The sequence below is a fragment of the Streptomyces sp. NPDC059695 genome (genome assembly GCF_042733785.1).
GTDB lineage: Bacteria > Actinomycetota > Actinomycetes > Streptomycetales > Streptomycetaceae > Streptomyces.
This window is the reverse complement of sequence record NZ_JBHWFF010000005.1, coordinates 52,812-109,699: the sequence shown is the minus strand read 5'-3', so window position 1 is coordinate 109,699 and position 56,888 is coordinate 52,812. Positions and strand designations below refer to the sequence as shown.

The 56,888-nt window shown below is 72.6% G+C and carries 45 protein-coding genes and 1 tRNA gene (1 of these 46 only partly in view); 21 read left to right on the top strand and 25 right to left on the bottom strand.

The features are described 5' to 3' along the window. Window positions 1-1,471, bottom strand: partial view of a DEAD/DEAH box helicase gene (locus tag ACFV2S_RS08420; RefSeq protein WP_385555441.1) — the 5' portion only. It extends 1,397 nt beyond the left edge of the window; only the first 1,471 of its 2,868 coding nucleotides appear in the window; its start codon is at window positions 1,469-1,471; its stop codon lies beyond the left edge, outside the window. 170 nt (window positions 1,472-1,641) lie between these two features. Between ACFV2S_RS08420 and ACFV2S_RS08415 the strand changes: the two genes are divergently transcribed. Both ACFV2S_RS08415 and ACFV2S_RS08410 read left to right on the top strand, forming a co-directional pair. Further along, window positions 1,642-1,977, top strand: a complete 336-nt coding sequence (locus ACFV2S_RS08415; protein WP_383789167.1) for a hypothetical protein — start codon at window positions 1,642-1,644, stop codon at window positions 1,975-1,977. A 99-nt stretch (window positions 1,978-2,076) separates the two neighbouring features. Then, window positions 2,077-2,346, top strand: coding sequence for a DUF6343 family protein (locus tag ACFV2S_RS08410; RefSeq protein WP_385555439.1), 270 nt, complete (start codon window positions 2,077-2,079; stop codon window positions 2,344-2,346). Window positions 2,347-2,359: 13 nt separating this feature from the next. Here the strand turns inward: ACFV2S_RS08410 and ACFV2S_RS08405 are convergent, their stop codons facing one another. The 3 genes from ACFV2S_RS08405 to ACFV2S_RS08395 form a co-directional block, all read right to left on the bottom strand. Continuing rightward, window positions 2,360-2,728 (bottom strand): tetratricopeptide repeat protein, encoded by a 369-nt coding sequence (locus tag ACFV2S_RS08405; RefSeq protein ID WP_385555438.1) that lies wholly within the window; start codon window positions 2,726-2,728, stop codon window positions 2,360-2,362. A gap of 105 nt (window positions 2,729-2,833) precedes the next feature. Further along, a complete protein-coding gene (coaE, locus tag ACFV2S_RS08400; protein ID WP_385555436.1) occupies window positions 2,834-3,448 on the bottom strand; it encodes a dephospho-CoA kinase in 615 nt (204 codons plus the stop codon). Window positions 3,449-3,479: 31 nt separating this feature from the next. After that, entirely contained in the window at window positions 3,480-4,418 is a 939-nt protein-coding gene (locus tag ACFV2S_RS08395; RefSeq protein WP_383789178.1) for a PAC2 family protein, read from the bottom strand. Between the two features lie 232 nt (window positions 4,419-4,650). On the opposite strand from ACFV2S_RS08395, the gene ACFV2S_RS08390 reads away from it, so the two are divergent. Further along, complete coding sequence (locus ACFV2S_RS08390) at window positions 4,651-5,598, top strand: right-handed parallel beta-helix repeat-containing protein (RefSeq protein WP_385555434.1); 948 nt, start codon at window positions 4,651-4,653, stop codon at window positions 5,596-5,598. Window positions 5,599-5,699: 101 nt separating this feature from the next. On the opposite strand, the gene rpsA is transcribed toward ACFV2S_RS08390, so the two are convergent. Beyond that, entirely contained in the window at window positions 5,700-7,211 is a 1,512-nt protein-coding gene (gene rpsA / locus ACFV2S_RS08385) for a 30S ribosomal protein S1 (protein WP_015032828.1), read from the bottom strand. A 346-nt stretch (window positions 7,212-7,557) separates the two neighbouring features. Here rpsA and ACFV2S_RS08380 point away from each other — a divergent pair, with 346 nt between their 5' ends. Next, entirely contained in the window at window positions 7,558-8,397 is an 840-nt protein-coding gene (locus ACFV2S_RS08380; protein WP_385555432.1) for a class I SAM-dependent methyltransferase, read from the top strand. 82 nt (window positions 8,398-8,479) lie between these two features. Further along, complete coding sequence (gene hrpB, locus ACFV2S_RS08375) at window positions 8,480-11,047, top strand: ATP-dependent helicase HrpB (protein ID WP_385555430.1); 2,568 nt, start codon at window positions 8,480-8,482, stop codon at window positions 11,045-11,047. On the opposite strand, the gene ACFV2S_RS08370 is transcribed toward hrpB, so the two are convergent. The 3 genes from ACFV2S_RS08370 to ACFV2S_RS08360 form a co-directional block, all read right to left on the bottom strand. Beyond that, window positions 11,031-12,026: a DUF3068 domain-containing protein gene (locus ACFV2S_RS08370; protein WP_385555428.1), complete on the bottom strand. Its 996-nt coding sequence runs from the start codon at window positions 12,024-12,026 to the stop codon at window positions 11,031-11,033. The genes hrpB and ACFV2S_RS08370 overlap by 17 nt on opposite strands. Window positions 12,027-12,036: 10 nt before the next feature. Further along, complete coding sequence (locus ACFV2S_RS08365) at window positions 12,037-12,177, bottom strand: SPW_0924 family protein (RefSeq protein ID WP_385555426.1); 141 nt, start codon at window positions 12,175-12,177, stop codon at window positions 12,037-12,039. A gap of 309 nt (window positions 12,178-12,486) precedes the next feature. Continuing rightward, on the bottom strand, window positions 12,487-14,295 hold the full coding sequence (locus ACFV2S_RS08360; RefSeq protein WP_385555424.1) for a lytic transglycosylase: 1,809 nt from the start codon (window positions 14,293-14,295) through the stop codon (window positions 12,487-12,489). Window positions 14,296-14,580: 285 nt separating this feature from the next. Between ACFV2S_RS08360 and ACFV2S_RS08355 the strand changes: the two genes are divergently transcribed. Next, window positions 14,581-15,489 (top strand): DUF4184 family protein, encoded by a 909-nt coding sequence (locus tag ACFV2S_RS08355; protein WP_385555422.1) that lies wholly within the window; start codon window positions 14,581-14,583, stop codon window positions 15,487-15,489. A gap of 49 nt (window positions 15,490-15,538) precedes the next feature. On the opposite strand, the gene polA is transcribed toward ACFV2S_RS08355, so the two are convergent. Then, window positions 15,539-18,250: a DNA polymerase I gene (gene polA, locus ACFV2S_RS08350; RefSeq protein ID WP_385555420.1), complete on the bottom strand. Its 2,712-nt coding sequence runs from the start codon at window positions 18,248-18,250 to the stop codon at window positions 15,539-15,541. A gap of 122 nt (window positions 18,251-18,372) precedes the next feature. On the opposite strand from polA, the gene ACFV2S_RS08345 reads away from it, so the two are divergent. The 7 genes from ACFV2S_RS08345 (at window position 18,373) to ACFV2S_RS08315 (ending at window position 27,714) form a co-directional block, all read left to right on the top strand. Further along, the gene (locus tag ACFV2S_RS08345) at window positions 18,373-20,655 is read left to right on the top strand and encodes an FdhF/YdeP family oxidoreductase (RefSeq protein WP_385555418.1); all 2,283 of its coding nucleotides are present in this window, start codon (window positions 18,373-18,375) and stop codon (window positions 20,653-20,655) included. Window positions 20,656-20,732: 77 nt separating this feature from the next. Further along, window positions 20,733-21,236: a PaaI family thioesterase gene (locus ACFV2S_RS08340; RefSeq protein WP_385555416.1), complete on the top strand. Its 504-nt coding sequence runs from the start codon at window positions 20,733-20,735 to the stop codon at window positions 21,234-21,236. A 573-nt stretch (window positions 21,237-21,809) separates the two neighbouring features. Further along, the gene (locus tag ACFV2S_RS08335; RefSeq protein ID WP_383796322.1) at window positions 21,810-23,042 is read left to right on the top strand and encodes an ABC transporter substrate-binding protein; all 1,233 of its coding nucleotides are present in this window, start codon (window positions 21,810-21,812) and stop codon (window positions 23,040-23,042) included. A gap of 127 nt (window positions 23,043-23,169) precedes the next feature. Next, window positions 23,170-24,099 carry a branched-chain amino acid ABC transporter permease gene (locus tag ACFV2S_RS08330; protein WP_329856596.1) on the top strand — a complete coding sequence of 310 codons (930 nt, stop codon included), beginning with the start codon at window positions 23,170-23,172 and terminating at the stop codon, window positions 24,097-24,099. Then, window positions 24,096-25,937: a branched-chain amino acid ABC transporter permease gene (locus ACFV2S_RS08325; protein WP_385555414.1), complete on the top strand. Its 1,842-nt coding sequence runs from the start codon at window positions 24,096-24,098 to the stop codon at window positions 25,935-25,937. The genes ACFV2S_RS08330 and ACFV2S_RS08325 overlap by 4 nt, the downstream gene beginning before the upstream one ends. 2 nt (window positions 25,938-25,939) lie before the next feature. Further along, window positions 25,940-27,001 (top strand): ABC transporter ATP-binding protein, encoded by a 1,062-nt coding sequence (locus ACFV2S_RS08320; RefSeq protein WP_385555412.1) that lies wholly within the window; start codon window positions 25,940-25,942, stop codon window positions 26,999-27,001. Continuing rightward, entirely contained in the window at window positions 26,998-27,714 is a 717-nt protein-coding gene (locus ACFV2S_RS08315; protein ID WP_382859428.1) for an ABC transporter ATP-binding protein, read from the top strand. Before ACFV2S_RS08320 ends, ACFV2S_RS08315 begins: the two co-directional genes overlap by 4 nt. 82 nt (window positions 27,715-27,796) lie before the next feature. Here ACFV2S_RS08315 and ACFV2S_RS08310 read toward each other — a convergent pair whose 3' ends face one another. Continuing rightward, on the bottom strand, window positions 27,797-28,450 hold the full coding sequence (locus ACFV2S_RS08310; protein ID WP_385555409.1) for an ANTAR domain-containing response regulator: 654 nt from the start codon (window positions 28,448-28,450) through the stop codon (window positions 27,797-27,799). Between the two features lie 93 nt (window positions 28,451-28,543). On the opposite strand from ACFV2S_RS08310, the gene ACFV2S_RS08305 reads away from it, so the two are divergent. Continuing rightward, a tRNA-Leu gene (locus ACFV2S_RS08305) sits at window positions 28,544-28,626 on the top strand. Between the two features lie 84 nt (window positions 28,627-28,710). After that, window positions 28,711-29,499 (top strand): helix-turn-helix domain-containing protein, encoded by a 789-nt coding sequence (locus ACFV2S_RS08300; protein ID WP_385555407.1) that lies wholly within the window; start codon window positions 28,711-28,713, stop codon window positions 29,497-29,499. A gap of 3 nt (window positions 29,500-29,502) precedes the next feature. Here the strand turns inward: ACFV2S_RS08300 and pyk are convergent, their stop codons facing one another. Together pyk and ACFV2S_RS08290 are read right to left on the bottom strand one after the other, a co-directional pair. Further along, entirely contained in the window at window positions 29,503-30,930 is a 1,428-nt protein-coding gene (pyk, locus tag ACFV2S_RS08295) for a pyruvate kinase (protein WP_385555405.1), read from the bottom strand. 146 nt (window positions 30,931-31,076) lie between these two features. Continuing rightward, the gene (locus tag ACFV2S_RS08290; RefSeq protein ID WP_385555403.1) at window positions 31,077-31,760 is read right to left on the bottom strand and encodes an SIMPL domain-containing protein; all 684 of its coding nucleotides are present in this window, start codon (window positions 31,758-31,760) and stop codon (window positions 31,077-31,079) included. A gap of 157 nt (window positions 31,761-31,917) precedes the next feature. Between ACFV2S_RS08290 and ACFV2S_RS08285 the strand changes: the two genes are divergently transcribed. After that, complete coding sequence (locus ACFV2S_RS08285; protein ID WP_385555401.1) at window positions 31,918-33,720, top strand: bifunctional metallophosphatase/5'-nucleotidase; 1,803 nt, start codon at window positions 31,918-31,920, stop codon at window positions 33,718-33,720. A gap of 4 nt (window positions 33,721-33,724) precedes the next feature. Here the strand turns inward: ACFV2S_RS08285 and ACFV2S_RS08280 are convergent, their stop codons facing one another. The 6 genes from ACFV2S_RS08280 to ACFV2S_RS08255 form a co-directional block, all read right to left on the bottom strand. Continuing rightward, window positions 33,725-35,137, bottom strand: a complete 1,413-nt coding sequence (locus ACFV2S_RS08280; RefSeq protein ID WP_385555399.1) for a lysine N(6)-hydroxylase/L-ornithine N(5)-oxygenase family protein — start codon at window positions 35,135-35,137, stop codon at window positions 33,725-33,727. Then, complete coding sequence (locus ACFV2S_RS08275) at window positions 35,134-36,513, bottom strand: pyridoxal phosphate-dependent decarboxylase family protein (protein ID WP_385555397.1); 1,380 nt, start codon at window positions 36,511-36,513, stop codon at window positions 35,134-35,136. The genes ACFV2S_RS08280 and ACFV2S_RS08275 overlap by 4 nt, the downstream gene beginning before the upstream one ends. Before the next feature lie 463 nt (window positions 36,514-36,976). Next, a complete protein-coding gene (gene pepN, locus ACFV2S_RS08270) occupies window positions 36,977-39,463 on the bottom strand; it encodes an aminopeptidase N (protein ID WP_385555396.1) in 2,487 nt (828 codons plus the stop codon). 59 nt (window positions 39,464-39,522) lie between these two features. Then, window positions 39,523-40,509, bottom strand: coding sequence for an asparaginase (locus ACFV2S_RS08265; RefSeq protein ID WP_385555394.1), 987 nt, complete (start codon window positions 40,507-40,509; stop codon window positions 39,523-39,525). Beyond that, complete coding sequence (locus ACFV2S_RS08260; protein ID WP_383797910.1) at window positions 40,509-40,823, bottom strand: chorismate mutase; 315 nt, start codon at window positions 40,821-40,823, stop codon at window positions 40,509-40,511. The genes ACFV2S_RS08265 and ACFV2S_RS08260 overlap by 1 nt, the downstream gene beginning before the upstream one ends. Before the next feature lie 11 nt (window positions 40,824-40,834). Then, window positions 40,835-41,722: an AraC family transcriptional regulator gene (locus ACFV2S_RS08255; RefSeq protein WP_385555392.1), complete on the bottom strand. Its 888-nt coding sequence runs from the start codon at window positions 41,720-41,722 to the stop codon at window positions 40,835-40,837. An 81-nt stretch (window positions 41,723-41,803) separates the two neighbouring features. Here ACFV2S_RS08255 and ACFV2S_RS08250 point away from each other — a divergent pair, with 81 nt between their 5' ends. Continuing rightward, entirely contained in the window at window positions 41,804-43,600 is a 1,797-nt protein-coding gene (locus ACFV2S_RS08250) for a beta-galactosidase family protein (RefSeq protein WP_385555390.1), read from the top strand. A 190-nt stretch (window positions 43,601-43,790) separates the two neighbouring features. Here the strand turns inward: ACFV2S_RS08250 and ACFV2S_RS08245 are convergent, their stop codons facing one another. Beyond that, window positions 43,791-44,561 carry a S1 family peptidase gene (locus ACFV2S_RS08245; RefSeq protein ID WP_385555736.1) on the bottom strand — a complete coding sequence of 257 codons (771 nt, stop codon included), beginning with the start codon at window positions 44,559-44,561 and terminating at the stop codon, window positions 43,791-43,793. Window positions 44,562-44,764: 203 nt separating this feature from the next. Here ACFV2S_RS08245 and ACFV2S_RS08240 point away from each other — a divergent pair, with 203 nt between their 5' ends. Beyond that, complete coding sequence (locus tag ACFV2S_RS08240) at window positions 44,765-45,649, top strand: hypothetical protein (protein WP_385555388.1); 885 nt, start codon at window positions 44,765-44,767, stop codon at window positions 45,647-45,649. A gap of 43 nt (window positions 45,650-45,692) precedes the next feature. Here ACFV2S_RS08240 and ACFV2S_RS08235 read toward each other — a convergent pair whose 3' ends face one another. Continuing rightward, complete coding sequence (locus tag ACFV2S_RS08235; protein ID WP_385555386.1) at window positions 45,693-45,911, bottom strand: hypothetical protein; 219 nt, start codon at window positions 45,909-45,911, stop codon at window positions 45,693-45,695. 220 nt (window positions 45,912-46,131) lie between these two features. On the opposite strand from ACFV2S_RS08235, the gene ACFV2S_RS08230 reads away from it, so the two are divergent. Together ACFV2S_RS08230 and ACFV2S_RS08225 are read left to right on the top strand one after the other, a co-directional pair. Then, a complete protein-coding gene (locus tag ACFV2S_RS08230; protein ID WP_385555384.1) occupies window positions 46,132-49,719 on the top strand; it encodes an NACHT domain-containing protein in 3,588 nt (1,195 codons plus the stop codon). A gap of 54 nt (window positions 49,720-49,773) precedes the next feature. Beyond that, on the top strand, window positions 49,774-51,243 hold the full coding sequence (locus ACFV2S_RS08225) for an ankyrin repeat domain-containing protein (RefSeq protein ID WP_385555382.1): 1,470 nt from the start codon (window positions 49,774-49,776) through the stop codon (window positions 51,241-51,243). Window positions 51,244-51,355: 112 nt separating this feature from the next. Here ACFV2S_RS08225 and ACFV2S_RS08220 read toward each other — a convergent pair whose 3' ends face one another. Beyond that, window positions 51,356-51,781: a ribonuclease gene (locus tag ACFV2S_RS08220; protein WP_385555380.1), complete on the bottom strand. Its 426-nt coding sequence runs from the start codon at window positions 51,779-51,781 to the stop codon at window positions 51,356-51,358. A gap of 498 nt (window positions 51,782-52,279) precedes the next feature. Between ACFV2S_RS08220 and ACFV2S_RS08215 the strand changes: the two genes are divergently transcribed. Then, the gene (locus tag ACFV2S_RS08215) at window positions 52,280-53,182 is read left to right on the top strand and encodes a tyrosine-protein phosphatase (RefSeq protein ID WP_385555378.1); all 903 of its coding nucleotides are present in this window, start codon (window positions 52,280-52,282) and stop codon (window positions 53,180-53,182) included. On the opposite strand, the gene ACFV2S_RS08210 is transcribed toward ACFV2S_RS08215, so the two are convergent. The 4 genes from ACFV2S_RS08210 to ACFV2S_RS08195 all read right to left on the bottom strand — a co-directional run bounded on the left by ACFV2S_RS08210 (window position 53,107) and on the right by ACFV2S_RS08195 (window position 56,727). Then, window positions 53,107-54,846, bottom strand: a complete 1,740-nt coding sequence (locus ACFV2S_RS08210; protein WP_385555376.1) for a DEAD/DEAH box helicase — start codon at window positions 54,844-54,846, stop codon at window positions 53,107-53,109. The two genes, ACFV2S_RS08215 and ACFV2S_RS08210, sit on opposite strands and share 76 nt — an antisense overlap. Before the next feature lie 189 nt (window positions 54,847-55,035). Beyond that, window positions 55,036-55,674, bottom strand: coding sequence for a TetR/AcrR family transcriptional regulator (locus tag ACFV2S_RS08205; protein WP_383794353.1), 639 nt, complete (start codon window positions 55,672-55,674; stop codon window positions 55,036-55,038). 73 nt (window positions 55,675-55,747) lie between these two features. Next, a complete protein-coding gene (locus ACFV2S_RS08200) occupies window positions 55,748-56,257 on the bottom strand; it encodes a pyridoxamine 5'-phosphate oxidase family protein (protein ID WP_385555374.1) in 510 nt (169 codons plus the stop codon). 89 nt (window positions 56,258-56,346) lie between these two features. Beyond that, window positions 56,347-56,727, bottom strand: coding sequence for a VOC family protein (locus ACFV2S_RS08195; RefSeq protein ID WP_385555372.1), 381 nt, complete (start codon window positions 56,725-56,727; stop codon window positions 56,347-56,349). Window positions 56,728-56,888: the final 161 nt, after the last annotated feature.

Here is a 56,888-nt window from a genome sequence, read left to right as displayed (position 1 = left end):
GCTGGTAGTCGCGCAGGGTGGCGGTGAGACCGGGCGGGGCCTGCACCTCCTCGGGGCCGGCCAGGAGCCGGTCCCGGAGCGCGGCGAGGGCCCCGACGGGGACGGCGGGCACGGACTCGCCGTCGACCTCGGCGGTCCCGGTGAGGGCGGCGGCGAGGGCGTCGACCGGTTCGAGCAGGCCGAGTTCACGCTTGCGGGCCTTGCGGACGAGGGCGGGGTCGACGACGACCCACTGGTCGCGGAGGCGCACGATCGGCCGGTGGGCCTCGGCCAGCTGGTCCATCTCGCGCTCGGTGAGCGGATCGCCGTCGAGAGCCAGCTGCCAGTTGAACCGCAGGAGCTCCTCGCTGTCGAAGAAGGAGGTGCCGTCGGTGGCGGAACCCGGCGCGGCGTGGGCGGGCCGCACGACCGCGGAGGCGCTGAGCGAGCGGGCGAGCTCGCGCGGCCAGTGGAGGGCGACCCCGGCGTCGGCGAGCCGGGCGGCGGCCGGGCCGAGCAGCTCGTACAGCTCGTCCTCGGTGACGGCGAGGACGTCGGGCACGTCCCGCTCCAGGAGCCGGGTGAGCGGGGGCCAGACGCGGGCGGCCCGGCGCAGGGCGAGGACGGCGTCGATCCGGGCGCGGGGCCCGAAGTGCTCGCCGTCCCCCGCCCAGAGCTCCGCCGCGTCGATGACGAGGGTCGGGTCGGCGAGGCTGTGGATCTGGAGGAGCGCGGCGGCGGCGTGACGCTCCCCGCCCGGCTCGCCGCCTCCGGCGCGCTCCGGGGTGTCAGGGGCGTCGGGGGTGTCGAAGAGTTCGTACGGCGACAGGTCGAGACGGAGCGAGACCCGCACCCCCGCGTCCATCCCGGCCGCCGCCTCGGCGGCCCAGGAACGCGCCCGAGGCAGGTGCTGCGGCTCGCGCGCCGCGAACGGCGCGCCGGCCGCGTGGGCCGCGGCCGGGGTGCGGGGCAGCACGTCGGCGACCGCGTCGAGGAAGGCACGCACCAGCGCCTCGGGCTCGGGGAGCCGCAGCGGGCCCCGGCCGGGCACGGGCACGGCGTACCCCTCGTACGGCAGGGCGGCGGCGACGGCCCGCAGATGGGCGATGTCCTCGGCGTCCAGAGGTCCGGCCCGCCAGGCGTCCAGGTCGTCGGCGGTCAGCCCCGGCAGCAGCCGCCCGCGCGCGGCGAGGTGCAGGGCGTGCAGGGCGGCGGCGCCCCAGCCGGCGGTGGCGGGGTGCGCGGCGGGATGGTGACGGGCGGCGACGAGGTGCGGCAGGGCGGCCGCGACGGGGAGGGCCACGGCGGGGACGGAGCGGCCCCGGGCGCCGCTGCCGTGCCGGCGGGCCACGGTCAGCTCGACCCGCTCCGCCCCGCTCGGCCCGGGGTCCGGCAGCTCCCCGCCGTCGGGGGCCCAGAAGGCGATCCGGCCGTCACGGGGAAGGGCGGCCGGCAGGAAGACGGCGGCGCTGGTCGTCCAGGTGTGTGCCACGGCTCCGCCCTCCTCCCGCTGTCCGTCGTTCTCGCACTGGACCTCCGACCTTACGGGTGGGGTCTGACAACGGGCGCCGGGCGGTTCCCCCGGGCGGCCCAACAGCGGATGACAGCGGTCGCCGCGGGCGGGATGGTGGCCTGAAACGACCCGACAGAAGAGGATCCGCCATGTCCGTTCGCCGGCGTCTCACGACCGTCACCGGGGCCGTGCTGCTCACCTTCGCCGTCGCCGGCTGCTCGGGCCTCGGCCGCACCGCCGTGGGCACGATCAAGTCCGAGACGCAGCACAGGTTCGTGGTGACCGTGACGAGTCCCCTGGTGAAGGGCTGCCACCGCCTGCCGCCCTCGGGCGTGACCAGGGTCGAGAACAACGCCCTGACCGACATCATCATGTACCGGACCCGCAACTGCGACGGGCCGAACTCCATCTACGTCCCCACCAACTCCGCGAACTGGATCGCCCCGGACACCCTGCCCTGGCGCAGCTACAGCGTCGTGCACTGAGCGGACGTCCGTCCGGGCCTCCCGGCAGCCGTTCCGTTTCCCTCGCCCCGGGTCCATGCTGGAAGTGGCCCCGGGGCTTCGTGGGGAGGTGCGACCGTCATGCGGACCGGGAACGAGCCGGCGAACGCGCGGAGCGCGCTGCGCCTGCGGTTCTGGCTGAGCGTCTGGGGGCTGCTGTGGGCCGCCTTCGGCACGACCGTGTTCTCCCTGGTGGGCCGCCCCGGCTGGGCGGCGGCCTGCGGGGTGCTGTTCCTGGTGGTCACGGTCGACCTGGCGGTGGTGGCGCACCACATCCACAGGGGCGCGCACTGGCAGCCGGGCCGGAGCGTCCCCCCGTACGAACCGGATCACGGCGGTACGCGACGCTGACGGCTCCGCCCGATCAGTCCCGGGTGTCGAAGCCCGCCGCCTGGAGGTACTCCGGCTTCGGGTCGAGCGCGGCGGCGAGGCGGAAGTGGCGCATGGCCTGGGCGGTCTGTCCGGACCGCTCGAAGGTCCTGGCCAGCGCGAAGTGCGCGAAGGCGTTGTCCGGCTCCCGCTCCAGGACCAGCTCGAACTCCAGCTGCGCGGGACGGAGCTGCGCGGCGGCGAAGAACGCCCGGGCCCGCAGCAGGCGCGCCGCGGTGTTCTCGGGATGGGCGGCGATCACCGAGTCCAGCAGCTTGACGGCCCCGCGAGGGTCCCGCGCGGCCAGCAGGTGCTCGGCGGCGCGGAAGTCGATGACGTGCGTTTCCGGGTTCCTGTCGGCCACGATGGCATCCTTCCCCTCGATCCGGTGGTTGAACACCGGACCCGGTGACCTCATTCCGCCGTGCGCCCTGCCGTCCGGGCAGACGGCGCTACCGTCCTGACACCGCTAGCTCTCCCCCACCGTGGCCTCGGCACGGCGCTCCAGCTCGTCCCAGACCTTGCGCACCTGCGGTTCGAGCGCGTCCAGCGGCCCGTCGTTGTCGATCACGAGGTCGGCGACGGCCAGCCGCTGCGCGCGGGTGGCCTGGGCCGCCATCCGGGCCCCGGCCTCGGGCGCGGCCATGCCGCGCAGCCGGACCAGCCGGTCCAGCTGGGTCTCCGGGGAGGCGTCCACGACCACGACCAGGTCGTACAGCGGCGCGAGCCCGTTCTCGGCGAGCAGCGGTACGTCGTGGACGACGACGTCTCCGGCGCCCGCGCGGCCCTCCAGCTCCGCCGACCGTGCCCCGACCAGCGGGTGGACGATGGCGTTGAGGGTGGCCAGGCGCTCGGCGTCGGCGAAGACGATGGAGCCGAGCTTCGGCCGGTCGAGGGTCCCCTCCGCGGTGAGGACGCCGTCCCCGAAGGCCGCCACGACGGCCGCGAGCCCCGGGGTCCCGGGCTCGACGACCTCGCGCGCGATCCGGTCCGCGTCGATCAGCACGGCTCCGTACGAGACGAGCAGCCTGGACACTTCGCTCTTGCCGGCGCCGATCCCGCCGGTCAGGCCCACCTTCAGCATGAGCGGCAGCTTAGGGCCTGCCGCTCGGGGGCTAGGCGTCGCCCTCCCGCTCCGCGAGGAAGCGCTCGAACTCGCGGCCCAGCTCGTCGGCGGACGGCAGGTCGACCGGCTCGGCGACGAGACTGCCGCGGGTCTCGGCACCGGCCGCCGCGTCGTACTGGTGCTCAAGGCCCTGCACGAGCGCGACGAGCTCCTCGTCGCCCTCGCCGATCTGGCGGTCGATCTCGGTCTGGGTGCGACGGGCCTCGGTCCGCAGCGAGTGGGCGACGCCCGGGAGGACCAGGCCGGTGGCGGCGGTGACGGCCTCCAGGGCGGTCAGGGCCGCGTCCGGGTACGGGGAGCGGGCCACGTAGTGCGGGACGTGCGCCGCGACGCCGAGGGTGTCGTGGCCTGCCTCGGAGAGCCGGTACTCGATGAGGGACTCGGCGCTGCCGGGCACCTGGGCCTCGTCGAACGGGCTGCGGTGCCCGGGCATCAGGTCGGTGCGGCTGCCGTGCGGGGTGAGGCCGACCGGACGGGTGTGCGGCACGCCCATGGGGATGCCGTGGAAGTTGACGGAGAGGCGCACGCCGAGGCGCTCGACGATCTGGCGGACGGCGGTGGAGAAGCGCTCCCACTCCACGTCCGGCTCGGGGCCGGAGAGGACGAGGAAGGGCGCGCCGGTGGCGTCCTGCACGAGACGGACCTCGATGGAGGGCGTCTCGTACGCGGCCCAGCGGTCGCGACGGAAGGTCAGCAGCGGACGGCGGGCACGGTAGTCCACGAGCCGGTCGTGGTCGAAGCGGGCCACCAGCTGGTGCGGGAGGGTGTCGAGCAGCCCGTCGACGATCTGCTCGCCGGTCTCGCCCGCGTCGATGTAGCCGTCGAAGTGGTAGAGCATGACCAGCCCTGCCGACTCCTGCGCCAGGGCCAGGTCGACGACGGCCACGCCCTTCGGGTCCCATTCGTACAAATCCTGGGGATCAAGCACGATTCCGCTCCTCCTCGTGTTCTCTCTGGAAACGCCCGGCGCGGCACGGCCATTCCCGGGTCGCGCGATCTTCCGGAGCGGAAATGGGCACGGACCCACGGCGAGCATTGGTCCAGACCTTGACATGCCCACGCTGTCTCCCTACCGTCTCGGGACAGCGTCGCGTTCAGTACCTCGACCACCGTGCACATACAGGAACATCCCGCCCTGTCCGCCGCCCGGAAGGCCTCCCATGCGCACCCGAACGCTGCTCCTCCCCCTGCTCCCGGCGTTCCTCGCCGTCCCCCTCGCCACCGCTCCGGCCGCCGCGGCGACCGTCGAGGTCTCCACCGCGGGCCAGCTGAAGACCGCCCTCACCAACGCCCGGCCCGGCGACACGATCCACCTCGCGGACGGCACGTACACCGGGAACTTCAAGGCCACGATCCCCGGCACCGCCTCGGCCCGGATCACGCTGACCGGCTCCCCGCGCGCGGTGCTCACGGCGGGCGGCGGCTACGGGCTGCACCTGAACGGCGCCTCGTACTGGACGGTCGAGGGGATCACCGTGACCGGCGGTCAGAAGGGGATCATGGCGGACGCCGCGGACGGCGTGGTGATCGACGGGGTGACCGTGCACGGCCTGGACATGGAGGGCGTGCACTTCCGCAACTCCAGCAGGAACGGGGTCCTCAGGAACGCGCGCATCTACGACACCGGGAACGACGGCCGGGGCATGGGCGAGGGGGTGTACGTCGGCACCGCCGGCAACCTCTCCGACCGGAGCGACGGCGCGCAGATCCTGAACAACGTCATCGGGCCGGACGTCGGCGGCGAGAGCGTCGACATCAAGGAGGGCACGACCGGGGCGAGGATCGTCGGCAACACCTTCGACGGGCGCGGACTGACCGGCGCCAACTACGACGACTCCTGGGTCGACGTGAAGGGCAACGGCGTCCTGGTGGCGGACAACACCGGCGTGAACACGACGAACAACGGCTTCGAGACCCACACCCAGCAGAGCGGCTGGGGCTGCGGGACGGTCTTCCGGGGCAACCGCTCGGACCTGACCGGCGCGACCGGCGCCCAGCGGCTCGCGATCAACGTCACCAACCAGGGCGGCGGCTGCACGACCACCGTGTACGCCTCGAACACGGTGACCGGCGGGAACGGCCTGACGAACGTCGCCGTCACGCCCTGAACCCGACCCCGGCGACGGGCCCCGGACACGACCGAGGCCCGCTCCCCCGAAGGGGAACGGGCCTCGGTTCGCTAGCGGCTAGCGCTCAGCGGAGAGCCTGTTCAGCTCTGGCCGCCGGCGAGCTTCTCGCGGAGGGCGGCGAGCGCCTCGTCCGACGCCAGGGCGCCGGAGTTGTCGTCCGACTCCGAGGAGTACGAACCACCCGAGATGCCCGCACCGGCGTTGCCGGCGGCCGGGGCGGCAGCGCCCTCGGCAGCGGCGGCCTCGTCGGCCTCGCGGGACTTGATGACCTGAGCCTGGTGCTGCTCGAAGCGAGCCTGCGCCTCGGCGTACTGGGTCTCCCAGGCCTCGCGCTGGGTCTCGAAGCCCTCGAGCCAGTCGTTGGTCTCGGGGTCGAAGCCCTCGGGGTAGATGTAGTTGCCCTGGTCGTCGTAGGACGCGGCCATGCCGTACAGGGTCGGGTCGAACTCGACCGAGGCCGGGTCGGCACCGAAGGACTCGTTGGCCTGCTTCAGCGAGAGGCTGATGCGACGACGCTCGAGGTCGATGTCGATGACCTTGACGAAGATCTCGTCGTTGACCTGGACGACCTGCTCCGGGATCTCCACGTGGCGCTCGGCCAGCTCGGAGATGTGGACCAGACCCTCGATGCCCTCGTCCACGCGGACGAACGCACCGAACGGAACCAGCTTGGTGACCTTACCCGGGACGACCTGACCGATCTGGTGGGTCCGGGCGAACTGCTGCCACGGGTCCTCCTGCGTCGCCTTCAGCGACAGGGAGACACGCTCGCGGTCCATGTCGACGTCGAGAACCTCGACGGTGACCTCCTGGCCGACCTCGACAACCTCGGAGGGGTGGTCGATGTGCTTCCAGGACAGCTCGGAGACGTGCACGAGGCCGTCGACGCCACCCAGGTCCACGAAGGCACCGAAGTTGACGATCGAGGACACGACGCCGGAGCGGACCTGACCCTTCTGGAGGGTCGTGAGGAAGGTCTGGCGGACCTCGGACTGGGTCTGCTCCAGCCAGGCACGGCGGGACAGGACCACGTTGTTGCGGTTCTTGTCCAGCTCGATGATCTTCGCCTCGAGCTCCTTGCCCACGTAGGGCTGGAGGTCGCGGACACGGCGCATCTCGACCAGGGAGGCCGGGAGGAAGCCGCGGAGGCCGATGTCGAGGATGAGACCACCCTTGACGACCTCGATGACGGTACCGGTGACGATGCCGTCCTCTTCCTTGATCTTCTCGATGGTGCCCCAGGCGCGCTCGTACTGGGCACGCTTCTTCGAGAGGATCAGGCGGCCTTCCTTGTCCTCCTTCTGGAGGACCAGGGCCTCGATCTCGTCGCCGACCTTGACGACCTCGTTCGGGTCGACGTCGTGCTTGATCGAGAGCTCGCGGCTCGGGATGACACCTTCGGTCTTGTAACCGATGTCGAGCAGGACCTCGTCCCGGTCGACCTTCACGATGACGCCGTCGACGATGTCGCCGTCGTTGAAGTACTTGATCGTCTCGTCGATCGCGGCGAGGAAGGCTTCCTCGTTACCGATGTCGTTGACCGCAACCTGCGGGGTGGTGCTGGTGGCGGTGGTCTCGGTGCTGCTCGTCATGTGGGAAAGGGCTCCGGTTACGGACAGAAAGTCGTAGGTACTGCTACGCCGAGAGCCCGTATCGCACCAAGAAGCCGGACAGCCAATGAAGTGCCCTTCCGCGAACGGAAGGGAACCCCGAGAACCGAGGGGACATACAACAGGTACGAGCGCGGCCTGCTCCGTCTGAGGCGCGCAGGCCCGCAGCGCAACCTTTAGCATACGGGGGCGGCCGGACAGGGTCAATGCGCGAAGCGCGCACCCTGGGCAGATCTGCTCAATTCCGGCAGCAGTCATGGCTCTTGCGCCACCACACAGGTGGTCCGCCGCACGGCGGCACTGAGCGCAAACTACATCGGCGGGCGAGATGAACCAAGAGTACGGACACGAAGACGGGGTCGACGGGGACGCCGACGAGGGCGAGGCGACCCGCCGTGACGCGGGGGACGCGGAGAGCAGCCGGGCGAGCCGCGGCTGGTGGGACCGGAACGCCGACGAGTACCAGAGCGAGCACGGTTCCTTCCTCGGCGACGACCGGTTCGTGTGGGGTCCCGAGGGGCTGGACGAGGCCGAGGCCGGACTGCTCGGTCCGGCCGGCTCGCTGAAGGGCCTCGACGTCCTGGAGATCGGCGCGGGCGCGGCGCAGTGCTCGCGGTGGCTGGCGGCGCAGGGTGCGCGTCCGGTGGCCCTGGACCTCTCGCACCGGCAGCTCCAGCACGCGCTGCGGATCGGTGGCGAGGTCCCGCTGGTGGAAGCGGACGCGGGGGCGCTGCCCTTCCGGGACGGTGCGTTCGACCTGGCGTGCTCGGCCTACGGCGCGGTGCCGTTCGTGGCCGATCCGGTACGGGTCTTCCGCGAGGTGCGGCGGGTGCTGCGGCCGGGCGGCCGCTGGGTCTTCTCGGTGACGCACCCGATCCGCTGGGCGTTCCCGGACGAGCCGGGGCCCGAGGGCCTCTCGGTCGCCGCCTCCTACTTCGACCGCACGCCGTACGTCGAGCAGGACGAGCGGGGGCGGGCGGTGTACGTGGAGCACCACCGGACCCTCGGGGACCGGGTGCGCGACGTGGTGGCCGGGGGCTTCCGGCTGGTGGACCTGGTCGAGCCGGAGTGGCCCGCCTGGAACGGCCAGGAGTGGGGCGGCTGGTCCCCGCTGCGGGGGAACCTGATCCCCGGGACGGCGATCTTCGTCTGCGAGCGGGACGGCTAGCCCCCGCTCGTTCGTCGTATTAATGGAGGGCCCTGTGGACAACTGGGCCCCCCATTTTCTCCGCGCGTACGAGACTGAGTGCGTGATCCGAAACGACGCGCTCGACCGTCTCCCCGTCCGCCATGCCGTCCCCGAGCTGCTCACCGCGCTCGCGGAGCGCGGCACGGCGGTGCTGTCCGCTCCTCCCGGCACCGGCAAGACGACGCTGGTGCCGCTGGCGCTCGCGGGGCTCATAGGGGACGGACCGGAGCGCCGGGTGCTCGTGGCCGAGCCGCGGCGGATGGCGGCGCGGGCGGCGGCCCGGCGGATGGCCTGGCTGCTCGGCGAGGAGGTCGGCGGCTCGGTCGGGTTCTCGGTGCGGGGCGAGCGGCGGGCCGGCCCCGCGACCCGGGTCGAGGTGGTGACCACGGGCATCCTGCTCCAGCGGCTCCAGCGCGATCCGGAGCTGGCCGGCGTGGACGTGGTGCTGCTCGACGAGTGCCACGAGCGGCATCTCGACGCCGACACGGCGATGGCCTTCCTGGTGGACGTCCGGGCCGCCCTGCGGCCGGAGCTGAAGCTGATCGCCGCGTCGGCGACGAGCGACGCGGCGGCCTGGGCGGACCTCCTCACGGTCCTGGACGGCGGCGGACCGGCGCCGGTGGTGCGGAGCGAGGGGGAGGTCCACGGCTGCCGGGTCTTCTTCGCGGAGCCGCCGCCGGGCATCCGGCCCGCCCACGGCACCTGGGTGGATCCGGCGCTGCTGCGGCACGTCGCCGCGACGGTCCGGCTCGCGCTGGAGCGCCACGAGGGGGACGTCCTCTGCTTCCTGCCCGGTACGGGGGAGATCGCGCGGACGGCCGGGATGCTGGCCGGCGTCGACGCGGAGGTGCTCCAGCTGCACGGGCGCGCCCCGGCGGCGGTGCAGGACGCGGTGCTGCGCGGTACGGAGCCGGGCGGGCGGCGCAGGGTGGTGCTCGCGACCTCGGTGGCGGAGTCGAGCCTGACGGTGCCGGGGGTGCGGATCGTCGTGGACTCGGGTCTCGCCAGGGAGCCGCGCACGGACCATGCCCGGGGGCTGGGTTCGCTGGCGACGGTGACGGTGTCCGAGGCGACGGCGACGCAGCGGCTCGGCCGGGCGGGCCGGGAGGCCTTCGGGTTCGTGTACCGCTGCTGGGCGGAGGCGAGCGACGGCGGCAGGCCGCGCTTCCCGTCGCCGGAGATCAAGGTCGCCGACCTGGCGGACTTCGCCCTGCGGGCCTCCTGCTGGGGCGATCCGACGGCGGAGGGGCTCGCGCTGCTCGACCCGCCGCCGGCCGGGGCGATGGCGGCGGCCCGCGCGGTGCTCGGGTCGATCGGGGCCGTCGACGAGGACGGCCGGGCCACGGAGCGGGGTGTCCGGATGTCCCGGCTCGGGCTGCACCCCCGGCTGGGGCGCGCACTCCTGGACGGGGCCTCCGAGGTCGGGGTGCGGCGGGCGGCGGAGGTGGTCGCGCTGATCGGCGAGGAACCCCCGCGCGACTACGGAGACGACCTGGTGGCGGCCTGGCGTGCGGCGCGTCAGGGATCCGACGGGTACGGCGCCCGGTGGCGGACCGAGGCGCGCCGTCTGGAGCGGTCGGCCGGTGAGGCGCGGGGCGGGGACGGAAGCGGCGTCTCCGGGGAACGGGGAGGCGCTTCCGGGGACGGCGACGACGCCGTGGCCGGCCTGGTGACGGCGCTGGCATTCCCGGAGCGGGTGGCCAGGGCCCGCGAGCAGGGCGGCTATCTGATGGTGTCGGGGAGCGGGGCGCGGCTCGCCGACGGTTCCCGGCTGCGGTCGAGCCCGTGGCTCGCCGTGGCGGTGGCCGACCGCACCGCTCGGGACGCCACGGCGCGGGTGCGGCTCGGGGCGGTGGTGGACGAGGCCGTGGCGTGCCGGGCGGCCGGCCATCTGCGGAGCACCGGCGAGGAGGTCCGGTGGGAGGACGGGGACGTGGTCGCCCGGTCGGTGGACCGGCTCGGCGCGGTCGAGCTGACCGTCCGCCCCCTGGGGGCCGGGGCCGCGCCGGCTCTCGTGCGGGAGGCGCTGCTCGACGGGCTGCGGCGCGAGGGGCTCGGGCTGCTGCGGTGGCGCCGGGAGGCGGGGGAGCTGCGCGAGCGGCTCGCGTTCCTCCACCGGGAGCTCGGGGAGCCGTGGCCGGACGTGTCGGAGGAGGCGCTCGTCGACCGGGCCGGCGAGTGGCTGGAGCCGGAGCTGTCCCGGGCGTCGCGCCGGGCCGATCTGGGGAGGATCGACGCCGGGGAGGCCTTGCGGCGGCTGCTCCCGTGGGCGTCGGGCGAGGCGGTGCGGCTCGACGAGCTGGCGCCGGAGCGGATCGAGGTGCCGAGCGGCTCGCGGATCCGGGTCGACTACAAGGACGGGCGGCCGGTGCTCGCGGTGAAGCTCCAGGAGATGTTCGGGCTGGCCGAGACGCCCCGGGTGGCGGGGGTCCCGGTGCTCGTCCACCTCCTCTCCCCCGCCGGCCGGCCGGCGGCGGTCACGGCCGACCTGGCGTCGTTCTGGCGGGACGGCTACCGCGCGGTGCGGGCCGAGCTGCGGGGGCGCTATCCGAAGCACCCGTGGCCGGAGGATCCGTCCGCGGCGGCGCCGACCCGGCACACCAGCGCCCGGCTCAGAGGGGAGCGCTGACGGGGGCGGGGACGGAGGCGGCGGGCGGTTCCGGCCGGGGGCGGCGGGAGCGGGCCTCCAGCCAGAGGGCGAGGGCGAGGAGGGCGAGGGCGAGGACGGTGAGGCTCCAGGGGATGTAGGAGACGAGCATGAGGACCATGAGGCGGTTGGAGGAGACCAGTTCGCCGACGCTCTCCAGGGAGTCCTCGCGCATCTTCACGTGGCCCGCGAAGACGGTGAGGGTGTCCTGCCCCATCAGCTTCTTGGCGTTGCGGAGCTCCTCCTTGTGGATCTCCTCGCCGTTGACGGGGGCTCCGGTGACGGGCTCGATCCAGAACATGCGCTTGGTCGTGTACCAGCGGGTGAGGCCCGAGTCGGCGAGGATCTCGGGGGTGATGCCCTTGACCGGCATGGTCTTGGGCATGGGGACCTTCGTCCAGGGGACGGTCTGCTCGAAGTAGTAGACCTCCATGCCGCGGAAGGTGCGGGTGCCCTTGTAGTGGATGGGGGCCGCGGTGCGGGTCTGGGCGTCGAAGTACTGGTAGTCCCGCTTCTCGGTGAGGAAGGGGAACTTGAACTCGATGCCCTCGCGCCGGACCGGGTCGCCGTCGACGGATTCGCCGGTGGCGTGGACGGGGTCCTGGGTGTGGGCGTCGAAGATGTACCGCTCCGGGACCTGGGAGACCATCTTGCCGTCGGGTCCGGTGACGTAGGCGAGGGCGTCCCAGACGACGACGTCGCGGCCGGCGTCGCGTTCGATGCGCCGCGACTCCTCCACGTTGCCCTTGAGGGTCTGGACGATCGTGATCCTGTCGACCTTCTCGGCCTTGAGCGTGGAGTAGTTGAGGAGGGTCGCGGGCCGCGCCTCCAGAACGGTGTTCTGGTACTGGTTCGCGGGGATCTTCGCCAGGCGGGGGAACGCGTACCAGCGCAGGGTCGGGGCCATGGCGGCGCAGAAGACGGCGAGGGCGAGGAGGACGAGGCTGGCTCGGCGGCGCACGGTCGTCCCCCTACTTCTGGAGACCGGGATCGGCGGTCAGCAGGGGCTTGGGCGAGGTGGGCCCGTCGGGCGGCAGATCGACCACGGCGAGGAGCAGGACGAAGAGGAGGACTGGGGCGAGTCCGATGGCGGCGGCGACGAGGGCGCGCATGGTCGGCCTCCCGGGATGCGATCTGATAGGTCGTCAGGGCGGGGGCACCGTAGCAACGCGGCGGTGAGATGAGAACACGTTGCACCCGGGTAACGCGAAGCGCCGCCCCTCGTCCGGTGCGGACGGAGGGGCGGCACAAAGGAACGGGGCGCGGTGCGGCGGACCCGGGAGCCGAGCCCGGGGGCCGAGGCCGGGAGCCGGGCCCGGGGGCCGAGCCCGGGAGCCGGACCCGGGGGCCGAGGCCGGGAGCCGGACCCGGGGGCCGAGGCCGGGAGCCGGGCCCGGGGGCCGGTCCCCGGGCGCGAGCGGTCAGGCCGAAGGGGAGGTGCTGGGCGAGGGGGTGGCCTCGGGCGTGCCGCTGCCGGTGGGCGTCGGGTCGGGGGTCGCCCCCGGGTCCGGCGTCGCGGGCGCGGTGACGGTGAGGTCGACGAAGGTGGTGCCGCCGCCCGGCGCGGTGAGCCGGATGAAGAAGGCGCCCGCCTTGTCGCCCGCGAGGAGGTCGCCCGACGCGAAGGTGAGCAGTCCGTTCGTCCCGGTCCTGAGGGTGACGGTGCGGACGGCCGTGCCGTCGGCGCCCTTGAAGGACGGGCCCTCGGCGGCCGCCGCGGAGTCCGTCTTGGAGGCGACGATCACCGCCGTGACGAGGACGCCGGGGGCGAGGGCGCCCTTGTCGGTGGCCTTCACCTGGACCTGCTGCGTGAAGGAGGTTCCGGTCGTGGCCGACAGGGCGTCGCCGTCGAGCCGGGTGAGGGTGTCCGCCTGGCGCTCCGTGACGGTCGCGGCGAAGTCGGCCGCGGCCAGGGTCCGGCCCACGACGGTGGCGCGCACGGTGAAGGACCCCGTCCTGTCGCCGGCCCGCAGGGCGGGCGAGGAGGCGAGGCCGGTGGCCCCGGTGGCGACGGTCGCGGTGGTGGTGCCGTCGGCGAAGCGGGAGTCGGTGGTTCCGGTGATCTCGAAGCGGATCTTCACCCCGGTGACCGGCTTGCCCGCAGAGTCGAGCGCCGCGATGCGGGGGGCGCCGGTGAAGGCGCTGCCCGTGGTCGCGGTCAGCTTCTGGTTGGCGACGATCGCGAGCCGTGTGACCTTGGCCGCCGGCGGGACGCTGGGCGGCGTCACCGGCGGGGTGACCGGGGGCTTGGTGGGGACGGTCGGGGGCTTGACCGTCCCGGGCCGGGTCTCCGAGGGCTTGGGCGTCGGGGTGACCGGCTTCGGCGACGGGGTCGGCGACGGGGGGACGGTCGGGAGCGGGGTGACGGGGCGGTCGCCCCGGCCGCCGTTGTCGCTGCGGTCGACCGGCAGCACGCCCGTGCCGTCCGGGACCTGGTGGGTGCCGCGCTCGTAGAAGGCGACCCAGGACAGCACCGTGTTCAGGTACTCCCGGGAGCGGTTGTAGCTGAGGATCGCCTGGTCGAGGTCGGCCTTGAGCGCCAGGTTGCGGTCGTTGGCGCAGAGGTAGAGGCCGGCGGCCTGCGCCGCGTCGTAGATGTTGTTCGGGTCCTTCTTCCCGTCGCTGTTGGCGTCCTGGCCCCAGGTGGCCCAGGTGGACGGGATGAACTGCATCGGGCCGACGGCCCGGTCGTGGATCCTGTCGCCGTCGTAGGCGCCGCCGTCGGTGTCGGTGATGTTGGCGAAGCCCTGGCCGTTGAGGGCGGGGCCGAGGATCGCGGGCGACGCCGTGCCGTTGGCGTCGACCCTGCCGCCGTTCGCCTGACCGGACTCGACCTTGCCGATGCCGGCGAGCAGCTGCCAGGGCAGGTTGCAGTCGGGGTCGGTCGAGCGTATGGACAGCTCGGCCCGCTTGTAGGCGGAGTAGACGGACGCGGGTATGCCGGCCTCGGCCGGGCCGGCGATGACCGGCAGACCGGTGGTCGGCCCGGGCTGCTTCGGCATGGTCAGCGGCGGCAGGTCCGTGTAGTACGAGGTGTCGCCCGTCGCGGAGTGGTCCCCGGACGGCGGCGCCGTCTCGCCGGCTCCTATGGCGTGGTCCCCGCCGGTGTTGTCCGCGGCCGGCGGGATCGCCTCCGGTGCCTGCGAGGCGGCGAGCGCGGCGACCGCCGCGGCCATCACCACACCACTGGTGGCTCCCTTGCGCAGCCGGTGGCCGATGTTCGCTGCCATGTCCGTCGTCCCCTCCCCATCGACGCGGCCCCACGCTCCCCGCGCGAAACCTCTGGCGACCCTATGCCAACTCCGGACCGGCGAGTACCGGCTCCTGACCGTGTTTCACGGTTTCGTCACCTCTTGGCCTCCCGGAGACCAGGTGAGTCCGGGAACCGACCGGAGCGCCTGTGCCCTCTTGCACTCCGGCCGGCTCCGCGCACCGCGCCCACGCACCGCGCCCACGCACCGCGTGAGCGGACGCTCCGACCGCCGTCGTCACCACACCCCTGGGGAGAACTCCCGTTGCCGTTCACGCTGAGTCATGCCGCCGCCGTGCTGCCCGCGCTGCGCCGGGACGGGACCGCACGCGGACCGCTGGTCGCGTCCGCGCTCGTCGCCGGGTCCTTCTCCCCCGACATGACCTACTTCGCCGCGACCGCGTTCCCCGACGCGATGACGTTCGGGGACGTCACCCACTCCCCCCTCGGGATCGTCACCGCCGACGTGCTGATCACCGCCGCGCTCCTGGCCGTGTGGCTGACCGTGCGCGAGCCGCTCGTCGTGCTGCTGCCCGCCCGGTGGCGGGGCAGGGTCCACGGGCTCGTCCGCGGGCGCCCCTGGCGTGAGCGGCGTCCGGCCGCGCTCGCCGGATGGTTCTGCCTCTCGGCGATCCTCGGCGCCACGACCCACGTGGTGTGGGACTCCTTCACCCACCTCGACCGCTGGGGCACCCGCGCGATCCCGTTCCTCGGCGAGGTGGTGGCCGGCTTCCCCGTCTACCTCTACGCGCAGTACGGGAGTTCGGCGCTGGCCCTCGGCCTGCTCGGCTGGTGCACGGCGCGGGCCCTGCGCTCCTCCGTCGCCGAGGCGGATCCGCCGTCCGGGGTCACCGTGCCGGGCCGGCGCGGCCGGCTCCTCGCCGCCGTGCTGATCGGCGGCTGCGTCCTGGCGGGGGTCGCCCACCGGGTGCTGCGCTGGGCCGCGTACTGGGGCTGGGACCGGATCGAGACGCCCCTCGACGTCATCCCGACGGCCTGCTTCGGCGCCGGCGCGGGGCTCGCCGTCGGGCTCGTGCTGTACGGGACGGGCGTGCGGCTCCTGGGATCGCCGCGGGACCGGACGACGTCTCCCGCCACGCCGGTGCGGCAGGAGCTGCCCGGGCTCCAGGACCCGGACGCCCTGCCGGAGCGCTCCCGCCAGGGCACTCGCTGATCCTCGCAGCCGTCCCGCGGTGCGGGACGGCTGCCCACGACGGGTCGGGTCAGTGCGCCGCCGAGTCCCAGTTCGGTCCGACGCCCACCGAGACGTCCAGCGGGGCGCGGAGGTCGGCGGCGGCCGACATCTGCTCGCGGAGCAGGGCCTCGACCTGCTCGCGCTCGCCGGGGGCGAGTTCGAGCACGATTTCGTCGTGGACCTGGAGGAGCATCCGGGAGGCGAGGCCCGCCTCGGTCAGCGCCCGGTCGACGTTCAGCATGGCGACCTTGACGATGTCGGCGGCCGTGCCCTGGATGGGGGCGTTGAGCGCCATGCGCTCCGCGGCCTCGCGGCGCTGCCGGTTGTCGCTGTTGAGGTCCGGGAGGTAGCGGCGGCGGCCCAGCATCGTCTCGGTGTACCCGGTGGCGCGGGCCTCGTCGACGACGCGGCGCAGGTAGTCCCGTACCCCGCCGAAGCGCTCGAAGTAGGTGTCCATCAGGCCCCGGGCCTCGCCCGGGTCGATGTTCAGCTGCTGCGAGAGGCCGAACGCCGACAGGCCGTAGGCCAGGCCGTACGACATGGCCTTGATCTTGCGGCGCATCTCCGCGTCGACGGCGGACCGCTCGACCCCGAAGACCTGGGAGGCGACGGTGGTGTGCAGGTCCTCGCCGGAGGTGAAGGCCTCGATGAGGCCCTCGTCCTCGGAGAGGTGGGCCATGACGCGCAGCTCGATCTGGCTGTAGTCGGCGGTCATGAGGGCGTCGAAGCCCTCGCCGACGACGAAGCCGTGCCGGATGGCGCGGCCCTCGTCCGTCCGCACCGGCACGTTCTGCAGGTTCGGGTCGGTCGAGGAGAGGCGGCCGGTCGCGGCGACCGTCTGGCTGAAGGTGGTGTGGATGCGGCCGTCGGCGGCGACGGTCTTGATCAGGCCCTCGACGGTGGAGCGCAGCCGGGCCTGCTCGCGGTGGCGGAGCATGATCACCGGCAGGTCGTGCTCGGTCTGGCCGGCCAGCCAGGCGAGCGCGTCGGCGTCCGTCGTGTAGCCGGTCTTGGTCTTCTTGGTCTTCGGCAGGTTCAGCTCGCCGAAGAAGACCTCCTGGAGCTGCTTGGGCGAGCCGAGGTTGAACTCGTGGCCGACGGAGGCGTGGGCCTCCTTCACGGCCTGCTGGACGGCTCCGGCGAACTGCAGCTCCATGGCCTCCAGGTGGTCGCGGTCGGCGGCGATGCCGTGCCGCTCCAGGCGGGCGAGGAGGGCGGAGGTGGGGAGCTCGACCTCGTGGAGGAGCTCGCGGGCGCCGACCTCGCCGAGCCGCTCCTCGAAGGCCCCGCCGAGGTCGAGGACGGCCCGCGCCTGGCTCATGAGGGCCTCGGCCTCGGCGGTGTCGTCGGCGCCGAAGGCGAGCTGGCCGTCGGCCGGGGCGGCCGGGGCGAGCTCGCGGTGCAGGTACTCGACGGTGAGCGCGTCGAGGGCGAAGGAGCGGCGGCCGGGCTTGACCAGGTAGGCGGCGAGGGCGGTGTCCATGGTGACGCCCGCGATGCTCCAGCCGTGCTCGGGGAAGACCCGCATGGCGCCCTTGGCGTTGTGCATGACCTTCGGCCGGCCGGCGTCGGAGATCCACGCGGCCCAGGCCCGCTCGTCGGCCTCGTCGAGGGCGCTCGGCTCGAACCAGGCGGCGGCACCCCCGGCGGCGGCGAGGGCGACCTCGCTGACGTTCCCGGTGCCGAGGGCCCAGCTGTCGACGGTGGCGATGCCGAGGGGCTCGGTGCCGTGCTCGGCGAGCCAGGGGGCGAGCTCGCCGGCGCCCAGGACGGTGAAGTCGAGCTCGACGCCCGCGGCGGGGGCGGGCGGTGCCTCCTCGGCGGCGCCCGGGTCGACGGCGAGGAGCCGCTCGCGCAGCGAGGGGTTGCGGATCTCCAGGGTGTCGAGGACGAGGGCGAGGGCCGTGCGGTCGTACGGCTCGCGGGCCAGGTCGGTGACGGTCTTCGGCAGCTCGACGTCCCGGACCATCTCGGTCAGGCGGCGGTTGAGCTTCACCGACTCCAGGTGGTCGCGGAGGTTCTGGCCGGCCTTGCCCTTGACCTCGTCCGCGCGCTCGACGAGCTCGGCGAAGGAGCCGAACTGGTTGATCCACTTGGCGGCGGTCTTCTCGCCGACTCCGGGGATGCTCGGCAGGTTGTCGGACGGGTCGCCGCGCAGGGCGGCGAAGTCGGGGTACTGCGAGGGGCTCAGGCCGTACTTCTCCTGGACCTTCTCCGGGGTGTAGTGGGTCACCTCGGAGACGCCCTTGATCGGGTAGATCACGGTGGTCCGGTCGGAGACCAGCTGGAAGGAGTCCCGGTCGCCGGTGAAGATCAGGACGTCGAAGCCCGCGGCCTCGGCCTGGGTGGTGAGGGTGGCGATGATGTCGTCGGCCTCGAACCCGTCGACGGCGAAGCGCGGCACGCGCATCGCGTCGAGGACCTCACCGATCAGCTCGACCTGCCCCTTGAACTCGTCGGGGGTCTTCGAGCGGTTCGCCTTGTACTCCGGGAACTCCTCGGACCGCCAGGTCTTGCGGGAGACGTCGAACGCCACCGCGAAGTGGGTGGGGGCCTCGTCGCGCAGCGTGTTCGCCAGCATCGAGGCGAACCCGTAGATCGCGTTCGTCGGCTGTCCGGTCGCGGTGGTGAAGTTCTCCGCGGGCAGCGCGAAGAACGCCCGGTACGCGAGCGAGTGCCCGTCCATGAGGAGCAGGCGGGGGCGGGTGTCTGCGGGGTTCTTCGATGCTGTCTCGGCCACACGACGATCCTGCCACGGCCCACTGACAATCCCGTCCACACCGGTCGGGGTGCCGGTCCGCCGGTGCCGCGTGACAGGATCGGAGACGTACGCCACAGGATTACCGCTCAAGGGAGAGCGCGATGGTCAGCAAGCCGCCCGCCGGTGACCCGGTCCAGGACGCACCGCAGGTCACGGAGCCGCAGCACGCCGCCGCCGGCCTGCCCGCCATCGGGCACACGCTGCGGATCGCGCAGGAGCAGATGGGTCTGCGGCGCACCGCGCGGACCCTGCTCAAGGTCAACCAGAAGGACGGGTTCGACTGCCCCGGCTGCGCCTGGCCGGAGGGCGACAAGCGGCATGTGGCGGAGTTCTGCGAGAACGGCGCGAAGGCGGTCGCCGAGGAGGCGACGCTGCGCCGGGTGACCCCCGACTTCTTCGCCGCGCACCCGGTGGCCGACCTGGCGACCCGCAGCGGTTACTGGCTCGGCCAGCAGGGCCGCATCACGCACCCGATGCTCCTCGCGGAGGGCGGCGAGCGGTACGAGCCGGTGACCTGGGAACGGGCCTTCGCGATCATCGCGGAGGAGCTGCGGGCCCTGACCTCCCCCGACGAGGCCCTCTTCTACACCTCGGGGCGCACGAGCAACGAGGCCGCGTTCCTGCTCCAGCTCTTCGCCCGCGAGTTCGGCACGAACAACCTGCCGGACTGCTCCAACATGTGCCACGAGTCCTCGGGCTCGGCGCTGACGGAGACGATCGGGATAGGCAAGGGCAGCGTCTCCCTGGAGGACCTGCACCGGGCGGACCTGATCATCGTGGCCGGGCAGAACCCGGGGACGAACCATCCGCGCATGCTGTCGGCCCTGGAGAAGGCGAAGGCCTCGGGCGCGAGGATCATCTCGGTGAACCCGCTGCCGGAGGCGGGCCTGGAGCGCTTCAAGAACCCGCAGACCCCGCAGGGCATGCTCCGGGGCGCGGCGCTCACGGACCTCTTCCTCCAGATCCGGATCGGCGGCGACCAGGCCCTCTTCCGGCTCCTGAACAAGCTGGTCCTGGAGACGGCCGGGGCGGTCGACGAGGAGTTCGTACGCGAACACACCCACGGCTACGAGGAGTTCGCGCAGGCGGCGAAGGCGGCCGACTGGGACGAGACGCTCGCCGCGACCGGCCTCGGGCGCGCCGAGATCGAGCGGGCCCTGGAGATGGTGCTCGCCTCGGAGCGGACGATCGTCTGCTGGGCGATGGGCCTGACCCAGCACAAGCACTCCGTGCCGACCATCCGCGAGGTGGTCAACCTGCTGCTCCTGCGCGGGAACATCGGGCGGCCCGGCGCGGGCGTGTGCCCGGTGCGCGGCCATTCGAACGTGCAGGGCGACCGCACGATGGGCATCTTCGAGCGCCCCGCGCCGGCTTTCCTCGACGCCCTGGACAAGGAGTTCGGGATCGTCTCGCCGCGCCACCACGGCTTCGACGTGGTGCGGTCGATCCAGGCGCTGCGGGACGGCGAGGCGAAGGTGTTCTTCGCGATGGGCGGCAACTTCGTGGGGGCGACGCCGGACACGGAGGTGACGGAGGCGGCCATGCGGAACGCGCGCCTGACCGTGCACGTCTCGACGAAGCTGAACCGCTCGCACGCGGTGACGGGCACGCGCGCGCTGATCCTCCCGACGCTCGGCCGCACCGACAAGGACGTGCAGAGCGCCGGCCGGCAGTTCGTGACGGTCGAGGACTCCATGAGCATGGTGCACGCCTCCCGGGGCAACCTGCCGCCGGCGAGCCCGCACCTGCTGTCCGAGCCGGCGATCGTGGCGCGGATGGCCCGTGCCGTCCTCGGCGCCGGATCGGCCACGCCCTGGGAGGAGTTCGAGGCGGACTACGCCACGATCCGGGACCGCATCGCGCGCGTGGTGCCCGGCTTCCAGGACTTCAACGCCCGTCTCGCGGCGAGCCCCGGCGGCTTCACGCTGCCGCACGGCCCGCGCGACGAGCGCCGCTTCCCGACGAAGACCGGCAAGGCCAACTTCACGGCCGCGCCCGTCGAGTACCCGAGGGTGCCCGAGGGCCGGCTGCTGCTGCAGACGCTGCGCTCGCACGACCAGTACAACACCACCATCTACGGCCTGGACGACCGCTACCGGGGCATCAGGGGCGGCCGCAGGGTGGTGCTCGTGCACCCCGAGGACGCGGCGGCGTTCGGCCTGGAGGACGGGGCGTACGCGGACCTGGTGAGCGAGTGGACGGACGGCACCGAGCGGCGGGCGCCCGGCTTCCGGGTGGTGCACTACCCGACGTCCCGGGGGTGCGCGGCGGCCTACTACCCGGAGACGAACGTCCTGGTCCCGCTGGAGTCGACGGCGGACGTCAGCAACACCCCCGCGAGCAAGTCCGTGATCGTGCGTCTGGAACAATCGCAGTCCGCCTAAGCGTTCGCTCAGGCGGTCGCGACGCGACAAGCGCCGGACGCGACACACAGCCGATGAAGTCGAACGGAGCCGGGCCCATGGGTGAGCAGCAGCACGTGAAGTTCCCGCAGGAGATCCTCGACGAGTACGCGGCGCTGGGCGTCGACCTCCCGGCACTCTTCTCCGCCGGGCACCTCGGGAACCGGATGGGCGTCCAGATCGTGGAGGCCTCGGCCGACCGGGTCGTCGGCACGATGCCGGTGGAGGGCAACACCCAGCCGTACGGGCTGCTGCACGGCGGCGCCTCGGCGGTGCTCGCCGAGACGCTGGGCTCCATCGGATCGATGCTGCACGGCGGAGCCTCGAAGATCGCCGTCGGCGTCGACCTCAACTGCACCCACCACCGCGGGGTGCGCAGCGGCCTGGTGACCGGCGTGGCGACGCCGGTGCACCGCGGGCGGAGCACCGCCACGTACGAGATCGTGATCAGCGACGAGCAGGGCAAGCGGGTCTGCTCGGCGCGGCTGACCTGCCTGCTGCGCGAGGTCACTGCCAAGGACGCCGGGAGCCTCCCGGAGCCGGGGGCGACCGCGGGCGCCTGACGCGCGACGGACGGACCCCGAAGGGGCGGCACCCACGGGTGCCGCCCCTTCGGCGTTCCTCCCCGCATCCCGCCACTCCTTCGGCGTTCTCTCCGACGCCCCGCCACCCGCGTGCGCCTGTCGATCATCACTCTCCGTGATCTTCGCACGATGTGGAAAGGAGCAAAGAGCGCGAGCCGTTTCGTCCGCTCAGGTTTCTGCCACTGTCCGATATCCGGAGAGTCACGCAAGCGGTGCGACAGGACCAAGATTCACTCAAGCCCCTTAGCGGAACTGCGCGTTCTCAGTATGTGAACACCGCATTACCGACCCCTATGCCCCGGTTTTCCCAGTCGGTGCGCACACTCTTTCCCCGTCGGCATAACAAGACAGTCACATCCTGACCTCGCCGCTCCCCGACCCTCCCCACCTGCGCTTAGAGTCACCGCCAGTCACCGCGCCGCCGGGCGCGTCCTACTGCACGGCCCTGTACCAAACCCAGTACGGCCCGGCGTACCAAAACGGCACCCCTCGCTCCGCAGCTTCACGGCACCGCCTCATTCCGAGGGGGCCGCGCCAGGGAAAGGACCCTTCGTGCGAAACCGTTCGTTGCTCATACTCACCACCGCGGTCACCGCGGGAGCGCTCACGCTCACCGCCTGTGGTTCGCGTGACGACAAGGGCGGCGCCGAGAACGGCGACAGCGGCAACGTCACCGTGACCATCGGTCTCGACGCCCCGCTCACGGGTGAGCTGTCCGCCCTCGGCCTCGGCATCAAGAACTCGGCCGACCTCGCGGTCAAGACGGCCAACAAGAAGGCGTACGTCAAGGGCGTCACCTTCAAGCTGGAGTCCCTGGACGACCAGGCGCAGCCCTCCGCCGGCCAGCAGAACGCCACCAAGTTCGTCGCCGACAAGGCCGTCCTCGGCGTCGTCGGCCCGCTGAACTCCTCGGTGTCCGAGTCGATGCAGAAGGTCTTCGACGACGCCAAGCTGGTGCAGGTCTCCCCGGCCAACACCAACCCGTCCCTGAGCCAGGGCGCCAACTGGGCCACCGGTGACAAGAAGCGCGGCTACACGGCGTACTTCCGCACCGCGACCACGGACGCCATCCAGGGCCCGTTCGCCGCGCAGTACGTCGTCAAGGAGGCCAAGAAGACCAAGGCCTTCATCATCGACGACAAGAAGACCTACGGCGCCGGCCTCGCGGGCACCTTCAAGGGCGAGTTCGAGAAGCTCGGCGGCAAGGTCCTCGGCACCGAGCACATCAACCCCGACACCAAGGACTTCTCCGCGGTCGCGACCAAGGTGAAGAGCTCCGGCGCCGACGTCGTCTACTACGGTGGCGAGTACCCGGCCGCCGGCCCGCTGGCCAAGCAGATCAAGGAGGCCGGCGCGAAGGTCACCGTCGTCGGCGGTGACGCGATCTTCAGCCCCGAGTACGTGAAGCTCGCGGGCGCCCCGGCGGCCGAGGGCGACATCGCCACCTCCGTCGGTTCGCCGATCGAGTCCCTCCCGTCGGCCAAGGACTTCCTGGCCAACTACAAGACCGAGGGCTACAAGGAGGCCTACGAGGCCTACGGCGGCTACGCCTACGACTCGACCTGGGCCATCATCGAGGCCGTCAAGAAGGCCGTCGAGGGCAACGGCGGCAAGGTCCCGGAGCGCGCCAAGGTCGTCGAGGCCATGCAGAGCGTCTCCTTCGAGGGCGTGACCGGCAAGGTCGCCTTCGACGAGTTCGGTGACACCACCAACAAGCAGCTGACCGTCTACAAGGTCACGGGCGGCGCCTTCAAGCCGGTCAAGTCCGGCACCTTCGGCGGCTGATCCTCAGCACCACCCAGCACCACGCAGTACCGCTCAGCACCACTCAGCACCACTTTCACCGCGCGGGGGGCCGCACCAGGCGCCCCGCGCGGTGTCACATCCGTCGAAAGTCTCGGAGGACAATGCGGTGAACGAACTGCCGCAGCAGCTGGTCAACGGCCTGCTACTGGGATCCATGTACGGGCTCGTCGCCGTCGGCTACACGATGGTCTACGGCATCGTCCAGCTCATCAACTTCGCCCACGGCGAGATCTTCATGACCGGCGGCTTCGGGGCGCTCACGGTCTGGCTCATCCTGCCCGGCGGCACCAGCATGTGGGTCGCGCTGCCCGTCATGCTCATCGGTGCCGTGCTCGTCGCGACCACGATAGCCATCGGGGCGGAACGGTTCGCCTACCGCCCGCTGCGCGGTGGCCCCCGCCTCGCCCCGCTCATCACGGCCATCGGCCTCTCGCTCGCCCTGCAGTACGCGGTCTGGGTGTGGTACCCGGAGGCGAAGTCCGCCCGGACCTTCCCGCAGATCCCCGGCGGCCCGATCGAACTCGGCCCCGTCACCATCCAGACCGGCGACGTCTTCCTCCTGATCGCCGCCCCGATCTGCATGGCCGTCCTCGCCTTCTTCGTCATGCGGACCCGCGTCGGCCGCGGCATGCAGGCCACCGCGCAGGACCCGGACACCGCCAAGCTCATGGGCGTCAACACCGACCGCATCATCGTGATCGCGTTCGCCCTCGGCGCCGCGATGGCCGCCGTCGGCGCCGTCGCCTACGGCCTCAAGTACGGCGTCGTCGACTACAAGATGGGCTTCCTCCTCGGACTCAAGGCCTTCACGGCCGCCGTCCTCGGCGGCATCGGCAACATCTACGGAGCCATGATCGGCGGAGTGGTCCTCGGCATCGCCGAGACCATGGCCACGGCGTACATCAGCCACATCCCCGGTATGGATCAGCTCGGCGGCCAGTCCTGGGCCGACGTCTGGGCCTTCGTACTCCTCATCGTCGTACTCCTCGCCCGGCCACAAGGCCTCCTCGGCGAGCGCGTCGCGGACAGGGCGTGAGCACCATGACCACCATCTCCGAGAACACGACGGCGCCCACCGCGCCCGAGCCGGCCCCCGCGACCGGTCTCATCGGCTTCGTACCGGCCCCGATCGCCCGCGCCCTCACCCTGGGCGGCGCCGCCCTCACGGTCGCCGGCTGCTTCCTCGCCTGGACCTGGACGTCCACGTTCCCCGGCGACCTCACGTTCTACGGCTCCCCCGCCGGCCTCCAGATGCAGGTCCTGGTCCTGGGCCTGCTCACCGCCCTCTTCGCCCTCTCCTCCTACGGCGTCAAGGGCACCGGCTGGCTGACCCCGGCCGGCGGCGACGCGGCCCTCAAGCTCGCCGCACTCGCCACCTTCGGCACCACCTGGTTCACGATCGGCGCCATCAGCGTCGAACTCGGCGGCCCGGTGAACCTGGAGCCCGGCGGCGTGGTCGTCGCGCTCTCCGCCCTGCTCACCCTCGTCGGCGCCCTCGCCCTCCCCTACGAGCGGCCGAAGACGCTGCCCGTGGACCCCGAGGACACCGGCTGGGACCAGTTCAAGCACCGCGCCGGCAACGGCTGGACCAACTTCAAGGCGGCCTTCGCCGCCACCGGTCCGGTCCGCAAACTGCCCACGATGCACTCCTCCCTCGAGATCCTGATCATCGCGGGCGTCCTCGCCGTCGCGCTCGGCGTCTTCACCTACGGCGTCGGCACCGAGTACGACGAACTGTTCCTCGGCTTCCTGATCACCGCAGGCCTCGGCTTCGCCGCCGTCAGCAAGTCGGGCCTCATCGCGCAGGCCACGCAGCTCACCGCCAAGCACCAGAACCTGTCCATCGCGGGCGCGTTCACCGCCGCGGCGCTCTTCCCCTTCACCCAGACCGACGACCAGTACGCGACGCTCGGCGTCTACATCCTGATCTTCGCCACGGTCGCCCTGGGCCTCAACATCGTCGTCGGCCTCGCCGGCCTCCTCGACCTCGGCTACGTCGCCTTCCTCGGCGTCGGCGCCTACGCGGCCGCCCTCGTCTCGGGCGCCCCGACCTCCCCGTTCGGCGTGCACTTCCCCTTCTGGGCCGCCATCCTGGTCGGCGCCGGAGCCTCCCTGGTCTTCGGCGTCCTCATCGGCGCCCCGACCCTGCGCCTGCGGGGCGACTACCTCGCCATCGTCACCCTCGGCTTCGGTGAGATCTTCCGCATCGCGGTGATGAACACCGACGGCACCTCCGGCCCCGACATCACCAACGGCTCCAACGGCATCGCGTCCATCCCGAACCTGAGCATGTTCGGGTTCGACTTCGGCGCCGAGCACTCGATCGCCGGCTTCACCATCGGCCGGTTCGCGAACTACTTCTTCCTGATGCTGCTGATCATGGCGGTCGTCGTGCTGGTCTTCCGCCGCAGCGGCAACTCCCGCATCGGCCGCGCCTGGGTCGCCATCCGCGAGGACGAGACCGCGGCGCTCGCCATGGGCATCAACGGCTTCCGCGTCAAGCTCATCGCCTTCGCGCTGGGCGCCTCGCTCGCCGGCCTCGCCGGCACCGTGCAGGCCCACGTCACCTACACGGTGACCCCGGAGCAGTACCTCTTCGCCGGACCCATCCCGCCCAACTCCGCCTTCCTGCTCGCAGCCGTCGTCCTCGGCGGCATGGGCACCATGAGCGGCCCCCTGGTCGGCGCGTCCCTGCTCTTCCTCATCCCCAACAAGCTCCAGTTCATGGGCGAGTACCAGCTCTTCGCCTTCGGCGTCGCGCTCATCCTGCTCATGCGCTTCCGCCCGGAGGGCATCATCGCCAACCGGCGCAACCAGCTGGAGTTCCACGAGAAGGACGAGACGCCCGCCACGCTCGCCAAGGCAGGTGCCTGAACATGACGACCACCACCAACCAGGCCGAGACGGCCACGGAGACGGCCGCGGCCACGCCCGTGCTCGACGCACGCGGGGTCACCATGCGGTTCGGCGGCCTCACCGCCGTGCGCGACGTGAACCTCACCGTGAACAGCGGCGAGATCGTCGGCCTCATCGGCCCCAACGGCGCCGGCAAGACCACCTTCTTCAACTGCCTCACCGGCCTCTACATCCCCACCGAGGGCGAAGTCCGGTACAAGGGCAAGGTCCTGCCGCCCACCTCCTTCAAGGTCACCGACGCGGGCATCGCCCGGACGTTCCAGAACATCCGGCTCTTCCACAACATGACCGTCCTGGAGAACGTCCTCGTCGGACGCCACACCCGGATGAAGCAGGGCCTCTGGGCCGCACTGCTCCGCCTCCCCGGCTTCAAGAAGACCGAGGCCGAGGCCGAGCAGCGGGCCATGGAGCTCCTGGAGTTCATCGGCCTCCAGGACAAGGCGCAGCACCTCGCCAAGAACCTCCCGTACGGAGAGCAGCGCAAGCTGGAGATCGCCCGCGCCCTCGCGAGCGACCCCGGCCTGATCCTGCTCGACGAGCCCACCGCCGGCATGAACCCGCAGGAGACGCGGGCGGCGGAGGAACTCATCTTCAAGATCCGGGACATGGGCGTCGCCGTGCTCGTCATCGAGCACGACATGCGCTTCATCTTCAACCTCTGCGACCGGGTCGCCGTCCTGGTCCAGGGCCAGAAGCTGATCGAGGGCGACAGCGCGACCGTCCAGGGCGACGAGCGCGTCATCGCCGCGTACCTCGGCGAGCCGGTCGAGTCGGAGGCGGCTCCCGCGGCCGAGGAGACCACGGAGACCCCCGAGGCCGACGACGCCGACGAGGCTCCCGCCGACGGGGACGACGAGGCCCCGGCCGACGAGGCCCCCTCGGACGACGCCGCCCCCTCCGGGGAGACCGCCGCCGAGGAGACCGACGAGGAGACCTCTGCGGAGCCCGCCGAGGAGCCCGCCGAGGAGCCCTCGAAGGACACCAAGCACGACCCTGCTTCGGGCAAGGAGAACGACGCATGACCGCACTGCTCGAAGTCGAGGACCTGCGCGTCGCCTACGGAAAGATCGAGGCCGTCAAGGGCATCTCCTTCTCCGTCGACGCCGGTGAGGTCGTCACCCTCATCGGCACCAACGGCGCCGGGAAGACCACCACCCTGCGGACCCTCTCGGGTCTCCTCAAGCCGGTCGGCGGACAGATCAAGTTCGAGGGCAAGTCCCTCCGCAAGATCCCCGCGCACAAGATCGTCTCGCTGGGTCTGGCCCACTCCCCCGAAGGCCGGCACATCTTCCCCCGGATGACGATCGAGGAGAACCTCCTCCTCGGCGCCTTCCTCCGGAAGGACGCCCCCGGCATCGCCAAGGACGTCCAGCGCGCCTACGACCTCTTCCCCATCCTGGGCGAGCGTCGCAAGCAGGCCGCGGGCACGCTCTCCGGCGGTGAGCAGCAGATGCTCGCCATGGGCCGGGCGCTGATGTCGCAGCCGAAGCTGCTCATGCTCGACGAGCCCTCGATGGGCCTCTCGCCGATCATGATGCAGAAGATCATGGCGACGATCGCCGAGCTGAAGGCCCAGGGCACCACGATCCTGCTCGTCGAGCAGAACGCCCAGGCCGCGCTCGCCCTGGCGGACCAGGGTCACGTCATGGAGATCGGCAAGATCGTGCTCTCGGGCACGGGGCAGAACCTGCTCCACGACGAGTCCGTCCGCAAGGCGTACCTCGGCGAGGACTGAGCACCACGAACCGAAGGCCCGCCCCACAGAGCCGTGGGGCGGGCCTTCTCGTGCCTTCTCGTGTACGGGGCGGGGGCGGCGGTTACTGCCCCTTGGCCGCCTTCTTCTCCTCGGCGTCCTCGATGACGGCCTCGGCGACCTGCTGCATCGACATGCGGCGGTCCATCGAGGTCTTCTGGATCCAGCGGAAGGCCGCCGGCTCCGTCAGGCCGTACTGGGTCTGCAGGATCGACTTGGCGCGGTCGACGAGCTTGCGGGTCTCCAGGCGCTGGGAGAGGTCGGCGACCTCCTGCTCCAGCGCGCGGAGCTCGGCGAAGCGGGAGACGGCCATCTCGATGGCCGGCACGACGTCGCTCTTGCTGAAGGGCTTCACCAGGTACGCCATGGCACCGGCGTCCCGGGCCCGCTCGACGAGGTCGCGCTGCGAGAAGGCGGTCAGCATGAGGACCGGGGCGATGGACTCGCCGGCGATCTTCTCTGCGGCGGAGATGCCGTCGAGGACGGGCATCTTCACGTCGAGGATGACGAGGTCGGGACGGTGCTCACGGGCGAGCTCGACGGCGGTGGCTCCGTCCCCGGCCTCGCCGACGACCGTGTAGCCCTCTTCCTCCAGCATCTCTTTGAGGTCGAGGCGGATGAGGGCCTCGTCCTCGGCGATGACGACGCGGGTCGTCAGCGGCGGAACGTGCGACACCTCGGCGTCGTCGGCGGGCTGGGGCGACTCGGGGGCGGTCACGGGGGCTCCTCGTTGCGGGGCAGTGCGCTGCACCGAGAAGCCTACCTAGCTGCTGGCCGGACCAGTGACCGGGTACACTCCGATTGGCGATCTGCCGGGTTGGTGGAATGGCATACACGGATGTCTCAAACACATCTGCCCGCGAGGGCTTGCGGGTTCGAGTCCCGCACCCGGCACAGCTTCCGAAGCGGACGTTCACCTTCGCGTGAATGTCCGCTTTTTGCTGCACACGGCAATGACTCATTGCGCAGAGTAATCGCATGAACTTCCACAGCACAGAAGTCCGACAGCGGGCACTCGCACTGCTGCGCGACGGTGCCAAGAACGCGGACGTGGCACGCAAGCTCAACGTCCCGCAGGGCACCATCAGCTACTGGAAGCACAAGGACCGTGCGAAGCGTGGCGAGTGCCCAGGCAGGCACAGCCCCTTGTGTCCACGGTGCGACGGACGAGAGCTCGACGAGGCCGCGTACGCGTACCTGCTGGGGCTCTACCTCGGTGACGGCCACATCGCCCACAGCCGGGCCATGCGGATTCCGAGCCTGTCCATCTCGTGCACCGACACCTGGCCAGGTCTGATCGACGCCTGTGTGCGGGCCATGCAATCGGTCCTGCCCGGCAATCACGCATCGAAGGTCCGGCGACAGGGGTGCCTGGACGTCAAGATCTATTCCAAGCACCTCCCATGCCTCTTCCCTCAGCACGGCCCCGGCAGGAAGCACGAGCGGCGCATCGTGCTCGAAGCCTGGCAGCGGGAGATCGTCGACCTGCACCCGTGGGACTTCATCAGAGGACTCGTCCACTCCGACGGGAGCCGGATCACGAACTGGACGACCCGGCTCATCGGCGGCGAGCGGAAGCGGTACGAGTACCCCCGCTACTTCTTCACCAACTCGTCCACCGACATCATCGGGCTGTTCACCGGAGCCCTGGACCGCGTGGGCGTCGACTGGAAGGCCGCGAACCAGTCGCGCACCGCGCAGAACATCTCCGTCGCCCGCAAAGCCTCCGTAGCGCTCATGGACGCGCACGTGGGTCCCAAGCACTGACCCCTACGTCAGCGACTCTCCGATGTGGTGCACGCGGACCAGGTTCGTGGAGCCCGCGACGCCCGGCGGGGAGCCCGCCGTGATGACCACGATGTCGCCCGGCCGGCAGCGGCCGATCCGCAGCAGTTCTTCGTCGACCTGGGCCACCATCGCGTCCGTGGAGTCCACGTGCGGGCCGAGGAAGGTCTCGACGCCCCAGGTGAGGTTGAGCTGCGAACGGGTCGCCGGGTCCGGGGTGAAGGCGAGCAGCGGGATCGGCGAGCGGTAGCGGGAGAGCCGCTTGACGGTGTCGCCGGACTGGGTGAAGGCCACCAGGAACTTGGCGCCCAGGAAGTCGCCCATCTCGGCGGCCGCGCGGGCCACGGCGCCGCCCTGGGTCCGGGGCTTGTTGCGCTCGGTGAGGGGCGGGAGGCCCTTGGCGAGGACGTCCTCCTCCGCGGCTTCGACGATCCGGCTCATGGTGCGGACGGTCTCGATGGGGTAGCGGCCGACGCTGGTCTCGCCGGAGAGCATCACGGCGTCGGTGCCGTCGATGACCGCGTTCGCCACGTCGCTCGCCTCGGCGCGGGTGGGGCGGGAGTTGTCGATCATCGAGTCGAGCATCTGGGTGGCGACGATGACCGGCTTGGCGTTGCGCTTGGCCAGTTTGACCGCGCGCTTCTGGACGATCGGCACCTGCTCCAGCGGCATCTCGACGCCCAGGTCGCCGCGGGCGACCATGATGCCGTCGAAGGCGGCGACGATCTCCTCGATGTTCTCGACGGCCTGCGGCTTCTCGATCTTGGCGATGACGGGGAGGCGGCGGCCCTCCTCGTCCATGATCCGGTGGACGTCGTCGATGTCCTGGGCGCTGCGGACGAAGGAGAGGGCGATGACGTCGGCGCCGATGCGCAGCGCCCAGCGCAGGTCCTCGATGTCCTTCTCGGAGAGCGCGGGGACGGAGACGGCGACGCCGGGGAGGTTGAGGCCCTTGTGGTCGGAGACCATGCCGCCTTCGATGACCCGGGTGTGCACGCGGGGGCCGTCGACGGAGGTGACCTCCAGGGTGACGCGGCCGTCGTCGACGAGGATGCGCTCACCGGCGGTCACGTCCTGGGCGAGGCCGGAGTAGGTCGTCCCGCAGGTGTGGCGGTCTCCCTCGGCGGGCTCGACGGTGATGGTGAAGTCGTCGCCGCGTTCAAGGAGTACGGGACCTTCGTGGAAGCGGCCGAGGCGGATCTTCGGGCCTTGAAGGTCGGCGAGGACGCCGACGCTGCGGCCGGTCTCGTCGGCGGCCTCGCGCACGTGCTGGTAGCGCTTCTCGTGGTCGGCATAGCTGCCGTGGCTGAGGTTGAAGCGGGCCACGTCCATTCCGGCCTCGATCAACGCCTTGATCTGGTCGTATGTTTCGGTGGCGGGCCCAAGGGTACAAACGATTTTCGCTCGGCGCATGAGTCGAGCCTAGGGCTTACCGACCAGTAGGAAATTGGCTGGGCATGACTACTCAACAACCTTTCCGTGAAAGGTTGTTGACAAGTCTTGAATCTGTGCGCCGGGGTGCTCCGATGAGCGAATTTCGCGCCCCCCGGGCGCCCGTCTCAGAGTGCGGGCGGGCCCATCGTGAACCGCGCCACCACCTCGGCCGTCACCGTCTGCCGCTGCGGTTCGAGGTCCAGCGGCGGTGCCTCGCCGGCCCCCTCCGCCGAGAAGGCCACCGCCGCCGTGCCGAAGGTGGCGCGCCTCGGCATGGGTCCCCGGTCGAGACCCGCGTCCGACAGTTCGAGGAGTGAGGCGAGCGAGGTGCCGAGCGCCGCCGCGTAGGCGCGTGCCCGCTGTACGGCCTCCTCGACCGCGAGGCGGCGTGCCTCCGCGTACGCGGGCGAGGACGGGCGCAGCTCCCACCAGGGGCCGTCGACGCTGGTCATCTCCAGGTCGGCGAGCCGGGTCACGAGCTCGCCGAGTGCGGTGAAGTCGGCCAGTTCGGCCGCCACGCGGACCCGGCCCGTGTAGGCGTGGACCCGCTCGCCGCGCCCCTTCCTGGTCAGTTCCGGGGAGAGCGAGAAGCTTCCCGTCTCGACCTTCTCGACCGCGTCGCCGAGCGCCTTGACGAGGTCGAGCACGCGCGCGTTGCGGCGGGTGAGGTCGGCGAGCGTCTCCGCGCGGTCCGTGCCGCGTGCGGAGGCGGTCACCCAGATCCGGGCGAACTCCGGCTCGATCTCCAGGCGGCCTTCTCCACGCACTGTCACCTGGGGTGCGTCCGGGGTCCCGTGTGCGTGTGTCACGCCTGACTCCTCCGTGTTCGGCAACGATCGTCCACCGAACACTTTCCCACTCCGTAACCCGAAAGGTCTGTTGCCGACGTGCGGTCTGAGCCAGAATCTACGCGCGTTGTGCGCCACGGTCGGCGCCGGCGCCACAGAACCAAAGGGGAGAGATCAGATGCCGCTGAACCGCAGGACGTTCCTGGAGCGCTCGGCCGCCGCCGGGGCCGGAGTGGCCGTCGCCGGAGCGGTCGCCGTTCCCGCCGAGGCCCACGACGGCCACGGCCGACCGCGTCCGCAGAAGCGGTACTCGTTCACCGTGATGGGCACCACCGACCTGCACGGGAACGTCTTCAACTGGGACTACTTCACGGACAAGGAGTTCGACGACAAGGCGCACAACGATGTCGGCCTCGCCAAGATCTCCACCCTGGTCGACCAGGTCCGCGCCGCGAAGGGCCGCCGCAACACCCTGCTCATCGACGCCGGCGACACCATCCAGGGCACCCAGTTGTCCTACTACTACGCCAAGGTCGACCCGATCACGGCCCGCCGCGGTCCCGTCCACCCCATGGCGCAGGCCATGAACGCGATCGGCTACGACGCCGCCGCGCTCGGCAACCACGAGTTCAACTACGGCATCCCGGTGCTGCGGAAGTTCGAGGAGCAGTGCGACTTCCCGCTGCTCGGTGCCAACGCGCTCGACGCCAAGACCCTGCGCCCGGCCTTCGCCCCGTACAGCATGCACCGCCTGCGCACTCCGCACGGGAAGGACGTCAGGGTCGCGGTCCTGGGTCTGACCAACCCGGGCATCGCCATCTGGGACAAGGCGAACGTCTCCGGCCGGATGGTGTTCCCCGGTCTGGAGGAGCAGGCCGCGAAGTGGGTGCCGAAGCTGCGCTCCATGGGCGCCGACGTCGTGATCGTCTCGGCCCACTCCGGTTCCAGCGGCACCTCCTCGTACGGTGACCAGCTCCCGTACATCGAGAACGCGGCGGGCCTCGTCGCCGAGCAGGTTCCGGGCATCGACGCGATCCTCGTGGGGCACGCGCACACGGAGATCCCCGAGTACCGGGTGAAGAACAAGGAGACCGGCAAGGACGTCGTCCTGTCCGAGCCGCTGAAGTGGGGCCAGCGCCTCACCCTCTTCGATTTCGACCTGGTGTGGGAGAAGGGCCGCTGGGTGGTCGAGAAGGCCGGTGCGCAGGTCCTCAACTCCAACACCGTCGCCGAGGACCCGGAGATCACCGGGCTGCTCGCCGACGAGCACAAGAAGGTCGTGGCGTACGTCAACCAGGTCATCGGCACGTCGACGGCGGTCATGACCACGGCCGACGCGCCGTGGAAGGACGAGCCGATCATCGACCTGATCAACGTCGTCCAGGCCGAGACGGTGAAGGCGGCCCTCGCGGGCGGCGCGTACGCCGCGCTGCCGGTGCTCTCGCAGGCCTCCTGCTTCTCGCGCACGGCCCGGATCCCGGACGGCGAGATCAGCATCAAGGACGCCGCGGGCCTCTACCCCTTCGAGAACACGCTGGAGGCGCGTCTCCTGACGGGCGCCCAGCTGAAGGACTACCTGGAGTACTCGGCGAAGTACTACGTCCAGACCCCGGCGGGCGCGCCCGTCGACACCTCGAAGCTCACGAACGCGGACGCCACGCCGGACTACAACTACGACGCCGTGTCCGGTCTGACGTACGACATCGACATCGCGAAGCCGGTCGGGCAGCGGATCACCGGTCTGTCCTTCGAGGGGAAGCCGCTCGACCCGGCGGCGCGGTTCGTCCTGGCGGTGAACAACTACCGGGCGAGCGGCGGCGGCGCGTTCCCGCACGTCGCGGGCGCCCAGCAGCTGTGGGCCAACTCGGACGAGATCCGCAACACCATCATCCAGTGGGTGAAGGCCAAGGGGACGGTCGACCCGGGCACCTTCGCGTCGGTGGACTGGAAGCTGACCCGGGACGGCGTGCCGGTCTTCTAGTCGGTCAGTGCTGTACGAGGGGCGTCAGCTTCCGGTCCTGGGACGGGATGGCCGGCGCCTCTCGCGCCTCCAGGCCGAAGCGGGTGAAGGCGGTGCGGCGCGGCAGCGGGTACGGTTCGCCGCCGGTGACCGAGTTGAGGATGGTCGCGCTGCGCCAGGCCGCCAGGCCGAGGTCGGGGGCGCCGACGCCGTGGGTGTGCCGTTCGGCGTTCTGGACGTAGACCGAGCCGGTGACGGAGGGGTCCAGGACCAGGCGGTACCGCTCGTCGATCCGGGGGCGTCCGGCGGAGTCGTGGCGCAGGTACGGGTCGAGACCGGCGAGCATCCGGCCCACCGGCCGCTCCCGGTAGCCGGTGGCGAGGACGACGGCGTCGGTGGTGAGGCGGGAGCGGCTGCCCTCCTGCACGTGCTCCAGGTGCAGTTCGACCTGGGTGGTGGCGACCCGTCCGGCGGTGCGGACCCGGACGCCGGGGGTGAGGACGGCGTCGGGCCAGCCGCCGTGGAGGGTGCGGCGGTAGAGCTCGTCGTGGATGGCGGCGATGGTGTCCGCGTCGATGCCCTTGTGCAGCTGCCACTGGCGGGGCATGAGTTCGCCGCGGACCGGCTCGGGCAGGGCGTGGAAGTAGCGGGTGTAGTCCGGGGTGAAGTGCTCCAGGCCGAGCTTGGAGTACTCCATGGGGGCGAAGGCCTCGGTGCGGGCCAGCCAGTGGATCCGCTCGGCTCCGGCGGGGCGGGCCCGGAGCAGGTCGAGGAAGACCTCGGCGCCGGACTGGCCGGAGCCGATGACGGTGACGTGTCCGGCCCGCAGCAGGGTCTCGCGGTGGGTCAGGTAGTCGGCGGAGTGGATCACCGGGACGCCGGGGGCGTCGGCGAGCGGCCGGAGCGGCTCGGGGACGTACGGCTCGGTGCCGACGCCCAGGACGACGTTGCGGGTGTAGGCGCGGCCCAGGGCTTCGGCCTCGCCCTCCGGGTCGAGCTGGGTGAAGTCGACCTCGAACAGGCGCCGTTCGGGGTTCCAGCGGACGGAGTCGACCTGGTGGCCGAAGTGGAGTCCGGGCAGGTTCTCGCTGACCCAGCGGCAGTAGGCGTCGTACTCGGCGCGCTGGATGTGGAACTTCTCGGCGAAGTAGAAGGGGAAGAGGCGCTCGCGGGTCTTGAGGTAGTTGAGGAAGGTCCAGGGGCTCGCGGGGTCGGCGAGGGTCACCAGGTCGGCGAGGAAGGGCACCTGGAGCGTGGCGCCGTCGAGGAGGAGTCCCGGGTGCCAGTGGAAGGCCGGCCGCTGCTCGTAGAAGGTGGCGGCGAAGCCGCCCGGGACGCCGTGCGCGAGGGCGGCGAGGGAGAGGTTGAAGGGGCCGATGCCGACGCCCACCAGGTCGTGGGGCTGATCGAGGTCCTGCTGGGGGGTGCTGCCGGTCATCGGTGCGCGCTGCCTTCCGCGAGGGTCACGAGGGTGAGGATCCGGGCCAGGTCGCCGGGGGTGGTGTGGGGGTTGAGCAAGGTGGCCTTGAGCCAGAGGCGGCCGTCGGCGACGGCGCGGCCGAGGACGGCGCGGCCCTCGGTGAGGAGGGTGCGGCGGATCGCCGCCACGGTCTCGTCGTCGGCGCCCGACGGCCGGAAGAGGACGGTGGTGAGGGTGGGCCGTTCCTTGAGGTCGTGGCCGGGGGTCTTCTCCACCAGGTCGGCGAACTCCTGGGCGAGGTCGACGCAGGTGTCGACGAGCGCGCCGAGGCCGGTGCGGCCGAGGGCCCGGAGGGTGACGGCGGTCTTGAGGACGTCGGGTCTGCGGGTGGTGCGCAGGGAGCGGCCGAGGAGGTCGGGGAGACCGGCCTCGGTGTCGTCGTCGGCGTTGAGGTAGTCGGCGGTGTGGCCGAGGACGGCGAGGTCGGCGGCGGCGCGTACGGCGAGGAGCCCGGCGGCGGCCGGCTGCCAGCCGAGTTTGTGCAGGTCGACGGTGACGGTACGGGCCCGGTCGAGGCCGTCGAGGAGGTGGCGGTGGGTACGGCTGAAGAGGACGGGCCCGCCGTACGCGGCGTCCACGTGCAGCTCCGCGCCGTGGGCCGTGCAGACGTCCGCGAGCGCGGGGAGCGGGTCGATCAGGCCCTCGTCGGTGGTGCCGGCGGTGGCGGCGACCAGGACGGGTCCTCCGGTGCGGGCGAGGGCCTCGGCGAGGGCGGCCGGTGTCAGGATGCCGTCCGGGGTGGGCACGGTGACCGGCTCGGGCAGGCCGAGGAGCCAGGCGGCGCGGCCGAAGGAGTGGTGGGCGTTGGCGCCGACGACGGTCCGCAGCCCCGGGCCGTGCCGCTCCCGGGCGAGCAGCAGCGCCAGCTGGTTGGACTCGGTGCCGCCGGTGGTGACGAGCGCGTCGGGGTGCTCCGCGCCGGGGAAGACCTCGGCGGCCAGGGCCGCGGTGACCGCGGCCTCCAGGGCGGAGGCGGCGGGTGCCTGGTCCCAGGAGTCCATGGACGGGTTCAGCGCGGAGGCGGCCAGATCGGCGGCGGCGGCGAGGGCCAGGGGCGGGGTGTGGAGGTGGGCGGCGCAGAGCGGGTGGGCGGGGTCGGCGGCGCCTTCGGCGAGGACCCGGACGACGGTGCGGAGGGCCTCGTCGGGGCCGCTGCCGGTCTCGGGGAGCACGGCCCCGATCCCCGCCACCCGCCGGGCCACGGCCCCCGGGCCCCCCGCGGGCAGCGGCCCGCCCCTGACGTCGGCCCCCTCGCGCAGTGCGTCGAGGGCGGTGCCCAGGAGGCGGCTCAGGGCGGCGGGGTCGGCGGCGAGGGGCGGGGGTGTGGCATGCATGGACGACAGGGTGACGGGCGGCGGGGGGTGCTGTCCGGCGAGTGAGCGGTTGTGACCCGAACGGGGGACGACGGGGGGCGGGGGGGGGCGGCCCCTACGGCCCGGGGCAGGGCCCGCGCCGGTATGGACCGCACCCCGCGCCCGTGCGGGCCCGCTGCCCGCGCCGGGCCTTCGCCCGCTGCCCGTGTGGGCCCGCCCGCCCGCTGCCCGTGTGGGCAATCGTCCCGCTGGGGCGGGACGGGTGGGCACACGGGACGGCGCGCTCAGCGGCGCCTCCGCGTTCCGCGCCCTGGCCCGCACCACGAGGTGCTGCACCTGGCGGTGCGGGTTCAGGCGGTACAGCCTCTGGCGCCGGCAAGGGCGCCGTTCCGTTGTGCCCACCCGTTCCGCCCTGCGGAACGATTGCCCACAACGGGGTGGGCGCGGGCCCACAGCGGGCGGGGCGCAGCCCACGGCGGGGCCGTCAGGTCGTGCGGATCTTCAGGGCGCGGTGCAGGTCGTCCAGTTGGTCGACGAGCTTGCGGTGCAGCGCCGGGATCATCGCGTCCGACGTGAGGTGGGACTCGCCCAGCGCCAGCGACTCCGGGTCGATCGCGTACGCGGGGAACGCGTAGCGCCCGGCCGCCTCGGCCATCGCGGGCCCCCGCCGGTCGCCGAGCGCGACGGCCGCCTCGTAGAAGCGGGGCACGTACTCCCGTACCAGCGCGCTCTGTTCGGGCTGCCAGAAGCCCTGGGCGGTGGCGGTGAAGAGGTAGTTGGAGAGGTCGTCGGAGTCGAACAGGGCCGACCAGGCCGCGGCCTTGGCCTCCGGGTCCGGGAGGGAGGCCCGGCAGCGGGCCGCTCCCTCCTGGCCCGTGGCGCTCGGGTCGCGTTCCAGTTCGGCGGCGATCACGGTCTCCTCTGTGGCGCCGAGGACGGCGAGGCGGGCGAGGATCCGCCAGCGCAGCTCGGGGTCGAGCTCCGGGCCGCCGTGGACGGTGCCCTCGTCCAGCCAGGAGGCGATCTTGTCGGGGGTGGTGGCGCTGTCGACGCAGGCGCGGACGGCGGTGAGGCGGAGGCCCGGGGCCTCGCCGTCCTCGGTGCGGCGCAGCAGGGCGCGGGCGATCTCGCCGATCGTGGCGAGGGCGGCGGGGCGCTCCGCCTCGGGGGTGTACCGGTCGGCGATCTGGGTGCGGGCGAAGCCGAGGACGCCCTGGACGAGGGCGAGTTCGGTCTCCTCGGGCAGGTGCGCGAGGGCGACGTCGAGGTAGGCGGCCGGGTCGAGGTCGCCGTCGCGGACCATGTCGCGCAGGGCGTTCCAGACGACGGCCCGGGTGAGGGCGTCGGGGATGCGGGAGAGGCCGCGCAGGGCGGTCTCCTCGGAGACCTCGTCGAAGCGGAGCTTGGCGTAGGTCAGGTCGCCGTCGTTGAGGACGACGAGGGCGGGGCGCGGGCCGGTGAGCTCGGCGGGCGCTTCCTGGGGGACGTCGAGTTCGAGGCGCTGGCGCAGGGCGAGTTCACCGTCGGGCTGCCGGTCGTAGATCCCGGCGCGGATCCGGTGCGGGCGGCTGCCGTCGCGGTCGACGTGGAGCCGCCACTGGGTGCCCTCGCCCTCCAGGCGGGGGGTGAGGGTGTCGACGCCGGTGGTGCGCAGCCACTGCTCGGCCCAGGCGTGGACGTCGCGGTCGGTGGCGGCGGCCAGGTTGTCGATGAAGTCGGCGAGGGTGGCGTTGCCGAACTTGTGGCGCTTGAAGTGGATGTTGATGCCGGCGAGGAAGTCCTCCTCGCCGAGCCAGGCGACGAGCTGGCGCAGGGCGGAGGCGCCCTTGGCGTAGGAGATGCCGTCGAAGTTGAGGAGGGCGGAGGCGGTGTCGGGGACGGCTTCGGGGTCGGGGGCGACGGGGTGGGTGGAGGGGCGCTGGTCCGCCTCGTACCCCCAGGACTTGCGGGTGACGCCGAAGTCGATCCAGGTGTCGGGGAAGAGGTCGGAGCAGGCTTCGTTGACGGTCTGGAAGCCCATGTACTCGGCGAAGGACTCGTTGAGCCAGATGTCGTCCCACCAGCGGAGGGTGACGAGGTCGCCGAACCACATGTGGGCCATCTCGTGGGCGATGACCATGGCGCGGGTCTGGCGCTCGGTGACGGTGACGGCGGAGCGGAAGACGAACTCGTCGCGGAAGGTGACGAGTCCGGGGTTCTCCATGGCGCCGGCGTTGAACTCGGGCACGAAGGCCTGGTCGTACGAGTCGAAGGGGTAGGGCTCGTCGAACTTCTCGTGGTAGCGGTCGTAGCAGGCCTTGGTGACGGCGAGGATCTCGTCGGCGTCGGCGTCGAGGTGGGGGGCGAGGGAGCGGCGGCAGTGGATGCCGAAGGGCAGGCCGGCGTGCTCGGTGCGGACGGTGTGCCAGGGGCCGGCGGCGACGCAGACGAAGTAGGTGGAGAGCAGCGGGGTGGGGGCGGCCTGCCAGCGTCCGTCGGGCCGCTGTTCGGTGATGCCGTTGGCGAGGACGGTCCAGCCCTCGGGTGCGGTGACGCTCAGTTCGAAGACGGCCTTCAGGTCGGGCTGGTCGAAGGCGGCGAAGACGCGCTGGACGTCCTCCATGAAGAGCTGGGTGTAGACGTACGACTCGCCGTCGGTGGGGTCGGTGAAGCGGTGCATGCCCTCGCCGGTGCGGGAGTACCGCATGGTGGTGCTGATGCGGAGGGTGTGCTCGCCCTCGGTGAGGGTCAGCGGGAGCCGGTTGCCGTCGAGGGCGGTGATGTCGAGCGGCACGTTGTCGAGGAGGGCGGAGTGCAGTGTCTCGGGCTTGAGCTCGACGAAGGTGTCCCCCGCGGCGCGGGCCGTGAAGCGGATGGTGCTGCGTGACCGGAAGGTCTCGTCGCCGGTGGTGAGGTCGAGGTCCACGCGGTAGTGGTGGACGTCGAGGAGCTGGGCACGGGTCTGCGCTTCGTCGCGCGTCAGTACGGACATGGGCCCTATGCTGCCCGATCGCCCGGTCCCGGGGCAGGGGGTGGAGGGAGCTCGGGCCGTCAGGCCAGCCCGGATCCGTTCAGGTGGGCGAAGGCGGCGGCGATGCGGGGGCGGTCGTAGCCGGTGGGTCCTGCGGCGCCGCTGGAGATCAGGGTGTGGAGCAGGATGCGGGCCTTGGCGGGGTCGAGGGGGCCGGCCGGGACGAGTCCGTGGTGCAGCAGGTCGTATTCGGAGCCGGGGCTGCGGTAGGTGTCCGTGAGGGTCGCGCCGCCGCCCGTGCGGGAGGCGAGGACGACGGGGATGCGCCGGGCGATCTCGGCGAGGGGCTCGACGAGCGCCGCGGGGGCGTGTCCGCCGCCGAAGGCGGCGACGACGAGGCCCTGGAAGCGGTGGTCGACGGCGTCGAGGAGTTCGCCGCGGTCGCCGAGGGAGAGGGTCACCAGGGCGACGCGTACGGACGGGTCGAGCTTCAGCGGGCAGAGCGCGGTGGGGGCGGCGGGGCGGAGCAGGATCCGGGGTTCGCCCTCGACGACGGCGCCGAGGGGGCCGGCGCCGGGTGAGGCGAAGGTGGCGACGGAGGTGGTGTGGGTCTTGCGGGCGAGGCGGGCGGCGTGGATCTCGTCGGCGAGGACGACGAGGACGCCGAGGTTCCGGCAGGCGGGGTCGGCGGCGACGGCGAGCGCGGCGGCGAGGTTGGCGGGGCCGTCGGCGCCGGGCAGGTCGGGGCGGCGCATGGCGCCGGTGACGGCGATGGGCTGTTCGGTGGTGCAGAGCAGGTCGAGGAGGAAGGCGGTCTCCTCCAGGGTGTCGGTGCCCTGGACGACGACGACGCCGGAGCCGCCGGCGACGGCCCCCCGCACCTCGTCGGCGAGGGCCGCGAGGTCCTCGAAGGAGAGGGTGGAGCTGGGGATGCGGCGGAAGTCCCGCAGGACGACGTCCTCGGGTGCTCCGAGCCCGGCGAGGACCTCCTGGCCGGTCATGCGGGCGGCGTCACCGCCTCGGGCGGAGATGGTGCCTCCGAGGGTGAAGACCGTGACGCGGCCCATCAGCGTGCTCCGTCCGCAATCGTCTCGTGGTGCCGGATGACCTCGGCGATGATGAAGTTGAGGAGCTTCTCCGCGAAGGCCGGGTCCAGTTTCGCGCTCTCGGCGAGTTCCCGCAGCCGGGCGATCTGGCGGGCCTCGCGGCCGGGGTCGGCGGGCGGGAGCTGGTGCTCGGCCTTGAGGACGCCGACCTGCTGGGTGCACTTGAAGCGCTCGGCGAGCATGTGCACGACCGCCGCGTCGATGTTGTCGATGCTTTCGCGCAGCCGGGTCAGCTCGGCGGTGACGTTCGGGTCGATGGCACTGGTGTCGCTCATGATCTGCGAGCTTAGACGGATCTCGGGGCGATGGTGGGCGGGTGTTCGGGATCCGGAACGCTGTTGCTCCAGCCGCCGTGCACGGACCGCCCCTGCTGCTCGCGGAAGCGGATGGGCGCGGTGCCGACCCGGCGGGTGAAGAGCCGGGAGAAGTAGGCGGGGTCGTCGTAGCCGACGCGGCGGGCGACGGCGGCGACGGGCAGCTCGGTGGCGGCGAGGAGTTCCTTGGCGCGGCCGAGGCGGACGGTGAGCAGGTAGTCCTTGGGGCTGCAGCCGGCCGCGCGGCGGACGGCGCTGCGCAGCTCGGCGGCGGTCATGCCGTGGCGGGCGGCGTGCTCGGCGACGGAGAGCGGCTGGAAGGCGTCCCGGGCGAGGGCGGCGAGGACGGGGTCTCCGTCGGCGTTGGTGTCGGCGCGGGCGCGGCGCAGGGCGACGAGCAGCTCGTGGACGGCGGCGCCGGTCTCGACCTCCAGGAGGGGGTTGCCGGGGCGGGCGGCGCGGGCGATCCGGCCGATGGCGGCGCGGGCGGGGGCGGCGTCGGAGAGCGGGACGACGGGCCGGTCGGGCTCGATGTAGCCGAGTTCGGTGTAGGTGGCGGTGGCGGGTCCGGTGAAGTCGACGAAGGCCTCGTCCCAGCCGGTGCCGGGGTCGGCGGAGTAGTGGTGGGGGGTGCCGGGGGTGAGCCAGATGAGGGCGGGGGCGGTGACGGTGGTGCGGCGTCCGTCGGCGCCCCGGTACCAGCCGGTGCCGGCGGAGACGACGACGGCGACGTGGTGGTCGAGGGTGCGCGGGCCGACGGTGGGCAGGGTGCCGTGCTGGAGTCCGACGCCGAGGCAGACGAGGCCGAGGCGGTGGTGGACGGGGCTGGGCGTGAAATAGCGCATCCAGGTGTGGTACATCGCCGGGCCTCTCCGTAACGTCCAAACTGCGACGATCTTTGTCCATGGACCGTCCCTCCGCCAGGGGGCCAGGGTGAGGCCATGAGCACGTTCGCTGTGGGTGACGAGGACTTTCTGCTCGACGGGCGGCCGGTGCGCCTCCTCTCGGGGGCGCTGCACTACTTCCGGGTGCACGAGGGGCACTGGGAGCACCGGCTCGGGATGCTGCGCGCGATGGGGCTGGACTGCGTCGAGACGTACGTCCCGTGGAACCTGCACGAGCCGGAGCCGGGCCGGTACGCGGACCCGGAGGCGCTCGGCCGGTTCCTGGACGCGGTGGGGCGGGCCGGGATGCGGGCGATCGTGCGCCCGGGGCCGTACATCTGCGCCGAGTGGGAGAACGGCGGGCTCCCGCACTGGCTGACGGGCCCCCTGGGGCGGCGGGTGCGGACCCTCGACCCGGATTTCCTGGCGCCGGTGGAGGCCTGGTTCCGGCGGCTGCTGCCCCAGGTGGTGGAGCGGCAGGTGGACCGGGGCGGTCCGGTGGTGCTGGTGCAGGTGGAGAACGAGTACGGGAGTTACGGGAGCGACCTGGCGTATCTGGAGTGGATGGCGGAGCTGCTCCGGAGCTGCGGGGTGAGCGTGCCGCTGTTCACCTCGGACGGGCCCGAGGACCACATGCTCACGGGCGGTTCGGTGCCGGGGGTGCTCGCGACGGCGAACTTCGGCTCGGGGGCGCGGGAGGGTTTCGCGACGCTGCGGCGGCACCGGCCGTCGGGGCCGCTGATGTGCATGGAGTTCTGGTGCGGCTGGTTCGACCACTGGGGCACGGAGCACGCGGTGCGGGAGGCGGGGGACGCGGCCGCGGCGCTGCGGGAGATCCTGGAGTGCGGGGCCTCGGTCAACGTGTACATGGCGCACGGCGGGTCGAACTTCGGCGGCTGGGCGGGGGCGAACCGGGACGGTGAGCTGCACGACGGTCCGCTGCGGCCGACGGTGACCTCGTACGACTACGACGCGCCGGTGGACGAGGCGGGGCGTCCCACGGAGAAGTTCCGGGCCTTCCGCGAGGTGCTCGCGGCGTACGCGGAGGGGCCGCTGCCGGAGGTGCCGGAGCCGCCGGCCCGGCTCGGGGCGCCGGTCTCCGGTGTGCTCGACGGCTTCGCGTCCCTGGACGCGGTCCTCGAGGTGCTCGGCGGCGAGGAGACGGTGACGCCGGTGCCGCCGACCTTCGAGGAGCTCGGCGTGGACCGGGGTGTGGTCCGCTACCGGGTGGCGGTGCCGGGTCCCCGGCAGCCGTATCCGCTGGGCGTGACGGGGCTGCGGGACCGGGCGGTGGTGTGCGTGGACGGGCGGCCGGCGGGGGTGCTGGACACCTCGGACGGGGAGGACGCGGTACTTCCCGGGCAGGTGGCGGGTCCCGCGCGGGTGGACCTCTGGGTGGAGTCGCTGGGGCGGGTCAACTACGGGCCGCGTCTGGCGGAGCCGAAGGGGATCACCGGCGGGGTGCGGCACGAGCGGCAGTACCTGCACGGGGTACGGGCCCGGGGGCTGCGGCTGGACGCCTTCGAGGCGGAGGCGGTCGGCAAGGTGCCGTTCGGGCCGGATCACGGTGGTCCGGGCCTGGGCCGGGGGACGCTCGACGTGGCCGGGGCCGGCGACGCGTGGCTGCGGCTGCCGGGCGGGACGCGCGGCTTCGTGTGGGTGAACGGCTTCTGCCTGGGCCGCTACTGGGCGGCGGGCCCGCAGGAGGCGCTGTTCGTGCCGGGTCCGGTGCTGCGGGAGGGCGCGAACGAGGTGTGGGTCCTGGAGCTGGAGGGCGGGGCGCCGTCCTCGGTGGAGCTGGACGTGGTCCGGGACGACGGGGCGCCTGCCTCGACGGAGCCGGACGTGGCCTGAGACGACGGGGCGCCGTCCACGACGGGGTGCCGTCCACGACGGAGCCGGACATCGCCCGAGACGGCGAGGCGCCGTCCGCAGCGGAGCCGGACGTCGTCCGAGACGGCGGGGTGCCCCGGAGCCGAGGCCGCTCCGGGGCACGTGGGGGGTGGTGCGCCGCCGTGGGACGGCGCACCCTTCCGGGGGTCCGCTACAGCGTGGCGGCCGCGGAGGTGATGGCGGCGGCGAAGGTCGAGACCTCCGTGTAGACGCCGGGGTAGCCGGCGCGGGCGCAGCCCTCGCCCCAGCTCACGATGCCGACCTGGATCCAGGCGCCGTTGTTGTCCTTGCGGAACATCGGGCCGCCGGAGTCGCCCTGGCAGGTGTCGACGCCGCCCTGGCTGTAGCCGGCGCAGATCTCCTCGGCCGGGACGAGGTCGCTGCCGTAGGAGGTCTGGCAGGAGGCGTCCGAGACGAAGGGGACGTTCGCCTTGAGCAGGTAGCGCTGCTGTGCGCCGCCTTCGCGGGCGGCGCCCCAGCCGGCCACGGTGAAGGTGCCGCTGTTGTAGGCGGTGGTGTCGGCGATCTTCAGGTTGGGCACCGAGGTGATCGGGTTGGCGAGCTTGATCAGGGCCCAGTCCTTGCCCTGGCCGTTGTAGCCGGGGGCCTGGAGGACCTTGGTCGACTTGACCTTGACGGCGCTGCCGGACTGGAGGTCCACGACTCCGGCGGTGGCGGTGATGCTGGTGTTGTTGCCGGAGCCGCTCACACAGTGGGCGGCGGTGAGGACGACCTGAGGGCTGATCAGGGAGCCGCCACAGCCCATGGAGAGCCTGACCATCCAGGGGAACTCGCCCTGGGCGGCGCGGGTGCCTCCGACGACGGGGGCCGGGGCGGCGGAGGCGGTGGTGGTGGGCTGGAGGGAGACGGCCGCCAGGACGACGGCGCCGGCCGCTGCCAGCTTCTGGAGGGCACGGACCATGCGGTTCTGCTTCACGTGTCTTCCTTCTCTCGTGGGGGGTCGGTCTCGACGGGCCGTGCCGGGTGGGCGGGGACCCACCGCAATGACATGCGCTCGTCAAGGCATGTCCGGATTATGGACAGCGCTCAACTGCCGCCACAAGAAAGCCTTTTCGGCCAGATCCGGTGGAGGGACCGTACAGTGGAACCGAGGGGGGATCCGGCATGCCGAACCGTCATGAGGCCGACCGTGTCATCCACGGCTTTCCGCACCGCGCCACGGTGCGGGCCTCGCTCACCGCGCTCTACCGCCGCCTCTCCCCCGACGGAGTGGACCGCTACCCGTCCAGCGTGACCGCCGACGACGTCGCCCTCGGCGACGACGAGGACCTCCACCTCGGCACCCAGCGGGTGGCCGGCGCCCTCGTCCGGCACCTGCGGCTGCCCGAGGCGCGCATCGTGGTGAGCTTCCGGCCGATGGAGTACGCGGCGGCCGTCGAGCTCACGGCGGGCCCGGAGTACTTCGTGGAGCTCAACGACCGCTTCCGGACCCGCCGCCGGGACATCGGCGCGGCCCTCGCCCACGAGATCACCCACGTGCTGCTGCACCGGCTCGGCCTCGGCTTCCCCTCCACCGCCGAGAACGAGGTCCTCACCGATGTGACCACGGCCTACCTGGGCGCCGGCTGGCTGCTGCTCGACGCCTACCGGCGGGACGGCGTCGAGAGCCAGAAGCTCGGCTATCTGACGCCGGAGGAGTTCGGCTACGTCCTCGCCAAGCGGGCCGCGGTCTTCGGCGAGGACCCCTCGCCGTGGTTCACCAGCGCGGTGGCGTACGAGGCGTGGGTACGGGGCCGGGCGGAGGCCGCACGCGAGCGGACCGCGCCCCCGCTGGCCGCGGCGGGCTGGGCCGAGCGGCGCCGGTACGGCTGGGAGCGGCGCCGGGGCAGGGCCGCCGAGGACGCCCCGTACGCCTTCGAGGGCGGCGCGCCGGCCACCGGCGTCTCCTTCCCCTGCCCGGTCTGCCTCCAACGCCTGAGGGTCCCCGCCGGACGGTCACTGCGGGCCCGCTGCGGGGTCTGCGGGTCGGTCCTGGAGTGCGCGACGTGAGGGACGCCCCGCCTTCGGAGCGCCCCTCGTCCGTGACATCCGGTCAGAACGGGTAGATCCGCCGCACCGCCTTCAGAAGGGTGTTCATGGTGCTGCGGGCCGCGGAGCGGCGGTAGGCGTGGCGCGACCAGATCGTCGGCAGGACGACTCCGGCGAACACCATCAAGGCGGCGGCGAGCACCAGCAGGCCGACGGGGCCGAGGACGTGGAGACCCTCGGTGAGGAAGGAAACGGTGGGCTCGGGTCGGGGACCGGCGGGCATCGGGCACTCCATTCGTCGGGGCGGCACTCGGGAACGGGGGGTACGCTCCAGCGCCCCGCGCGCTGCCGGTGCGACCCGGGCGAAAGTGATCCAAGCCCTGACGCCGCCGCAGGCCGCGGCATACCCTGAGGCCCGGAATCCGGGGCGCCCCGGGGGGATCCGGGGCGACCGGGCCGCGGCGCGGGCCCCGTCGTCGTGTTCCGAGGGGCAGGGGGCTTCGATGGACCGCGGGAACGAGGCTCAACGACAATTCGCCGACTGGCTGCGCGAGGTGCACAGGGCCGCTGGCAAGCCCAGTGCGGACCGGCTGGCGACCAGCAGCCGCGTGTCCGGCGGGCGTACGGGCCACGCCCTCAGCAGCACCAAGGTGGGCCGCCTACTGAACGCGGACTTCGTCAGAGCTCCCGAATGGGAGTCCGTGACCGCCTTCCTGGACGCCTGCGTCCGGTGCGCACCCGCTTCCGCCCCGGTGCCCCGCGCGCTGGTGGAGAGCGGGCTGTGGCGGAGCCGCCACGACCGTCTGGTGCACGTGCTGGAAGCGGGCGGGGGCACCGGCGGCCGGAACCGCGGGAAGGACGAACCCGCCCTCGCACACGCGGTGGAGACCTACGCGCGCCGGGTCCGCGAGTCGTACGCACGGCTCGATCTGGAGGTGCTGACCCCTGACAACGACCAGAGCGTGCAGCAGCATGTCGAACTGCGCGAGGTCTTCATCGTCCCGACCGTGCGGGCCGACCCCCCGCCGGTGGAACTGTCCCGCGAACTCATGGCGAAGCTCCTCGCGGGCCAGGAGCTCGTGGCCGGCGGCGAGCTCCCGCCCGGCCTCGACCTCGACCGGCTCGACGAACTGGTCGAGCAGTACCGTCAACGGCCTTCGGAACACGTCCTGGACGTCCTCGCCCGGGAGGAGAACCGCCGCGTCGTCCTGCTGGGCGATCCCGGGGCGGGCAAGTCCACCCTCGCGCACTACCTCGCACTGGCCCTCACCGGCGCCCCCGCCCCCGGCGGACACCTGACGCCCCTCTCGGGGAGTGTGCCGCTCGTCATCGAGCTCAGGCAGTACGCGCAGCCCGCCTGGCGTCAGAAGACGTTCGAGGAGTTCCTCGTCCACCTGTACGCCACCGAGGGGATGGCACTCCCCGAGCCCGTCCTGTCGCGGCTCCTCGGGGAGGGCCGCGTCCTGATGGTCTTCGACGGACTCGACGAGATCTTCGACCCCGAGTTCAGGGCGGAGACGGCCCGCCGGATCGCCGGTTTCACCGCCCGCCACCAGCGCTGCCGCGTCGTCGTCACGTCACGCGTCGTCGGCTACCAGCGGCAGTCCCTCGATGGGGCGGGCTTCGGCCACTACATGATCCAGGACCTGGACACGCCCAGGATCCACTCCTTCGCACGGAAGTGGTTCACCACGGCGTGCCCCGAGCAGCCGGCCCTCGCACAGCAGCTCTTCACCCGCTTCAAGGACGCCGTGGCCCATTCGGCGTCCGTGCGGGAGCTGGCCGGAAACCCCCTCCTGCTGACCATCCTCGCCATCCTTGGCCGCCGCCAGACCCTCCCCCGCGATCGGCACGGGGTGTACCAGCACGCCGTCACGGTGCTCGTCGCCCGCTGGGATCGGGACGCCAAGCACCTCACGACCCATCTGTCGGGCGCGGTCGCCGACGCCCTCGACACCCTGGGGCAGGGCGAGCGCCTGGAGATGCTCAGGCTGCTCGCCCGCAGGATGCAGGAGGGGGCCGGCGGGATCTCGGGCAACTATGTGCCGGAGGGCGACATCGAGGACGTCTTCCGCCAGTACCTGCAGCTCTGCGACATTCCGCCGGGCGTCGCACGCCGAGCGGCCCGCGCCATGGTCCAGCAGCTGCGGGAACGCAACTTCATCCTCGCCCGCTACGGAGGCGGTGCCTGGGGCTTCGTCCACCGCACGTTCCTGGAGTACCTCGCCGCGGCAGACATCGTGCACCGCTACGAACACGAACGCGAGTGGACCCCTGAGGCCCTAGTCGGCGACGTCCTCCTGCCCCGGGCACGGGACACGACCTGGCACGAGGTGATCCTGCTGCTGGCCGGCCAGCTGCGCGAGCGCGACACCGGGACGCTGGTGGACGGCCTCGTCCAGGCGGCCGTCGGCGCCCCGGTCGAGTGGCTCACCCTGGCGCTCCGCACGCTGGCCGAGGTGAAGAAGATCGGTGTGCTCGGCACCCAGAGCACCACGGTGATCGACGGGATCACCCGCCGCCTCGGGCTGGAGGGTGTCGAGGGGGACGGCTACCCCGATTGGTGGATTGTGGGTTTCCAGGTGGAGAGCCTCGCCCCGGCCCTGGCCTCCTTCAGCGAGCACTGGGTGGGGCGCGAGCGCTACCTGACGTGGTTTCACGTGTGGGGCCAGTTCCTGAGCGATCCCACTTCGACCGAACTCGCCTGTGCCCTGCAGCGGGACGTCACGGCTGTCATCGCCTACACGGGCGCGGGGTCGGTCATGGGCCGTACCGCCGCCCTCTCCGCCCTCGGCAAGAGGTGGCCCGACGACCCCCTCGCCCTGGAAACGATCAAGAGCCTCGCCCTCCACGACGAGGATGCCCACGTACGGAGCAGCGCGCTGCTCGCCCTTGCCTCCATGACGGTCGACGGCGAACGGGCCGAGGAACTGCGGACGTTCGTACAAGACCGTGCCTTGCGGGAGCCCGCGCCAGGACCCCGAAAAGAAGCGCTGGCCCTTCTGCCGGCCATGTACCCCGACGAACGCAGTCTGCGTTTCCTTGAGGAGCGCGCTGTGCACGACCGGTTCGACGCGGTGCGCGCCCACGCCGAGCACCTCGTGGACGTCATGCGGGGGCCGGAAGGCGACAACGCCGATGCGACCGTCGTGCCCTCTCCCACCTGGTACCGGCGCGAGCTCGCGCGGCTCGGCCTCGGCGCGGAGGAGACCCCCGAAGGCGAGGCGGAGGCGGCGCTGACCGCCTGGCGGTCCGGGCACTACGTCCCCCTGATCGACCTCGTGAGCTCGTTTCGCCCGCCCCTAGTCACAGAGAGCCTGGTACTCCGGCTGCGCAGCCGTCCGGACGAGCTCCGCATGCTGATGCACGACGTCCGGCACCTGTCCGAGAGGGCCCTCACGAGCCGGTTCGGACCCGATGGTCCGCCGATGCGCCAACCCGGCCGCCTGAGCGCGCTCAGGCTGCGCAGCGCCGCATTGTCGGCCGTCGCTCTCGTCCCCGGAGAGGACACGCGCGACTTTCTCGTCGCCTGTGTGCAGGGGCGCATGGCCCACACCCTCCGCGCGGAGGCGGCCACCCACCTCGCCAAGGCGCGGAGCGACGATCCTTCGGTGGCCGCTCTGCTGCTCGACCTCGCACGGCACGGCCGACAGCCCTCCGTCCGTCTCGCCGTCCTCCGGACGCTTGCGCGGGACCGCTCACACGAAGCCGCCGTCCGCGAGACCCTGTACCAGTGCGCCGCAACGGACCCTGACGACACCGTCCGGCTGTTCGCCCTGCGCTGGACGGCTCAGTGGTGGCCGGACCATCCCGAGTGGGAGGCCCTCTTCGTCACCGACGCCGGAAGCCGCGAGCCCGCCGAACGTCTCCTGAAGCTCAAGGCGCTCGCCTCGGGCGGGCACGAGGCCGAGCTCGACCGCCTGCTCGCCCTGGAACCTGACGCGGACATCCGGAAACGGATGCGGCGGGTCCGCCTCCTTCAGAGGTTTCCCGAACGGGCGAGCCGTGCCGTGTTCCACCGACGTCTGCTGAACGGCTTCGCCCGGCTGGTGAAGGCCCGGAGCGGTTCCGGCGCCGGGCCCGGCGGCTGACCGCGCGCGGCAATGGATTTGCGCCACGTGCCGACGGCGCGTCAGGGTCGGGGCATGAGCACGTTGTTCGACGCCATCCGGGACGGGGACGAGGACGGGGCCGTGCGCGTCCTGCGGGGCGGGGCCGACCCCGAGGGACGGGAGGACGGGGAGACCGCGCTGTACCGGGCCGCCGTCGGCGACGAGGCCGGGATCGTGCGGGTGCTGCTCGCCGCCGGTGCCGACCCCTCCCGGGGCAGCGGCGAGGACGGCGGCGACCTCCCGCTGTGCGGGGCCGCCTGCGGCGGGCACAGCGAGGTGGTGCGCGCGCTGCTCGCGGCGGGCGCGCGGGCCGACCAGGAGGAGGCGTACGGCTTCACCGCCCTCGCCTGGGCCCTCCGTCTCGGCCACGCCGGCACGGCCCGGGTCCTCCTGGAGCACGGCGCCGACCCCGACCGGCCCGGACCGGACGGGCTGCTCCCGCTCGTCGCCGCCGCCCGGCGCGGCTCGACCGGCTGCGTGCGGGCGCTCCTCGACCACGGGGCGCGGTCCGGGGAGGCGGCGCTGCGGGAGGCCCGGCGGTGGATCGGCGCCGACATCGCGGCCGAGCTGCGGCGCGGGCTCGTCGCCGGGAACGAGGGCGGGCAGACGTACGAGGCGGCCGTGCGCCGGGTCCGGGAGGACGGCGGCATCACGGTCGTCGTCGAGCTGCTGCGCGAGGACGGGGCGCCCGGGCGCGGCGACGACCGCCAGACCGGTCACGCGGCGATCTCCACGCTCCTGGAGGCCTCGCTCGGGCTGCGGACCGGTCCCGAGGAGCTCGCGGCGCGGGCGCTGCGCTGCGGCGACCCCGAGCTCGACGACTGGACGACGGCGGTGGCCGAACTGGCGGGCCGCGCCGACGAGGAGACCTTCACGGCGGCGGCCGGATGGTGCGCCTACCGCGATCCGCTGCGCCGTGCGCTCGGGGCGCGGGTGCTCGGGGTGCTGCCCGGCTTCGGCCCGAGCGCCGTGCCGGTCCTGCGGCGCCTGGTGGCGGAGGCCGTGCCCCCGGCGCGGGAGCCGCTGCTCTCGGCGGTCCTGGCGCTCGGGGAGTGCGGGGACGCGTCGGCCGTGCCCGAGCTGCTCGGGGCGGCGGGGCATCCCGACGCGGTGGTGCGCCGGGCGGTCGCGGCGGCGCTCGCCGGGATCGTGCCGGCCGGGCACGTCGAGGCGCTCGGGGTGCTGTTCGCGCTGAGCCGGGACGGCGACGCCCGGGTGCGGGACTGGGCGACGCTGGCGCTCGCCGAGCTGCCCGACGACACTCCGCTCGTACGGGAGGGGCTCGCGGAGCGGCTCGGCGACACCGACCCGGAGACCGCGGCCGAGGCGGCGCGCGGTCTGGCCATCCGTCAGGATCCGCGCGCCGTGGACGCGCTGGCGTCGATCCTGGCGGACGGGGAGGCGGACGGCGCGGCGCGCGAGACGGCGCTCGCCGCCCTGGAGCACGTCCACGACCCGCGGGTCAGGACGCGCCTGGAGTGGACGACCCCGCGCCGGGGCTGAGGCCCGTCCGTCGGATCGGGCCGGGCGCCGCGAGCCCGGCCCGACGCGCGGGACGGGGCTGCGGAGCCCCGTCCCGAGGACCGGGGCGGGGCCGCGCCCGCGCCGCCTGCGGTCAGCAGGTGTGGTCGACGAGGTCGAACGTGGCGTAGTGGTCGGAGGTGTAGTAGTCCTCGTCCGCCGCGCTCCCGGTCACGATCCGGCGGGCGCCGCGGGTGGGGACGCCCGGGGTCTTGACCGTGTACTCGTGGTAGTAGCCGGAGGCGTGGGCGGGCAGGACGCCTTCCCGGTTCTGGAAGACGACGCCGTCCTGGCTGTACGGGAAGGGCCCGCCCGCGTCGATCAGCCGCAGCGTGTCGTGGGCCTGGCTGGGCAGGTCCGAGAGGCAGATGTCCCCGACGGACGCGATCGCCGCGAACGGGGACGCGACGGCGGCGGGCGCGGGGGCCGGTGCGGCGGTGGCGGGGGCGCCGAGGAGGAGGGAGGACAGGAGGGCGGTGGCGACACCGCCGGCGAGGGTGAATCGAGGGGGGATTCGCATGGCAGCGATGATGATGCGCGTAGATCCCCGTCGGGAACCCCGACGGCCCTCAATTCCCCGGACGTTAACCGCATCCTCCCCGACGTGAGGATCCCGTGGACGTGCGCCCGTCGAGCCCCGGCCGGAGAAGCCCGCCCGCCCTTCGGCGACCGGGCGCGCGAGCCGCGCGAGCCGCACGTGCTCCGCGAGGGGTTCGCCACCGGGGAGCCGGCGACGATCACCCGCCTCCTGACGGGCGCGACCGCGCGCCGGGCGCGCCGCCCTCCAGCGCCGCACGGAGCAGCCGGGAGCGGCCCGCGCGCGCCGGGTGCCGCACACCCCTCCCCCTCGACCCGTTCCGGCTGCTACGTTCCTTGCCGCCAGGTCACCTAACTAACGTTTGATGGAAGAGTGGCCGCGCGTTCCGCGGGCCCGTCCGCCCACGGCTGTCCCACCCGAGTCCGTCAGCCGTACGGCCCTGTGCGCCGTACGTCCGTCAGTCCGTAAGGGAGTCCAGCCATGCCCCTGTCCCGCCGCGCACTGCTCACCACCACCGGTGCCGCCGCCCTGCTCTCGGCCCTGCCCGCCGAAGCGAGCGCCCGTCCCCGCCCCCGCTCCGCGAACGCCATCCGGCAGATCCCGCTCCAGGGCGCGGTCAACGTCCGCGATCTCGGCGGCTACGTCACCCACGACGGCGCCCGGGTCCGGCACGGCCTCGCCTACCGGAGCGACCACCTCGCCAAGCTCACCGACGCCGACCTCACCACCCTCGCCGGGCTCGGCCTCGGCACCGTGGTCGACCTGCGGATCCCGCTGGAGGTCCAGAACGACGGCGCCGACCGGCTGCCCGCCGGCCCGGTCCGCGTCGCCCGGCCCGTCACCGACAACGGTCTCTTCGGGCAGCTGATGGCGGCGATCGGCTCCCGCGACCCGGTCCGGCAGGAGGAGATGCTCGGCGGCGGGCGGGCAGCCGCCTTCATGCGCGAGGTGTACCGGACCTTCGTCACCGACGCGGCCAACCGGGCCGCCCTCGCGGCCACCCTGCGGGACCTGGCCGACCGCCGCCGGGGGCCGCTGCTCCTGCACTGCACCTCCGGCAAGGACCGCACCGGCTGGACGAGCTATCTCCTGCTCACCCTGCTCGGGGTGCCCGAGGGCTCCGCCCGCGCGGACTACCTGGCCTCCAACACCTTCCGCGCCGCGTACGACGCGCGGGTGCGGGAGGGCCTGAAGCAGGGCGGGCTCATGCAGAACCCGGAGCTGATCGTGCCGCTCCAGGAGGTGCGGACGGAGTACCTGGACACCGCCCTCGGCCAGGTCCGCACCTCCTACGGCAGCCTCTTCCGTTACGTGTCGGTCGGCCTCGGCCTGGAGCTGCGGGAGCTCGTGGCGCTGCGCGAACGGCTGGTGCCGGGCGCCTGACGCCCGCCCCTGCCGCCGCCGGCCGCCGCACCGCGGCCGGCGCCCGCACCGGAGCCCGCGCCCCGGCCCGCACCGGACCCGCGGCCCGAAGCGGCCGCGGCGCCGGAACCCCGGCCCGTGCCCGTCGCGGCGCCGGCGCCCCGGCCGGCGGACGGGGCGGACCCGCGGCCGCCGGACGTGCCGGTGCCGGGGCCCGAGCCCGGTGCGGCCGTGCCCGTACCGCCGCTTCCCGCTCCGGAGCCGGAGGGACGGCGACGGCGGCGGCCGCCGGACGTGCCGCCGCCGGCTCCCGCCGGCTTGCGCGGCGGGGTCGGCTGCGGGGTCTCGATGACGACGGGGACGCCCGAGGGCTCCCGGGCGCCGGTGAGCTCGACGAGCTCCTCGTCGCTGGACTTGATCTGCGCCGTCCGGGGGCTGATGCCCGCGTTCGACATCAGCCGGCCCATGTCCCGCTTCTGCTCGGGCAGGACCAGCGTGAAGACGCTGCCGGACTCGCCGGCGCGGGCCGTGCGGCCGCCCCGGTGCAGGTAGTCCTTGTGGTCGATCGGCGGGTCGACGTTCACGACCATGTCGAGGTCGTCGACGTGGATGCCGCGCGCCGCCACGTTCGTCGCGACGAGCGCCGTGACCTGGCCGGTCTTGAACTGGTCCAGGGTCCGGTTGCGCTGCGGCTGCGAACGGCCGCCGTGCAGGCCGGAGGCCCGGACGCCGTTGGCGAGGAGCCGCTTGACCATCCGGTCCACGGACCGCTTGGTGTCCATGAAGAGGATCGTCCGGCCGTCGCGGGCCGCGATCCGCAGCGTGACGGCCTTCTTGTCGGTCTCGTCGGCCACGTACAGGAGGTGGTGCTCCATCGTGGTCACGGCGCCGGCCGAGGGGTCGACCGAGTGCACGACCGGGTCGTCGAGGAACATCTTGACCAGCCGGTCGATGTTCCGGTCGAGGGTCGCGGAGAACAGCAGCCGCTGCCCGCCCGGCTCGACCTGCTTGAGCAGCTTCGTGACCTGCGGCAGGAAGCCCATGTCGGCCATCTGGTCGGCCTCGTCGAGGACCGTGACGGCGACCTGGTCCAGGCGGCAGTCACCGCGCTCGATGAGGTCGTGGAGCCGCCCGGGCGTGGCGATGAGGACCTCGGCGCCGCGCCGCAGGGACGAGGACTGCCGGGAGATCGACATGCCGCCGACGACCGTGGTGATCCGCAGCCGCAGCGCGGAGGCGTACGGCGTGAGGGCGTCGGTCACCTGCTGGGCGAGCTCGCGGGTCGGCACCAGCACCAGCGCGAGGGGCGCGGTCGGCTCGGCGCGGCGGCCCGCGGTGCGGGCGAGGAGCGCGAGCCCGAAGGCGAGGGTCTTGCCGGAGCCGGTGCGCCCCCGGCCGAGGACGTCGCGCCCGGCGATCGAGTTCGGCAGGGTCGCGGCCTGGATCGGGAAGGGCTCGGTGACGCCCTGCTCGGTGAGCGTCCGCAGCAGCGCGGCCGGCATGTCCAGGTCCTCGAAGGAGGCCACGGCCGGCAGCGCGGGCGTCACCGTCTCCGGCGGAGTGAACTCCTGCGGCGGCGGGGGCGCGGCGGGACGACGGCCGCCGCGGGGGCCCTTCGGCTGGGACGTGGACTTCGCCTGGGCGGTGCGGGGGCCTCGCCTCTGGGGACGTTCGGAGCGGGTCATTCGTGCCTTCCTGGCCGGTGCGCGGCACAGCCGGGGCCCGCACCTGCGCGATGCGGGCCCCGGCTGTTCTACCCGGAACACGAGATACGGGCCCCGGCTGTCTCTCCCGGAACACGCGATACGGCCCCGGCTGTCTCCCGGAAAACGCGATACGGATCCCGGATGTCTCTACCGGAACAATAGTGCGCCTCAGGACCTTCCCGCCCCGGCCCCCCGATCCCCGGACGGCCCGGACGCCCCCGGACCGCGTACGGCGATCCCGTCCAGGACCATGGACAGGTACTGGCGTGCGATCTCCTCGGGGCTGTGGTGTCCGCCCGGCCGGTACCAGGACGCGGCGACCCAGACCGTGTCGCGGACGAAGCGGTAGGTGAGGCGGACGTCGAGGTCGGCGCGGAAGACCCCGGCGGCGACTCCGCGCTCCAGGGTGCCCAGCCAGGCCTTCTCGAACCTGCGCTGCGACTCGGTCAGGTAGCCGAAGCGGGGCAGGTCGACGAGGTGCAGGGACTCCTTCTGGTAGATGGCGACGGCGGCGCGGTGCCGGTCGATCTCCCGGAAGGACTCGGTGACGAGGGCCTCGATCGTCTCGCGGGGGCCGAGCCCGGCGTCGAGGACGGCGTCGTACCCCTCCCACAGTTCGTTCAGGAAGGTGGCGAGGATCTCGTCGAGCATCGACTCCTTGGAGTCGAAGTGGTAGTAGAGGCTGCCCGCGAGCATCCCGGCGGCGTCCGCGATCTTGCGGACGGTGGTGGCGCTGTATCCCTGGGCGGCGAAGACCTCGGCCGCCGTGTCGAGGAGCTCACGGCGCCGCTCGGGCCCCCCGCCCATCTGGGTCTTCTTCTTGCTTGCTGTGTTCGGCACGTGCCCATTCTGGTCCCACCCGCGCCGGCCCGGTCAGGGGTCAGGCGTCCTCGCGGGGCGGGCTGTCGTCGTTGCCGCGCCGGATCGTCCGTGGCGGACGTCCCGGCGCCCAGCTGCGGAAGACGATCTCCTCGCCCTCCACCCAGGTCCGTACGACCTCGGTCGGCTCCACCCGGAAGAGATGGAAGGGCTGCGGCCCGCCCGTCGCGGCCGCGTACCGGTCCAGTGCCGCCGGGTCGGTGATCTCGACGGCCCGCCCGGAGATCCGGACGTCGCCGCCGCCCATGTCGGTGCCGGGTCCCGGGTTCGCGAGCAGCGAGAACCGGGGGTCGCGGCGCAGGTCGAGGGCCTTGCGGGAGCTCGGCATCATGCCGAACCAGAGCTCTCCGTCCCGGAAGTCGGCCTCGATGCCGCTGAGGCGGGGCGAGCCGTCCTTCCGCAGGGTGGCGAGGGCGTGGTGGGTGTACTGGCCGAAGCGCTCCCGCACGGTCGCGGCGAAGTCGGGCTCGGCGGCCTCGAAGGCGGGCCAGGTGGTTCCGGTGTCTCCCATGGCTCCAGGAAACACCGGATACCCGACATCCACGGTCCGGATTACTCCGGATGTCCACGGACCGGCAGGGCCGGCTCCGAACGGCCCCGTCAGGAGGTGGCCGCGCGCTCCGCCGCGCTGCGCTCCACGCAGAACTCGTTGCCCTCCGGGTCCGCCAGGGTCGCCCAGCCGGTGCCGTCCGCGTTCCGGCGGTCGTCGAGGAGCGTGGCGCCGAGGCCGAGCAGCCGCTCGACCTCCTCGTCGCGGGTGCGGTCCTGCGGCTGGAGGTCGAGGTGGACGCGGTTCTTCACCGCCTTCGGCTCGGGGACCTGGATGAAGAGGAGGCCCGCGCCGGCCGACTCGACGAGCGCCTCCTCGTCCCCCGGCCCGTCGTCGTCGGAGACCTTGGAGTCGAGGGCCTTCGCCCAGAAGGTCGCCAGGGCGTAGGCGTCGGCGCAGTCGATGGTCACGTGTCGCACGAGAGAACTCATGGCCTCATGATCGCCCTCGGCCGGGACCGGTTCCACCGGTTTCCGCGTGGTCAGTCGGCGGCGGCGAGCCGCCTGCCCTGGCGGGGGGGCTCCGCGGGGGGGGGGGCGGTGTGGCGGTGGCCGTGGCGGTGGGGGGTTGGGTGGGGGTCGGGGGGCAGAGC

Coding starts and splice junctions, on each gene's coding strand:
- rpsA (WP_015032828.1), bottom strand. CDS start 7,211: ATGACGAGCAGCACCGAGACCACCGCCACCAGCACCACCCCGCAGGTT.
- ACFV2S_RS08220 (WP_385555380.1), bottom strand. CDS start 51,781: ATGCGAATCCCCCCTCGATTCACCCTCGCCGGCGGTGTCGCCACCGCC.
- ACFV2S_RS08340 (WP_385555416.1), top strand. CDS start 20,733: ATGGGTGAGCAGCAGCACGTGAAGTTCCCGCAGGAGATCCTCGACGAG.
- ACFV2S_RS08215 (WP_385555378.1), top strand. CDS start 52,280: ATGCCCCTGTCCCGCCGCGCACTGCTCACCACCACCGGTGCCGCCGCC.
- ACFV2S_RS08415 (WP_383789167.1), top strand. CDS start 1,642: ATGTCCGTTCGCCGGCGTCTCACGACCGTCACCGGGGCCGTGCTGCTC.
- ACFV2S_RS08210 (WP_385555376.1), bottom strand. CDS start 54,846: ATGACCCGCTCCGAACGTCCCCAGAGGCGAGGCCCCCGCACCGCCCAG.
- ACFV2S_RS08240 (WP_385555388.1), top strand. CDS start 44,765: ATGCCGAACCGTCATGAGGCCGACCGTGTCATCCACGGCTTTCCGCAC.
- ACFV2S_RS08410 (WP_385555439.1), top strand. CDS start 2,077: ATGCGGACCGGGAACGAGCCGGCGAACGCGCGGAGCGCGCTGCGCCTG.
- ACFV2S_RS08380 (WP_385555432.1), top strand. CDS start 7,558: ATGAACCAAGAGTACGGACACGAAGACGGGGTCGACGGGGACGCCGAC.
- ACFV2S_RS08345 (WP_385555418.1), top strand. CDS start 18,373: ATGGTCAGCAAGCCGCCCGCCGGTGACCCGGTCCAGGACGCACCGCAG.
- ACFV2S_RS08195 (WP_385555372.1), bottom strand. CDS start 56,727: ATGAGTTCTCTCGTGCGACACGTGACCATCGACTGCGCCGACGCCTAC.
- ACFV2S_RS08360 (WP_385555424.1), bottom strand. CDS start 14,295: ATGGCAGCGAACATCGGCCACCGGCTGCGCAAGGGAGCCACCAGTGGT.
- ACFV2S_RS08315 (WP_382859428.1), top strand. CDS start 26,998: ATGACCGCACTGCTCGAAGTCGAGGACCTGCGCGTCGCCTACGGAAAG.
- ACFV2S_RS08255 (WP_385555392.1), bottom strand. CDS start 41,722: ATGTACCACACCTGGATGCGCTATTTCACGCCCAGCCCCGTCCACCAC.
- ACFV2S_RS08205 (WP_383794353.1), bottom strand. CDS start 55,674: ATGGGCGGGGGGCCCGAGCGGCGCCGTGAGCTCCTCGACACGGCGGCC.
- ACFV2S_RS08250 (WP_385555390.1), top strand. CDS start 41,804: ATGAGCACGTTCGCTGTGGGTGACGAGGACTTTCTGCTCGACGGGCGG.
- ACFV2S_RS08245 (WP_385555736.1), bottom strand. CDS start 44,561: ATGGTCCGTGCCCTCCAGAAGCTGGCAGCGGCCGGCGCCGTCGTCCTG.
- ACFV2S_RS08235 (WP_385555386.1), bottom strand. CDS start 45,911: ATGCCCGCCGGTCCCCGACCCGAGCCCACCGTTTCCTTCCTCACCGAG.
- pepN (WP_385555396.1), bottom strand. CDS start 39,463: ATGTCCGTACTGACGCGCGACGAAGCGCAGACCCGTGCCCAGCTCCTC.
- ACFV2S_RS08300 (WP_385555407.1), top strand. CDS start 28,711: ATGAACTTCCACAGCACAGAAGTCCGACAGCGGGCACTCGCACTGCTG.
- ACFV2S_RS08280 (WP_385555399.1), bottom strand. CDS start 35,137: ATGACCGGCAGCACCCCCCAGCAGGACCTCGATCAGCCCCACGACCTG.
- ACFV2S_RS08365 (WP_385555426.1), bottom strand. CDS start 12,177: ATGCGCGCCCTCGTCGCCGCCGCCATCGGACTCGCCCCAGTCCTCCTC.
- ACFV2S_RS08285 (WP_385555401.1), top strand. CDS start 31,918: ATGCCGCTGAACCGCAGGACGTTCCTGGAGCGCTCGGCCGCCGCCGGG.
- ACFV2S_RS08265 (WP_385555394.1), bottom strand. CDS start 40,509: ATGGGCCGCGTCACGGTCTTCACCCTCGGAGGCACCATCTCCGCCCGA.
- ACFV2S_RS08200 (WP_385555374.1), bottom strand. CDS start 56,257: ATGGGAGACACCGGAACCACCTGGCCCGCCTTCGAGGCCGCCGAGCCC.
- pyk (WP_385555405.1), bottom strand. CDS start 30,930: ATGCGCCGAGCGAAAATCGTTTGTACCCTTGGGCCCGCCACCGAAACA.
- ACFV2S_RS08320 (WP_385555412.1), top strand. CDS start 25,940: ATGACGACCACCACCAACCAGGCCGAGACGGCCACGGAGACGGCCGCG.
- ACFV2S_RS08260 (WP_383797910.1), bottom strand. CDS start 40,823: ATGAGCGACACCAGTGCCATCGACCCGAACGTCACCGCCGAGCTGACC.
- ACFV2S_RS08225 (WP_385555382.1), top strand. CDS start 49,774: ATGAGCACGTTGTTCGACGCCATCCGGGACGGGGACGAGGACGGGGCC.
- ACFV2S_RS08275 (WP_385555397.1), bottom strand. CDS start 36,513: ATGCATGCCACACCCCCGCCCCTCGCCGCCGACCCCGCCGCCCTGAGC.
- ACFV2S_RS08390 (WP_385555434.1), top strand. CDS start 4,651: ATGCGCACCCGAACGCTGCTCCTCCCCCTGCTCCCGGCGTTCCTCGCC.
- coaE (WP_385555436.1), bottom strand. CDS start 3,448: ATGCTGAAGGTGGGCCTGACCGGCGGGATCGGCGCCGGCAAGAGCGAA.
- ACFV2S_RS08230 (WP_385555384.1), top strand. CDS start 46,132: ATGGACCGCGGGAACGAGGCTCAACGACAATTCGCCGACTGGCTGCGC.